The organism is Micromonospora sp. DSM 43699 (assembly GCF_055517075.1).
This window is the reverse complement of record NZ_JBTMMT010000044.1, coordinates 1-57296: the sequence shown is the minus strand read 5'-3', so window position 1 is coordinate 57296 and position 57296 is coordinate 1. Positions and strand designations below refer to the sequence as shown.

50 protein-coding genes, 1 rRNA gene and 1 pseudogene (1 of these 52 running past the window's edge) are annotated in these 57296 nt (G+C 71.7%); 32 read left to right on the top strand and 20 right to left on the bottom strand.

Annotated elements, in window-relative coordinates:
* The 3 genes and pseudogenes from AC0AIB_RS20785 to AC0AIB_RS20775 all read right to left on the bottom strand — a co-directional run.
* A protein-coding gene (locus AC0AIB_RS20785) for an MFS transporter (RefSeq protein ID WP_465097301.1) crosses the window boundary here: on the bottom strand, window positions 1–1033 show its 5' portion. It extends 242 nt beyond the left edge of the window; only the first 1033 of its 1275 coding nucleotides appear in the window; it begins with the start codon at window positions 1031–1033; the stop codon falls past the left edge of the window.
* Between the two features lie 537 nt (window positions 1034–1570).
* Window positions 1571–2281: pseudogene (locus AC0AIB_RS20780) on the bottom strand (membrane protein); the annotation flags it as partial.
* A gap of 73 nt (window positions 2282–2354) precedes the next feature.
* Entirely contained in the window at window positions 2355–3992 is a 1638-nt protein-coding gene (locus AC0AIB_RS20775) for a serine/threonine-protein kinase (protein WP_465097300.1), read from the bottom strand.
* A 200-nt stretch (window positions 3993–4192) separates the two neighbouring features.
* Here AC0AIB_RS20775 and pip point away from each other — a divergent pair, with 200 nt between their 5' ends.
* The 3 genes from pip to AC0AIB_RS20760 all read left to right on the top strand — a co-directional run bounded on the left by pip (window position 4193) and on the right by AC0AIB_RS20760 (window position 8071).
* Complete coding sequence (gene pip, locus AC0AIB_RS20770; protein WP_465097299.1) at window positions 4193–5146, top strand: prolyl aminopeptidase; 954 nt, start codon at window positions 4193–4195, stop codon at window positions 5144–5146.
* A gap of 157 nt (window positions 5147–5303) precedes the next feature.
* Complete coding sequence (locus AC0AIB_RS20765) at window positions 5304–6437, top strand: peptidoglycan recognition protein family protein (RefSeq protein WP_328347184.1); 1134 nt, start codon at window positions 5304–5306, stop codon at window positions 6435–6437.
* Between the two features lie 59 nt (window positions 6438–6496).
* Window positions 6497–8071 (top strand): FMN-binding glutamate synthase family protein, encoded by a 1575-nt coding sequence (locus tag AC0AIB_RS20760; RefSeq protein ID WP_328347186.1) that lies wholly within the window; start codon window positions 6497–6499, stop codon window positions 8069–8071.
* 53 nt (window positions 8072–8124) lie between these two features.
* Here AC0AIB_RS20760 and AC0AIB_RS20755 read toward each other — a convergent pair whose 3' ends face one another.
* On the bottom strand, window positions 8125–9591 hold the full coding sequence (locus AC0AIB_RS20755) for an SDR family NAD(P)-dependent oxidoreductase (RefSeq protein ID WP_465097298.1): 1467 nt from the start codon (window positions 9589–9591) through the stop codon (window positions 8125–8127).
* Window positions 9592–9815: 224 nt separating this feature from the next.
* On the opposite strand from AC0AIB_RS20755, the gene AC0AIB_RS20750 reads away from it, so the two are divergent.
* The 7 genes from AC0AIB_RS20750 (at window position 9816) to AC0AIB_RS20720 (ending at window position 13770) form a co-directional block, all read left to right on the top strand.
* Complete coding sequence (locus AC0AIB_RS20750) at window positions 9816–10217, top strand: YbaB/EbfC family DNA-binding protein (protein WP_328347190.1); 402 nt, start codon at window positions 9816–9818, stop codon at window positions 10215–10217.
* Window positions 10204–10524: a type VII secretion target gene (locus tag AC0AIB_RS20745; protein ID WP_465097297.1), complete on the top strand. Its 321-nt coding sequence runs from the start codon at window positions 10204–10206 to the stop codon at window positions 10522–10524. The genes AC0AIB_RS20750 and AC0AIB_RS20745 overlap by 14 nt, the downstream gene beginning before the upstream one ends.
* A complete protein-coding gene (locus AC0AIB_RS20740; RefSeq protein WP_465097296.1) occupies window positions 10521–11822 on the top strand; it encodes a WXG100-like domain-containing protein in 1302 nt (433 codons plus the stop codon). Before AC0AIB_RS20745 ends, AC0AIB_RS20740 begins: the two co-directional genes overlap by 4 nt.
* Before the next feature lie 14 nt (window positions 11823–11836).
* Window positions 11837–12310, top strand: a complete 474-nt coding sequence (locus tag AC0AIB_RS20735) for a hypothetical protein (RefSeq protein ID WP_465097295.1) — start codon at window positions 11837–11839, stop codon at window positions 12308–12310.
* Window positions 12311–12480: 170 nt separating this feature from the next.
* Window positions 12481–12897 (top strand): hypothetical protein, encoded by a 417-nt coding sequence (locus tag AC0AIB_RS20730; RefSeq protein WP_465097294.1) that lies wholly within the window; start codon window positions 12481–12483, stop codon window positions 12895–12897.
* Between the two features lie 19 nt (window positions 12898–12916).
* Window positions 12917–13240, top strand: a complete 324-nt coding sequence (locus AC0AIB_RS20725; RefSeq protein ID WP_465097293.1) for a hypothetical protein — start codon at window positions 12917–12919, stop codon at window positions 13238–13240.
* A 14-nt stretch (window positions 13241–13254) separates the two neighbouring features.
* On the top strand, window positions 13255–13770 hold the full coding sequence (locus AC0AIB_RS20720) for a Uma2 family endonuclease (protein WP_465097292.1): 516 nt from the start codon (window positions 13255–13257) through the stop codon (window positions 13768–13770).
* Between the two features lie 192 nt (window positions 13771–13962).
* Here the strand turns inward: AC0AIB_RS20720 and AC0AIB_RS20715 are convergent, their stop codons facing one another.
* The 4 genes from AC0AIB_RS20715 to AC0AIB_RS20700 are packed head-to-tail and all read right to left on the bottom strand — an operon-like array spanning window position 13963 to window position 19648.
* Window positions 13963–14244 (bottom strand): hypothetical protein, encoded by a 282-nt coding sequence (locus AC0AIB_RS20715; RefSeq protein WP_465097291.1) that lies wholly within the window; start codon window positions 14242–14244, stop codon window positions 13963–13965.
* Complete coding sequence (locus AC0AIB_RS20710) at window positions 14241–14912, bottom strand: DUF6308 family protein (RefSeq protein WP_465097290.1); 672 nt, start codon at window positions 14910–14912, stop codon at window positions 14241–14243. The genes AC0AIB_RS20715 and AC0AIB_RS20710 overlap by 4 nt, the downstream gene beginning before the upstream one ends.
* A 16-nt stretch (window positions 14913–14928) precedes the next feature.
* Window positions 14929–17079, bottom strand: coding sequence for a UvrD-helicase domain-containing protein (locus AC0AIB_RS20705; protein ID WP_465097289.1), 2151 nt, complete (start codon window positions 17077–17079; stop codon window positions 14929–14931).
* 34 nt (window positions 17080–17113) lie between these two features.
* Complete coding sequence (locus AC0AIB_RS20700) at window positions 17114–19648, bottom strand: GmrSD restriction endonuclease domain-containing protein (protein ID WP_465097288.1); 2535 nt, start codon at window positions 19646–19648, stop codon at window positions 17114–17116.
* Between the two features lie 208 nt (window positions 19649–19856).
* Here AC0AIB_RS20700 and AC0AIB_RS20695 point away from each other — a divergent pair, with 208 nt between their 5' ends.
* Together AC0AIB_RS20695 and AC0AIB_RS20690 are read left to right on the top strand one after the other, a co-directional pair.
* Entirely contained in the window at window positions 19857–20477 is a 621-nt protein-coding gene (locus AC0AIB_RS20695; RefSeq protein WP_465097287.1) for a DUF6879 family protein, read from the top strand.
* 107 nt (window positions 20478–20584) lie between these two features.
* The gene (locus tag AC0AIB_RS20690) at window positions 20585–20857 is read left to right on the top strand and encodes a hypothetical protein (protein WP_465097286.1); all 273 of its coding nucleotides are present in this window, start codon (window positions 20585–20587) and stop codon (window positions 20855–20857) included.
* A gap of 9 nt (window positions 20858–20866) precedes the next feature.
* Here AC0AIB_RS20690 and AC0AIB_RS20685 read toward each other — a convergent pair whose 3' ends face one another.
* Both AC0AIB_RS20685 and AC0AIB_RS20680 read right to left on the bottom strand, forming a co-directional pair.
* Window positions 20867–21748, bottom strand: coding sequence for a helix-turn-helix domain-containing protein (locus AC0AIB_RS20685; RefSeq protein ID WP_465097285.1), 882 nt, complete (start codon window positions 21746–21748; stop codon window positions 20867–20869).
* Window positions 21741–22013 carry a hypothetical protein gene (locus tag AC0AIB_RS20680; RefSeq protein ID WP_465097284.1) on the bottom strand — a complete coding sequence of 91 codons (273 nt, stop codon included), beginning with the start codon at window positions 22011–22013 and terminating at the stop codon, window positions 21741–21743. Before AC0AIB_RS20680 ends, AC0AIB_RS20685 begins: the two co-directional genes overlap by 8 nt.
* Window positions 22014–22148: 135 nt before the next feature.
* On the opposite strand from AC0AIB_RS20680, the gene AC0AIB_RS20675 reads away from it, so the two are divergent.
* Window positions 22149–22349, top strand: coding sequence for a helix-turn-helix transcriptional regulator (locus tag AC0AIB_RS20675; protein WP_219462169.1), 201 nt, complete (start codon window positions 22149–22151; stop codon window positions 22347–22349).
* 52 nt (window positions 22350–22401) lie between these two features.
* On the opposite strand, the gene AC0AIB_RS20670 is transcribed toward AC0AIB_RS20675, so the two are convergent.
* From AC0AIB_RS20670 to AC0AIB_RS20650, 5 genes are all read right to left on the bottom strand, one after another.
* On the bottom strand, window positions 22402–23982 hold the full coding sequence (locus AC0AIB_RS20670) for a protein kinase domain-containing protein (RefSeq protein WP_465097283.1): 1581 nt from the start codon (window positions 23980–23982) through the stop codon (window positions 22402–22404).
* A gap of 16 nt (window positions 23983–23998) precedes the next feature.
* Entirely contained in the window at window positions 23999–24805 is an 807-nt protein-coding gene (locus AC0AIB_RS20665; protein ID WP_465097282.1) for a hypothetical protein, read from the bottom strand.
* Between the two features lie 23 nt (window positions 24806–24828).
* Window positions 24829–27819 carry a type I restriction endonuclease subunit R gene (locus tag AC0AIB_RS20660; RefSeq protein ID WP_465097281.1) on the bottom strand — a complete coding sequence of 997 codons (2991 nt, stop codon included), beginning with the start codon at window positions 27817–27819 and terminating at the stop codon, window positions 24829–24831.
* A 62-nt stretch (window positions 27820–27881) separates the two neighbouring features.
* Window positions 27882–29069 (bottom strand): restriction endonuclease subunit S, encoded by a 1188-nt coding sequence (locus AC0AIB_RS20655; protein WP_465097280.1) that lies wholly within the window; start codon window positions 29067–29069, stop codon window positions 27882–27884.
* 122 nt (window positions 29070–29191) lie between these two features.
* Window positions 29192–31153, bottom strand: a complete 1962-nt coding sequence (locus AC0AIB_RS20650; RefSeq protein WP_465097279.1) for a type I restriction-modification system subunit M — start codon at window positions 31151–31153, stop codon at window positions 29192–29194.
* A 646-nt stretch (window positions 31154–31799) separates the two neighbouring features.
* Here AC0AIB_RS20650 and AC0AIB_RS20645 point away from each other — a divergent pair.
* Window positions 31800–32201 carry a hypothetical protein gene (locus AC0AIB_RS20645; RefSeq protein WP_465097278.1) on the top strand — a complete coding sequence of 134 codons (402 nt, stop codon included), beginning with the start codon at window positions 31800–31802 and terminating at the stop codon, window positions 32199–32201.
* A gap of 46 nt (window positions 32202–32247) precedes the next feature.
* On the opposite strand, the gene AC0AIB_RS20640 is transcribed toward AC0AIB_RS20645, so the two are convergent.
* The gene (locus tag AC0AIB_RS20640) at window positions 32248–34218 is read right to left on the bottom strand and encodes an N-6 DNA methylase (RefSeq protein WP_465097277.1); all 1971 of its coding nucleotides are present in this window, start codon (window positions 34216–34218) and stop codon (window positions 32248–32250) included.
* A 101-nt stretch (window positions 34219–34319) separates the two neighbouring features.
* Between AC0AIB_RS20640 and AC0AIB_RS20635 the strand changes: the two genes are divergently transcribed.
* Window positions 34320–36080 (top strand): DUF6119 family protein, encoded by a 1761-nt coding sequence (locus AC0AIB_RS20635; RefSeq protein WP_465097276.1) that lies wholly within the window; start codon window positions 34320–34322, stop codon window positions 36078–36080.
* Between the two features lie 114 nt (window positions 36081–36194).
* Here AC0AIB_RS20635 and AC0AIB_RS20630 read toward each other — a convergent pair whose 3' ends face one another.
* Window positions 36195–37076, bottom strand: coding sequence for a LysR family transcriptional regulator ArgP (locus AC0AIB_RS20630; protein ID WP_328347228.1), 882 nt, complete (start codon window positions 37074–37076; stop codon window positions 36195–36197).
* A gap of 69 nt (window positions 37077–37145) precedes the next feature.
* On the opposite strand from AC0AIB_RS20630, the gene AC0AIB_RS20625 reads away from it, so the two are divergent.
* The 17 genes from AC0AIB_RS20625 (at window position 37146) to AC0AIB_RS20545 (ending at window position 55420) form a co-directional block, all read left to right on the top strand.
* Window positions 37146–37739 (top strand): LysE/ArgO family amino acid transporter, encoded by a 594-nt coding sequence (locus AC0AIB_RS20625; RefSeq protein ID WP_328347230.1) that lies wholly within the window; start codon window positions 37146–37148, stop codon window positions 37737–37739.
* Window positions 37740–37770: 31 nt separating this feature from the next.
* Window positions 37771–38154, top strand: coding sequence for a hypothetical protein (locus AC0AIB_RS20620; protein ID WP_328347232.1), 384 nt, complete (start codon window positions 37771–37773; stop codon window positions 38152–38154).
* 155 nt (window positions 38155–38309) lie between these two features.
* A complete protein-coding gene (locus AC0AIB_RS20615) occupies window positions 38310–39683 on the top strand; it encodes a M23 family metallopeptidase (RefSeq protein ID WP_465097275.1) in 1374 nt (457 codons plus the stop codon).
* A gap of 380 nt (window positions 39684–40063) precedes the next feature.
* The gene (locus AC0AIB_RS20610) at window positions 40064–41482 is read left to right on the top strand and encodes a DegT/DnrJ/EryC1/StrS family aminotransferase (RefSeq protein WP_328347236.1); all 1419 of its coding nucleotides are present in this window, start codon (window positions 40064–40066) and stop codon (window positions 41480–41482) included.
* Window positions 41479–42654, top strand: a complete 1176-nt coding sequence (locus AC0AIB_RS20605) for an MFS transporter (RefSeq protein WP_465097274.1) — start codon at window positions 41479–41481, stop codon at window positions 42652–42654. The genes AC0AIB_RS20610 and AC0AIB_RS20605 overlap by 4 nt, the downstream gene beginning before the upstream one ends.
* A complete protein-coding gene (locus AC0AIB_RS20600; RefSeq protein WP_465097273.1) occupies window positions 42651–43610 on the top strand; it encodes a sulfotransferase in 960 nt (319 codons plus the stop codon). Before AC0AIB_RS20605 ends, AC0AIB_RS20600 begins: the two co-directional genes overlap by 4 nt.
* 4 nt (window positions 43611–43614) lie before the next feature.
* Entirely contained in the window at window positions 43615–44442 is an 828-nt protein-coding gene (locus AC0AIB_RS20595) for an SDR family NAD(P)-dependent oxidoreductase (RefSeq protein WP_328347241.1), read from the top strand.
* A 60-nt stretch (window positions 44443–44502) separates the two neighbouring features.
* Entirely contained in the window at window positions 44503–45342 is an 840-nt protein-coding gene (locus tag AC0AIB_RS20590; RefSeq protein ID WP_465097272.1) for a class I SAM-dependent methyltransferase, read from the top strand.
* A 32-nt stretch (window positions 45343–45374) separates the two neighbouring features.
* Entirely contained in the window at window positions 45375–46250 is an 876-nt protein-coding gene (locus AC0AIB_RS20585; RefSeq protein WP_328347244.1) for a family 3 encapsulin nanocompartment shell protein, read from the top strand.
* A gap of 12 nt (window positions 46251–46262) precedes the next feature.
* The gene (locus tag AC0AIB_RS20580; protein ID WP_465097271.1) at window positions 46263–47561 is read left to right on the top strand and encodes an NAD(P)/FAD-dependent oxidoreductase; all 1299 of its coding nucleotides are present in this window, start codon (window positions 46263–46265) and stop codon (window positions 47559–47561) included.
* A complete protein-coding gene (locus AC0AIB_RS20575; RefSeq protein ID WP_465097270.1) occupies window positions 47558–48259 on the top strand; it encodes an aspartate/glutamate racemase family protein in 702 nt (233 codons plus the stop codon). The genes AC0AIB_RS20580 and AC0AIB_RS20575 overlap by 4 nt, the downstream gene beginning before the upstream one ends.
* Before the next feature lie 302 nt (window positions 48260–48561).
* Window positions 48562–51177 carry a class III lanthionine synthetase LanKC gene (gene lanKC, locus AC0AIB_RS20570; protein WP_465097269.1) on the top strand — a complete coding sequence of 872 codons (2616 nt, stop codon included), beginning with the start codon at window positions 48562–48564 and terminating at the stop codon, window positions 51175–51177.
* Between the two features lie 70 nt (window positions 51178–51247).
* Window positions 51248–51367: a SapB/AmfS family lanthipeptide gene (locus AC0AIB_RS20565; protein WP_328347252.1), complete on the top strand. Its 120-nt coding sequence runs from the start codon at window positions 51248–51250 to the stop codon at window positions 51365–51367.
* 91 nt (window positions 51368–51458) lie between these two features.
* Window positions 51459–51578 carry a SapB/AmfS family lanthipeptide gene (locus AC0AIB_RS20560; RefSeq protein ID WP_107155630.1) on the top strand — a complete coding sequence of 40 codons (120 nt, stop codon included), beginning with the start codon at window positions 51459–51461 and terminating at the stop codon, window positions 51576–51578.
* A gap of 84 nt (window positions 51579–51662) precedes the next feature.
* Window positions 51663–51782, top strand: a complete 120-nt coding sequence (locus tag AC0AIB_RS20555) for a SapB/AmfS family lanthipeptide (RefSeq protein WP_067312693.1) — start codon at window positions 51663–51665, stop codon at window positions 51780–51782.
* Window positions 51783–51854: 72 nt separating this feature from the next.
* A complete protein-coding gene (locus AC0AIB_RS20550) occupies window positions 51855–53522 on the top strand; it encodes an ABC transporter ATP-binding protein (RefSeq protein ID WP_465097268.1) in 1668 nt (555 codons plus the stop codon).
* On the top strand, window positions 53519–55420 hold the full coding sequence (locus tag AC0AIB_RS20545; RefSeq protein WP_465097267.1) for an ATP-binding cassette domain-containing protein: 1902 nt from the start codon (window positions 53519–53521) through the stop codon (window positions 55418–55420). Before AC0AIB_RS20550 ends, AC0AIB_RS20545 begins: the two co-directional genes overlap by 4 nt.
* Here AC0AIB_RS20545 and AC0AIB_RS20540 read toward each other — a convergent pair.
* The 3 genes from AC0AIB_RS20540 to rrf form a co-directional block, all read right to left on the bottom strand.
* Window positions 55350–56102: a LuxR C-terminal-related transcriptional regulator gene (locus AC0AIB_RS20540; protein ID WP_465097266.1), complete on the bottom strand. Its 753-nt coding sequence runs from the start codon at window positions 56100–56102 to the stop codon at window positions 55350–55352. The two genes, AC0AIB_RS20545 and AC0AIB_RS20540, sit on opposite strands and share 71 nt — an antisense overlap.
* A 109-nt stretch (window positions 56103–56211) precedes the next feature.
* Window positions 56212–56802 (bottom strand): response regulator transcription factor, encoded by a 591-nt coding sequence (locus AC0AIB_RS20535; RefSeq protein WP_328347266.1) that lies wholly within the window; start codon window positions 56800–56802, stop codon window positions 56212–56214.
* Between the two features lie 233 nt (window positions 56803–57035).
* Window positions 57036–57152: ribosomal RNA gene (rrf, locus tag AC0AIB_RS20530) — 5S ribosomal RNA — on the bottom strand.
* Between the last annotated feature and the right edge of the window lie 144 nt (window positions 57153–57296).

The following is a 57296-nucleotide window of genomic DNA, read 5'->3' as shown; positions in this document are numbered from 1 at the left end:
GCAGGGCGCAGAACGCGACGCCGAGCAGCACGAAACCACCTGGATGTCGGACGACGGCCCCGGCGACCAGGGCGACCGCGGCCACGACGAGCAGCGCGGCATAGCCGGGGGTGGTCAGTCGCTCCGCCGCCGGGGCGAGCAGACCGCCGACGGTCATCCCGACCCAGACCGGCAGGAGCAGCAGCGGCACCGTGGCCGCCGGGACGCCGATGTCGTGGGCCAGCAACGGGGTGTACTCGTCGAGGGCGCCCCAGACCGCCGTCACCGCCGGGACGAGCAGCACGGCCGACCGGACCCGCCGGTCGGCGCGCGCCTCGGCCAGGCCGGCGCGCAGGCTCCCCCACCAGCCCGGTTCGGCCTCCGCGCCGTCGACCGGCGGTAGGGCCAGCGGCTCGCCGAACGGTACGGCCGATGCGCCGGTTGGTGGCGGTGGTGCGGTGTCGTCGCGGCGGTGTTCCGGAAACCGGGTGGCCACGGCCGCGGCGAGCACCCCGGACAGCACGCTGGCCGCCCCGACCGCCAGGTAGCCACCGACGGCGAGGACCGGCCCGGCCAGGCCGATCGAGGCGAGCATGCCGAGCACCCCGGCCGTCCGGCCCCGACCCATGGTGCGGGCGTACCGGCCGGCCGCACCGAGCCGGTCGAGTTCGGTGTGGACCAATGCCTCCAGGGCACCGGAGCCGAGCGCGCCACCGGCCCCCCAGAGGACGAAGCCGAGCGCGAACGCCCACCACGAGGCGACCAGCACCCAGAGCGCGAAGCAGGCCCCGGCGAGCAGCGGCGCGAGGCAGAGCAGCAGCCGTCGGGAGACGCTGTCGGCCCAGGCCCCGGACGGCACCTCCAGCACGATGCCGGTCACCGACCAGACCACGAAGAGCGCGGAGATCTGCCCGACGGTGAGGCCGGTGGCGCCGAAGAGCAGGACGTACACCGGATAGATCAGCACGAAGTCGCTGAGGAACAGGTAGCAGTAGAGCGTGGTCGACAGCCGGCGGACGCGGGGGTCGGACACCCGCGTGGAGGTGAGGATCATCAGGGCCTTTCCACGGGACGGCACGGACGCGGGAGGTACGGCGTCCGTGGCGGCCCACGGTTTCGGCCTTCAGTGCCGGATCAACATCGCCAGGTCATCTGCCGATGCTAGCCCGGCCGGGGGCGGGGCGCGGCCCCGGCGGAACGCGTACGGCGGCGGGGCGGGACCTGGTCCGGTTCCGCCCCGCCGCCGTACGCCCGGTCAGCGCCGGGGCGGTTCGGGGTCCATCGGTGGAATGACCATGGTGGCCTCGCTGTCGGCGGTGGATCCGTCCACCGGCCCGGCCTGACGCGGCACCACAGCGGTCGGCGGGCTGTCGGACGCCCCGGTGGCGTCCCGGTCGGCGGGACGGGACACCACCTGGGTCTGCTCGGCCTCGTCGGCACGCGGCAGGACCTGGGTGCGCTCCGCCTCGTCGGGGCGGGACACCACCTGGGTGCGCTCGGCGTCGTCGTCCAGTGGGGCCGCCGGGGTGGGCGCGGCGGCGGCCGGCACCGGCGGGGTGGGGTCGGCCGCCGGTGCCGGGCTCAGCCGGGCCTCGACGTCGCGCCGGCCCGCCTGGTAGGCGCGGGCGTGGGTGGCGATGGTGCGGGACTCCTGCTCGGCCCGGGTCAGCCAGGACTCCCAGCGGGCCTGCATCGGGCGGATCAGACCGCCGCCGACCCCGACGACGAGGATGCCGCCGACGGTGGCGAGGACGGCGACGAGCACCGGCGTGGTGACCGCGGTGGCGACGCCGATCTGGTTGAGCGCGGCGATCACCCCGAGCCCGAGGATGAACACCGAGGCGATGTTGGCGAGCACCCGGCCGTAGGACAGGCCGCCGAGCGCGCTGCTGATGATGTCCTTGACCGCGTTGGCGATCGCGGCGGTGACGACCACGATGACGATCGCGACGAACGCCCGGGGCAGCCAGGCGATCACCCCGGCGATGAGGTCGGAGATCGGGTTGGGGCCCCAGATGCCGAAGGCGAGCTGGAGGGTCACCAGCAGCACGCCGTAGTAGGAGAGCTTGGCGACGATGTCGCTGGCGTCGTAGCGGGACCGGGCCAGGGCGGTCTTGATGCCGCCGCGCTCGACGGCCCGGTCGAAGTGCACCCGTTCCAGCACCTTGTCGACGATCTTGCGAACGGCCTTGGCGATCAGCCAGCCCGCCACCAGGATCGCCACGAAGGCGACCGCCTTGGGCAGGAAGAGCAGTACCGCCCGGAGGGCGTCGCCCGCCGCATCGCCGAAGTTGTCTGTCATCCGTGGTCCTCCACCGTCAGCTCGGTCGACCCCCGAAGCTACCCTCGGCCGGGACGCCGGAAACCAGGGCCGGTCAGCCCGACGTACAGGTCGGCAGCAGCGACACCACGACCGGGCCGGCGGGCGCCGAGGCGTTTCCGGCGTCGTCGACGGCGATCACCTCGACCGGGATCCTAGTCACCGCCTGAGGCACCGGCAGGTCACCGAGGGTGCCCCGGAAGGCCTCCGGGCCGATCTGGTCCATGGTGACGGTACGGGTGGCCCCGTCGAGGGTGTAACGGAAAACCACCCGGAGCAGGTCGCCGCCGGCCCGGTCGTCGACCACCGTGGCGGTGACAGTGGTCGACGTGACGCCGGCCGGGCAGCCCTTCGGCTCCACGGTGGCCGCGCTGGTGTCCAGGGCCGACACCGTCGGCGCGAACACGTCGGAGGGCAGCAGCGGGCTGATCGCCGTCGTCGGTGGCGTCGGGCCCGGGGTGCGTACCCGGGTGGTGGTCGCGGCGGCGGACCGGGGCGCGGCGGCGGTGGGCCGCGGGCCGGTGGTGGTCGCCGCCGGCGTGGGACTGCGGCTCGGCTCCGGTGGCACGACGGTGATCGCCGGCGCGGCGGCGAGCGGGGCCGGGCTGCGGGTGGCAGCGGCGGTCGCCCCCGGCACGGCGGCACCGTCGGCGAGGGTGAGCGGCCCGGGTCGGCGGGCGGCGTAGGTCACCCCGACGACGCCGGTCAGCAGGACCGCGGTCAGGCCCACCCCGACCAGGGCGCTGCGGGTGCCGCCGCGCCGGAAGGCGGCGCGGGGTTCGGCCGCGACGGCGACGGTGGCGGGAACGGGGACGCCGTCGGGGAAGGGGAGGTACGCGGTGAGCAGCGCGACCCGCTGGGCCAGTTGGTGCCGGCCCCGCTGCTCCCAGTCGCCGCCGTACGAGCGGGCGGCGGTGTGTTCCAGTTCGGCGAGAAAGATCTCGGCGGGCTGTGGCCGGTCGGCCGGGCACCAGGCCAACCCGTGGCGGAGCAGGTCGTGCACCGGTGCGGGGGTCGGGTCGGTCGGGACCGGTGCGGTGGCGTGCTGCGCGCGCAGGGTGGCCGCGTCCTGCCCGTCGTAGGGGGGTCGACCGGTCAGGCACTCGAAGAAGGTCGCGGTGGCGGCGTAGATGTCGCCGGCCGGTTCGGCGGGGGCGCCCGTCCACTGCTCCGGGGCCAGGTGGCGACGGGTGCCGGCGGCCGGCGGGGTGATGCCGAAGTCGGTGAGCTTGGTCCACCCGTCAACGCCGACGAGGACGTTCTCCGGCCGGTGGTCGCGGTGCACGACGCCCCGGGCGTGCGCGGCGGCGAGCCCGGCGAGCGAGCCCTTGAGGACGCAGAGCGCGGCCTCCGGTCCGACGGGCCCGTGCGCGCGCAGCAGGTGACGCAGGGTCGGCCCGTTGACCAGTTCCAGCACGACCGCCGCGCCGGAGCGCGACTCGGCGTACTCGTAGAGCCGGCAGACGTGCGGATCGTCCACCTCGACGAGCAGCCGCGCCTGCTCCCGGAAGGCCATCCGGAAGGCGGCGTCGTCGGCGAGGGTGCCGGGCAGGTAGCGGATGGCGACCGGGGTGCCGGTGGCGTCGTGGGTGGCGAGCAGCACCTCGCCGGACGCGCCCACGCCGAGTTGACGCACCGGGGTGTAGCCGGACAGCCGCCAGTCGCCGGTCACCCGCCGGCCCTTCCGGTCCACCGGGACTGGTCACAGGTCACACTGCTCATTCTTACCCGGTGCGAGCTGCGGTCCATCGGCGCAATGGTTGTTTCCTCGCGTCCGGACGTCCGCCCCCGGAGATTAGTTCCGGTCACCGGGTGTCGTCGGGAGGGGCGGGCAGGGGCGGGCAGAGGCCGTAACGTGGTGACCCCGCCACAGCCGGCCCCGGGAGGACACCGATGGACGAGCGGTACCCGCCGATCGAGCCGTACGACCACGGCATGCTCGACGTCGGCGACGGCAACCGGGTCTACTGGGAGGTGTCCGGCAACCCGGCCGGGCGGCCCGCGCTGTTCGTCCACGGTGGACCGGGTTCGGGCAGCGGCCCGTGGGCCAGGCGGTCCTTCGACCCGGCCCGTTACCGGGTGGTCCTCTTCGACCAGCGCAACTGTGGGCGCAGCACCCCGCATGCCAGCGACCCGGCGACCGACCTGCGCCACAACACCACCGCCCACCTGATCGCCGACATGGAGCGGCTCCGCGAACACCTCGGCGTCGACAGCTGGTTGCTCTACGGCGTCTCGTGGGGCTCGACGCTGCTGCTGGCGTACGCGCAGCGGCACCCGGCGCGGGTGTCCGGGATCGTCATCGCCGCCGTCACCACCACCCGCCGGTCGGAGATCGACTGGCTCTACCGGGGCGTCGGCAGGTACTTCCCCCGCGAGTGGGAACGGTTCCTCGCCGGTGGCGGCGTCGGCCCGGACGACGACGTGGTGGGCGCGTACGCCCGGCTGGTGGAGGACCCGGACCCGGCGGTACGGGAGCGCGCCGTGCTGGACTGGTGCGCCTGGGAGGACGCCGCGGTCTCCGCCGAGGGGGTGGGCACCCCGTACGGTGACCGGCCGTCGGCGGACCGGACCGCCATGGTCCGGATCTGCGCCCGCTACTTCTCGCACGGGGCGTGGCTGGCCGAGGGCGAGCTGATCCGGCACGCGGGTCGGCTGGCCGGGACACCGGGCGTGCTGATCCACGGCCGGGTCGACCTGGGCAGCCCGCCGGTCACCGCCTGGGAGCTGCACCGGGCCTGGCCGGGTTCACAGTTGCACCTGGTCGAGGAGGCGGGCCACTTCGGCACGGCGGCGACCCGGCGGCACGTACTGGCCGCCCTCGACCACTTCGCCGCCGCCGGCTGAACAGCCGGCCGCTGTGCGACAGGCAGTGCGGCAACGATCGATGCCGCCCCCTAGCGCCGACCACCGTGGTGGCAATATCCTCCATCTCAAGCGCAACCGTTGGAGCTAGTTTTCACATCTGTCGGCAGTGCCGCTGCCGGTCGCCGAGGAGCCCGACATGCCCGACGCACGCCCCGCCCTCGACCGTCGTACCCTGCTGCGGGCCGGCCTCGGCGCGGCCACCGTCGCGGTCGTCGGGTCCGACCTGGCCCTGCCGGCCGCCGCCCGGGCAGCCCCCGGCCCGGATCTGGACTGGATCATCGGCTGCGACGAGTGGGACGCCCGACCGCCGGCCGACCCGCTGTCGGTCAGCACGATCCCGACCAACAAGATCATCGTGCACCACATGGCCTTCCCGAACGTCACCGACCACTCCCGGGAACAGGCGGTCAAACTGGCCCACGACTGCCAGGACCTACACATGGACGGCAACGGGTGGTCCGACACCGGTCAGCACTTCACCGTCAGCCGGGGCGGGTACGTGCTGGAAGGACGGCACGGCAGCCTGGACCGCCTGCGGGCCGGCGACCGGCAGATGGTCTCGGCGCACTGCCCCGGCGAGAACGGCCGGGCCATCGGCATCGAGAACGAGGGCACCTACGTCACCGACACCCCGCCGCAGGACCTGCTCGACTCGCTGGTCAGGCTCTGCACCACCATCTGCCGGCAGTACGGGCTGCACGCCCACGACATCTTCGGCCACTGGGACTTCCGCACCACCCTCTGCCCCGGCGCGCAGTTCTACCGGCTCTTCCCCGGCGTACGTCGGGAGGTCTTCCGCAAGCTCGGCACCCGACCGGCCGACGTGCCGGCCCGCCGCTGGCCGGACCTGTGGCGCTTCGTCAGCTCCCCCGCCGTCCAGGTCGCCCAGTACCTGCTGGCCTACCGGGGCTACCCGGTCACCCCGAACAGCACCTTCGACGCCGCCACCATCGCCGCGATCGCCGACTGGCAGGCCCGCAACGGCATCCCGGTCGACGTCGACGCCACCCTGACCGCCCCCACCTGGGAGACCCTGGCCCCGGAACTGGACCGGCACGCCACCGGCCTGCCGGTGCAGGCGGTGCAGTTCATCCTGAACTGGAAGGGCTACGCCGAGGTCACCGTCACCGGCGGATACGACCACGCCACCCGCCGGGCCGTCCAGGACATCCAGGCGTTGCACGGCCTGCCCCGCACCGGCACGGTCACCACCGGCACCTGGTGCGCCCTGGTCGGCGGGGTCGTCCGGCAGTCGTTCCGCCACCACTGATCCGCGCGCCACACGGGCGGCCCGTTTGGGCGGCGGCGGCAACGGGGAGAGTGGCCGGCATGACGTGGGCCCGCCGCACCGTACCCGTGATCGCCGCCGCCGTCGCCGGCCTCGCCGCCCGCGACGTCCTCCAGCGCGACCACGCGCTGCTGCGCAACTTCCCGCTGGTGGGACGGGCCCGCTACCTGCTGGAGTCGATCGGGCCGGAGCTGCGGCAGTACATCGTCGCCGGCAACGACGAGGAGCGGCCGTTCACCCGGGACCAGCGGCGCTGGATCTACGCCTCGGCCAAGCAGGAGAACAACTACTTCGGCTTCGGCACCGACAACGACATCGAACGCAGCCCCGGCTACCCGATCATCAAGCACCGCACGTTCGCCCGGACCGTCCCGTCGTCGGTGCCGACCGCCGGGCACGACGTACGGCTGCCGGCGGCGAAGGTGCTCGGCGGGGCACGCGGGCGGGCCAGGGCGTTCCGCCCGGGATCGGTGGTCAACATCTCCGGGATGAGCTTCGGATCGTTGTCCGGCAACGCGGTGAGCGCCCTGAACCAGGGGGCCGCGCTGGCCGGCTGCCTGCAGAACACCGGCGAGGGCGGATTGTCGCCGTACCACCGCCGGGGCGGTGAGCTGGTCTTCCAGCTCGGTACGGCGTACTTCGGCTGCCGGGACGCCCGGGGCCGGTTCGACCTCGCCCGGCTGCGTGACCTGGTCGCCGGTGCCCCGGTGCGGGCTCTGGAGATCAAGCTCAGCCAGGGTGCGAAGCCCAGCCTGGGCGGGCTGCTGCCCGGGGCGAAGGTCTCGGCCGAGATCGCCGCCACCCGGGGCATCGTGCAGGGGGAGGACTGCGTGAGCCCGTCGCGGCACGCCGAGTTCTCCGACTGCGACAGCCTGCTCGACTGGGTGGAGCTGCTGGCCGCCGAGACCGGGTTGCCGGTCGGCATCAAGTCCGCCGTCGGTGACCTCGGGTTCTGGGAAGAGCTGACCACGCTGATGCGGGACACCGGCCGGGGCGTCGACTTCGTCACCGTCGACGGCGGCGAGGGCGGCACCGGCGCCGCGCCGCTGATCTTCACCGACTCGGTGTCGCTGCCGTTCCAGCAGGGCTTCGCCCGGGTCTACCGCACCTTCGCCGAGCGGGGGCTGCACGAGCAGACGGTGTTCGTCGGCGCGGGCAAGCTGGGCCTGCCGGACAACGCGGTGGTGGCGTTCGCGCTCGGCTGCGACCTGGTCAACGTGGGCCGGGAGGCGATGCTGGCGATCGGCTGCATCCAGGCGCAGAAGTGCCACACCGACACCTGCCCGACCGGCGTCGCCACCCAGAACGCCTGGCTGGCCCGGGGCCTGGACCCGGCCCGCAAGTCGGTACGGGCGGCGAACTACCTCGGCACCCTGCGCCGGGACCTGGTGAAGGTCGCCGAGGCGTGCGGGGTCGAGCATCCGGGGCTGATCGACACCGACGCGGTCGAGATCCTCGACGGCCGCACCTCGGCCCGGCCGCTGCGGGAGGTCTACGGCTACCAACCGCAGTGGGGGCTGCCGTCGGCGGCCGACCGGGCGGAGATCGCCCGGCTGATGGCCGGTGAGGCGCCGCAGGGCGGCAGCGCTCCCCCGTCGGCCACCGCCCAGGGCTGATCCGCCGTCGGCCGACTGCGTCGCGGCCCCGCCCACGGGCTACCCGACGCCGGTCACCAGGCGCAGGGCGCGTAGTCCTTGAGGAAGCAGCCGTACAGTTCCTCGCCCTGCTCGCCCCGGACGATCGGGTCGTACACCCGGGCCGCCCCGTCGACCAGGTCCAGCGGGGCATGGAAACCCTCGTCGGCGAGGCGCATCTTCGTCGGGTGCGGGCGCTCGTCGGTGATCCAGCCGGTGTCGACGCTCGTCATCAGGATGCCGTCGGCACGCATGTCCTCGGCGCTGGTGCGGGTGAGCATGTTCAGCGCCGCCTTGGCCATGTTGGTGTGCGGGTGCCCCGCCCCCTTGTAGCCCCGGGCGAACTGCCCCTCCATCGCCGAGACGTTCACCACGTACGACCGCCCGGCCGGGGCGGCGGCCAGTGCCGGCCGGAGCCGACTGACCAGCACGAACGGGGCGGTCACGTTGCACAGCTGCACCTCGAGCAGCTCGACCGGGTCGACCTCGTGCACCCGCTGCACCCAGCTGTTGGTGTCACCCAGGTCGGGGGCGAGCCCACCGGCGTCGACGGCGGTGGCGGCGGCGATCCGCTCCGGCGTGGCGGACCGGCCGGTCAGCGCCAGCGCGGTGAGGGCGTGCGGGGCGATGGTGGCGGCCGGCAGCGAGCCGTCCGGCAGCGCCAGGGTGACGCCCCGGCCACCGGTGAAGGTGAGCAGCTCAGGCAGCGGCCCCTCGGGCAGCGCCGCCGTCTCGGCGGCGACCAGGTGGGCGTACGCGCCGGGGGTGCGGCGTACCGTCTGCGCGGCGTTGTTGATCAGGATGTCCAGCGGGCCCTGCGCGGCGACCGAGTCGGCAAGCGCCACCACCTGGGCGGGGTCGCGCAGGTCGATGCCGACGACCCGCAGCCGGTGCAGCCAGTCGGCGCTGTCGGGCATGGCGGTGAACCGGCGGACCGCGTCGTGCGGGAACCGGGTGGTGATCGTGGTGTGCGCGCCGTCGCGCAACAGGCGCAGCGCGATGTACATGCCGATCTTGGCCCGGCCCCCGGTGAGCAGCGCCCGCCGCCCGGTCAGGTCGCACCGCGCGTCGCGGCGCTCCCGGTTGAGGGTGGCGCAGGCGGGGCAGAGCTGGTGGTAGAACGCGTCGACCTCGCGGTAGCGGGTCTTGCAGATGTAACAGCCGCGCGGGTTGATCAGGGTGCCGGCGATGTCGCCTGCGGTCGGCGAGGCGAGCGGGATGCCCTTGGTCTCGTCGTCGATGCGACCCGGGGCACCCGTGGCGGTGGCCGCGGTCACCGCCCGGTCGTGGGCCAGGACGGTTTCCCGCCGCTCCTCGCGTCGCCGCTGCTTCACCATCTTGAACAGCCGGGCGGTGGCCCGCTGCACCCGCACCACGTCCGGGTGGTCGCTGGGCAGCGCCTCCAACGCCGCGAAGACGCGCAGCGCGACCGCCAACTCGTCCTGGTCGACACCGGGGGCGTCGGCGTCGCGCCCTGGTTGTCCGCCGTTGTCCACCGTCATGCCCGCTATCGTCCCGCCCTCACGCCCGGGGCCGACCGCCGGCCCGACCCGGGAACTCTACGCACCCGGGCCGGGCCGGCGCGACGCCTGGGCGCGGCGGCGACGGTGAGCTGGGCCACCGTCACCCATGGGCGGCGGCGGGGACGTGGCGGTGCGTCACCGCTTGCTACCGTGTCGGTGATCCCGGCGGCCGATGGTCGTCGACGTCCCCTGGGGAGGGTCGGATGTGGGCGGACGAGGCGGCGCTGGACGCGGCGGGACGCCGGCTCGACGGGTGGGAGTCGTCGTTCGCCCACCGCGCGGAGCAGGCGAAGACCCTCGCCGCCCAGGCGCAGGCCCTGACCGGCACCGCCCGCAGTCCCGACCGGACGATCGAGGTCACCGTCGACCCCACCGGCCTGCTGGTCGGCCTGCGGCTGGACGAACAGACCCGGCGGCACTCCGCCGCCCACACCGCCCAGCAGATCATGGCGACCACCCGCGCGGCCCGCGCCGACCTGCTGCGGCAGCTCACCGAGGCCACCACCCGGGTCCTCGGCGCCGACGACCCGACCGCCCGGGCGATCATCGAGTCGCACCGGCAGCGGCTCGACCCCGGCCAGGGCACGCCGGATGCCCACCGGTGACGGGATCCGGGTCGACCCGGACGACCTGACCGCGCACGCCGCCCACCTCGACCGCTGCGCCGACAGCCTCGACACCGCCCGCCGGGCCGGCCAACATGTCCGGCTCGACGCCGGCGCGTACGGGCAGCTCTGCGCGATCATGCCGGCGCTGCTCGACGGCCTCCAGCGGACGCTTGTCGACAGCGTCGGCACCGCCGCCGGGTCGGTCCGGGACACCGCCGGGAAGCTGCGGTCGGGCGCCGACGGCTACCGGGCCGCCGACGCCCGCGCCGCCCGACAACTCGACCGGGTACGGGACCGCCGGTGACCGGCAATCCGCTGGTCGCCACGGCGGCACCCGCCGACCCCAGCGCCTGGGCCGGGATCTGGATCTGCGAGGACATCGGACTCATCGCGCAGGGCATCCGCACCGGCAGTTGGATCGACGGCAGCCTCGGCGTGGTCAGCGCCGGCCTGGACGCCCTCGCGCTCGTCTCCGACCCGGTCGGCGCGCTGCTCCAGTACGGCATCGCCTGGCTGGTCGAACACGTCAAGCCGCTCAGCGAGGCCCTGGACTGGCTCGCCGGTGACCCCGCGCAGATCACCGCGCACGCCCAGACCTGGCGCAACGTCGCCGCCTCGCTCCGCGCGGACGCCGCCGAGCTGACCCACGCCGTCCGCACCGAGGTCGCCGGCTGGGGCGGCAGCGCCGGCCCCGCCTACCGGGCCTGGGCCGCCGAGCAGCACCGGGCCATCACCGGCCTCGCCCAGGGTGCGGACACCCTCGCCGCCGCCACCGAAGGCGCCGCCGGCCTGGTCGCCGCCGTCCGGCTCCTGGTCCGCGACGCCATCGCCGCCTGCGTCTCCCGCCTCATCGTGTACGCGGGCGAACTGCTCGTCACCGGCGGGCTCGCCACACCGCTGGTGGTGGAGCAGGTCACCACGCTTGTGGGGTCCTGGGCTGCACGGATCGCGCGACTGCTGCGAGGGTTGCTGGCCAGCCTGCGAAGGTTGCTGCCCGAGCTCCGCCGCCTCGGCGACCTCATCGACAAACTCAAGCAGGCACTGGGACGGCTACGGGACGGCGGTTCCCGTGGGGAAGGGCCGTTGCCAGCAGAGAAGGGATCATCCTCTCCAGAACACGGGCAGAGCCCTGACTTCGACCCGGGAACCCACAAGGGGCCACTCGGAGCAGCCTTCCGCCCCGGTGTCGAGGATCCCCGTGGCCTGTTCGATCCGAAGGAACGAGATATCGCCGACCGGGTCGCCGAGCAGGGCGATATGGTGCACCCGAGGGAACGGATAGATGACATTCATGGAAGCAAGAACCCCGATGCGATGATCCGATCCAGCCCTGCAGACCCCGGCGTGGTGACCGAGTTCAAAACCCTCGACAGGCCCAGCAGCGAGGCAGTCCGCCGCAACATCTTGACTGCGGGTAAACAGGTCGCACAGACGGACGGAGGCGATTTGATCATCGACGGACGCGCAGTCGGGCTGACCGAGGAGGACGCGCGACGAGGTTTCGCACGAGCGCTCGGGCAGCATCGACAGCATGGAAGCGTCCTGCCTGATCAGGTTCGGATCGTTCTCGGTGACAATCGAATCCTCACCCTCCCCGAATAGCCATTGGTGCGAAAATGTCGACGCTGGAACATGTTTTCATCCACACCCAGGACCCGCCGGAGGTCGCCGCTGCCCACATCTCGTCCGCAGTCGGCATGAAGATCTCGACCGGCCCCGACAACGGCATCTACCTCAGCCGCCCCGCTCACGCAGATCCGACCAAGGAGGTGGGAGGTGAGATCGCCCGCAACTTCCTCGCGTACCCGTCGGACATCCCGGAGGAGCAGTCTCTCCTGGACGGATATGAGATCCTCTGGGACTTCGCGTACACCGGGCGGAACCGCGATGTCCAACTGAAGGAGGCCCGCCGTGCCTTCGAGCAGCTCACGACCGCCCGGTTGTGGCCGGCGGCTCTGGTGGCGGGGCTCGACACCCTCGTCGCAGCCTGGAACCCTGTCCTCGGGCTCACGTGGTTTCCGCCCGACACCTCGCCGGACGCGGATGACTACGCTGCCTGGAGCGGCTACCTCGCCCAGCTACGCGCCTGACTCCCGGGAGTTCAATGGCGACACCCGACGACCGGCTGAGGACGTCCGCCTCGCTTCCGCCGCCCTGGGTACCACGGCGCTGGGACGGGGGAGGCGCGATCCCTCGACGCACTGACGGGAAACACCGCCGAGGCATCCCGGTTTATCGCGCGGCATTCAGGAGGCCGCCGATGAAGACAGCGGGCTTCTTCCGAGAGCTCGGCCCGGATCCGGTCGAGGTCCACGCCGAGAGCATCCGCACCCACCTGACTTCACCACCGCTGCCCGATGCCGATCGTGTGATCCAGTACCTGCGCGACGGGCACGGCCTGATCGACGTGATGGGTGCGGAACTGGACGTCCTCGGCAGTGGCCGACATCTGGTCGGCGGCGCCTGCGTGTTGACGGACGGCGAATGGCCCTGGCTTGACGACCTGCGGTTCTACGTGACCACCTACCATGTACGCCTTCCAGGGGACTTCCTCGCCTCCGTCCGGGCAGGCGACTACCAGCTCCCCGAATTGCGGGGCGAGGAGCTGCGCGCGGGAGGTAGGGAAGCGATGCGCATCCTTGGCTACCACCGACCTATCCCCTCATCGTCCCGATGAGATTGTCCGCGTAACGGCCATGGCTGGTCTCATCGTGCTGAGGCCCAGCGTCGATTGGACGGCGACCGGCGGTCTGTTCGACTGGGCGCTGGAGTTCCTCATCTCAAGGCTCTCCGACAGGCAGGTCGCGGACCAGCTTCAGGAGATCGTCGACAACAACCTCGGCTCGGTCTGGGTCCATGAACTGCCGCCCAGCGCGCAGGCGGAGATCATCGGGCACTGGCGACGCGACCTGGTGGAAGCCGGCAAGCAGGATCTCCCGGACAGCGACCACAAGACCGACGTGCTCCGCCACCTCCAGGAACTGGTGGACGCCACCTACCCGGCCGGCCGTCCAGGCTGAGGTAAGACGAGATCATGACACTTGACGATCTCACTGCGATGATGGCTGCTGACGAACACCGCAGGTACGAGAGCAGTCCCGACAGTGCCCTCTCCATCGTTGCGCCGCCGGGATACACCCATGCCATCATCGCGACCCGCCTCATGGTGTGGCTCGCCCAGGGCGGCATCCCGGCGGACCGGCTCGCACAGGCGGTCGGGCTGCGCATCCCCGGACGGCAGGGTGGGGTCGGCGGACGCATCCCAGATCTGGTGGTGTGGAGCAAGGAGCAGGCCGATGGGGTCTGGCTGCCGGTGGCCGACGTGCTGCTCGTCATCGAGATCGTCTCACCCGGTTCCGAGGGCGTGGACACGGTAACGAAGCGCAGTGAGTACGCCGCCGCAGGAATCCCCCAGTACTGGATGGTCGACCAGGACCAGGCGCAGACGGTGACGATGCACCATCTGGACGGCGACCGCTACGCCGTGCGGGCCAGCATGCCGCTCGCGTGGGTGCTCAACACCGACCCGGCAGAGCACGACCTCGGCTGACCGCACCGCCACACCTCAGGCCGTCAGGATGGCCGGTTCCTCCCCTCCCCTACCCCAGCAAGTTTCGTGAACCGGCTGGTCACGCTGCTTCCGTCGCGAAGGTAGTCGGCGAGTTTGAATCCGTACGCCGGCCCGGACCACTACGGCGTGTCGCGCACTGCGTAGGCCGGCTGGGCCTCGGCTTCCGCGTCGTCATTCGTCGGTGTCGGCGGAGCGCCGGTTGCGGGTCCGGTGGGCGCGCGCCGCCTTCGCCTGCGGCGTTCCGCCCCGGCCACCCTCCGTCCAGGAGACCTTGCTGTAGTCGTCCCAGCGGGCGTCGAGCTTGGCCGCATCGCTTTGCTCGTCCGGCGTGACGGTGAAGTAGTCGCAGCCGCTCGCCTGCATCTGCATCCATACCGCGTTGACGATGTCGGCGTACTGATCTGGTCCCACGCCCCGGAGGCGTACGGTGAACTCCCGCTCGTCCTGGCTCACGGCAGGCGGATTCCGGTGCAGGGGTTGCTGTGCGCGGGGCGGTGCCGCATCCAGAAGACCACGTCGAGGACCCGGAGCAGGCTCACCGCCTCGGGCAGGCCCGCCTCGTCGTGCAGTGCGCGGAGCCGCTGCCCCAACACGCCGTCCTCCTCGCGGAGCCTGCCGTGCAGCCACTCCCAGAAACCCGAGCCGGTGCGGTAGGCGCAGGACACCACCGCGTCGTACACCGGCACCAGCTTCGGACGTTTGCGGGCGAGCAGCTTGCCGGCGATGACCCACCCGATGCCGTCCGCGTCACGCAGCGCCCGCCACGCGATGTCCGCAGCACCGCCCACCACCACCAGGGGGTACGCCTCGTCGGTGCCCAGCGCGACGTCGACCGGAATCCTCGCCAGCTCGGCGGCGACCCGTTCACCGAGCGGCCCCTGCAACAGGTCGAGCGCGCGCCGGGGCGGCACTCGCACATCGAGCAGTTCCACCGCGACGAGGTCCTCGGCGGTGATGGCACCGGTCGTCCCGGGGCGGCTGCCGCCACCACCGAGGTGTTCGAACTGGCCTCCGGTGAACGCCTCGTCGCCGGTGGCCAGATAGTAACGTCGCAGGTCGGAGACCGACCGGGGGTCGTCGAGCACGGCCAGCATCTCGGCGAGAGTCAGGGGCTGGGGCACACTTCTCCTTCGGGGTCTAACGGTCAGTGGCGGCGAACGTCAGGTACGGGCTGGGTGTTCCGCTCCACGAGGCGTAGAGGACCTCGCGGGCGCGGGTGCTGGCGACGAAGAGCAGGCAGCGTTCCCGGAGCAGGTCGTTATCGTGTTGCACCTGGTCCACCTCGGCCGGCGTCACCTCCTTGGCGAAGGGGATCGTCTTGGCGTTGAGGCCCACCATCGCCACGCAGCGGAACTCCAGGCCCTTCATGGCGTGCATGGTGGCGAGCCGTACCCCGTCGACGTCCGCGCCGGGCTGGTCGCGTACCCAGGCGGTGGGGATGCCGGCGGCGGTCAGCTCGTCGTGCATGCTGCGCAGTGTGGTGGTGAACCGGGCGCAGACGGCGATCTCGCCGGGCCGGACGCCCTGCCCCAGCCACTCCCCCACCCGCTGTGCCAACGCCGCCCCCTCGGCCTGCGGCGTCGGATGTCCCTGCGCCTGCGGTCGCCTGCCGTGCAGCAGCGACCGGTAGCCGGTGAGGTTGTCCTCGCCGTCGCCGCCGAGTGCGTCGACCCGCGCTCCGACGAGCACCTGGGTCGCCCAGCCGAGGATCTCTTCGGTGCTGCGGTAGTTGATGCGCAGCCGGCTGCTGCGCCCGGTGACGCTGATGCCGAGGGAGCCGAGCGACACCCGGGAGTCGTAGATCCGCTGGTGCGGGTCGCCGGTGATGAACAGGTCGTCCGGTCCAGGCGGCACGGCGGCACGCAGCACCCGCCACTGCGCGGGGTGCAGGTCCTGCGCCTCGTCGACCACCACGTGGTCGTAACCGTGGGTGGCCCGGTCCGCGTCGGCGAGCAGGTCCGCGGCCCGTGCGCAGATCTGCAGGTAGGTGGCGGAGCCGGCGGCAGTCAGCTCCGCGTGGAACATCTCGACGGCCTCCCACAGCCGGTCACGTTGCCGGGTGCCCAACGCCGAGCCCCGTCCACGCCGGCTGGCCGCGCGGTACCCGTCCCGGCTGCGCACGTCGTGGGCGAGGATCACGTGCCGGTACTCCTGGGCGAGGAACTGTTCGGTCCAGGGCAGGGCCAGCCGGCGGCAGACCCGCCGCCACACCTGCCGCTCGTCGGAGTCACCGACGGGGGTCGGCGCCCGGCCGGCGAGGGCGCGCACGGTGCGGTTGGCGAAGGCGTTCACCGTGGTCACCTCCACCCGCGACAGTTGCTTCTCGTCGTCGAGCAGCAGCGCCAGGTGTTCGCGCAACGTCGCGGCCAGGGCGTTGGTGTACGTGGTGAGCAGCACCCGGTTGTCGGGCGTACGCGACAGCAGGTGCTTGACCCGGTGCAGCGCCGCTACCGTCTTGCCGGTGCCCGGCCCCCCGGTCACCTGGGCCGGCCCGCCGTAGGACACCCGGTAGGCGACGCGGCGCTGCGAGGGGTGCAGGAAGACCCGCCACGCGGCGAACGGCTTGTCCAGGATCTCGGCCAGTTCGTCGGGCCGGGTGACCAGGGTGATCCGGTTGGTGGTGTTGGCGATCGCCATCGCCAGGCTTTCGCTCGGCTCGTCCGGCGCGTCGGCCGGGCGGCGTTGGGCGACCAGGTCGCGGTAGACCTCGTCCGGGGTGAACCCCTCGGCGAGGTACTGCAACACCTCGAACTGGTCCTCGGGCAGCAGCGTCCCGAACGCCTCCAGCTGTGGCTTGTCGATGATCGTGCGGACGGCCCGCAACACCTGGTCGTCGATGCCGAGGTGCCGCAACGCCGTGTCCGGGTGCTTGGCGAACAGCAACGTCGGTGCCTGCGCCGCCGCCTTCTCCAACGCCGGGGTGAGCTGCTCGATGGCGACCGCGTTACGGACCTCCAGCGCCCGCGTCGCGGTGTTGACGGTGTAGAGCCGCTTCGCCGCCCAGGTGTACGCGCCGTCGTGCGGCACGACGTTGAGCAGCAGGAACGTGTCGCTGCCGTCGTCGGGGGCGAGCACCACCCCACGCCAGAAGTCGTTGATCCGGATGGTCCGCATGCGCGGGTCCCGGGCGTTGTTGACCGACTCCAGGTGCAGTCCCTTGTCGGCGTGCAGCTCGGCAATGGTGAGTTGCTGGAACTTCTCCATCGCCTTGCGTACGCCGGCCCTGACGGGCTTCTCCAGGACGTCGAAGCTGTGCCAGAAGCTGTTGGCGAAGGCGAGCTGCGGCACGGACGGGACCTCCGGGTCGAGGGATGCGGATCGTCTAGACCAGGTCGGTTTCGTCAGGGGTGCTGATCTGTGCCTGGTCGTAGAACCAGCGCAGATGGTCGAGCAGTGCGTCCCGGGCCTCGGCATCGGCGAGTACCGTCAGCGGGAAGTTCGGCCGCAGGGCGAGCTTGGCGGCGGCGATCTCCACACCCGGCAGCTGGTTCAACCGCTGCCGCAACTCCTCCCGCAGGGTCACGCCGTCGAACGGCGTACGGATGCTGAGGTGCTGGAAGACCACCTCGCACTTCCCGCTGGGGTAGACCGTCACCGGCCAGATGTTGCCGTACTCGTGTCCCTTTTCCCGGGCCAGCAGGAAGCAGGAGGTCTCGTCGCCGTCGCCGTAGCCGAGGGCGCCGCCCATGGTGGTCCACGCGTCGAGCACGACGGCGGTGGCCGTGGCGACCGCCGGCTCCTGGGACGCGGTGAGCTGCTCCATGAACCGCGCCGCGCGGTCGACGTCGCCGCGGGAGCGGGATCGCGGCTCGGGCAGGTCGGGCGGCGTCACCCCGGCGAGCTGGGCCAACTCCTCGACGGTGATGCGCTGGGCCTGATCGGCGCGACCGTACTGGTCGAAGGTCACGCCCTCGGCGCGCAGCACGTCACGCGGGTCGTCGCTGCGGCCGGGTTCGAGCCACCGGAAGTTACCCGCGACGATCCCACCGGCCTGGAGCACCCGGTGGGCGTTCAGGGTCGGATGGTTGGCCAGCCGGTTCCCCACCGGTTGCGGTGCCGTGCCGATCAGGGCGGCCAGGTCGCCGTAGGTGGTCCACGCGCCGGCCGGCAGCTCGGCGAGCGCCTTCGCCAGCACGTCCCAGGGCACCTCGGACTCGTTGTCGGTCTCCCCGGTGGGGCCGGGCCAGATGGTGACGATCCGGTCGGCGAGGGCGTCGGCCCGCGCCAGGATCTCCGAGCGACCCCACCGCTGCCGGTCGGCGATGTCCCGGCTCAACTGGACACCGCTCTTCGCCAGGGCGACCCGCTTGGCGGCGAACGGCTTGTTGCTCAGCTCCGAGTTGTAGCCGGTGAGCGTCAGGTTCCCCAGGGTGTGCACGAGCGCGTCGTGCGCCTCGCCGGGGGTTTCGTCCGCGTCGAGGTCGGCGGCGAGCATCTGCGCCCACTCGTCGCTGAGGGTCTGCGGCAGCACGTGTTCGATGGTCAGCTTCTCCAGCGCCACCGGCTCCTTGCTGTCATGGGACTCCTCCAGCCAGCGCAGCACCAGGTTGCGCTGGTTGGCCCGGCCGTTGAGGTAGAACGGGATGGTCCGCACCAGCGTCCGCAGGCTCGCGTCGGTGGCCCAGTGCTTGCGGCCCGTCGACAGGTATTTCCGCACCGCCTCGTGGACCGGCAGGTCCTGGTCCATCTCGGTGACCACGGCGAGCAGGATGCGGTTGATGTTCATGGTGCTGCGGCCGATCAGCAGCCGCCGGACGAAGAAGCTCTCCAGGTAGAGCATCGCGGCGGCGATCTGGTCGGAGGTCGCCGTGCCCTGGTCCCGCCGGTCGAGCAGGTGCAGCAGCACCGGGTAGACGGTGGTGGTGCCCCACGCGCTGAGCCGCTCCAGCCGTTGCCGTACGCCCGGGTCCTGTTCCTCGGTGGGGTGCAGAATCACCCGCAGCAGCGCGCCGAGCCGGCTGAACCGCTGCACCTCGGCTTCGACGTCCGCTTCGGTGCGCAGCTTTTCGAGACGTTCCTGCTGGGTCGAGTACGTGTCGGTCTGCTTGACCTTCGGGTCGCGGTGGACCAGGTCGAGCCAGAAGAGCAGGACCAACTCCGTCGGGGTGAACCGCTGCTGGAGCGGCAACCAGAGCGACTCGTAGACGGCCGGTCCCCGGTGGGGCAGCCGCATGAAGATGTAGTTGCGCAGCAGGTCGGCCTGGGTCAGCGTCAGCCCGGTGTTGTTCAGCGACTCGAAGATCCGGTAGACGTTGTCACCGGGCTTGGCGGTGATCGCCACCAACGCCAGCCCGGTGATCACGGCGCTCTCGATCTGCGCGATGGCGATCGGCTCCTCGGCGGTGCCGAGGGCGTCCAGCGCCTTGGCGAAGAACCGGTACGCCCGGCCCACCGCGTCGTCCCCGCCCGCGTGCGGTGTCGACTTCACGCAAGCCGTGTACGCGTCCCGGTCGGCCTGGGTGGGGACCAGCTTCAACCAGCGCTGTTCCTCGAACGGGTTGGTCAGGTACTGCTGGTCCAGCCGGAGCCGGTGTTTCGGGCTTTCGTGCTCGGCCCGGTGGTCACGGATGGCGCAGAGCAGGATGGTCAGCGTGGTGAGCCGCTGCTGGCCGTCCACCACCAGGTATTCGGCGACGCCGACCGGACCCATGGCGGGGCTGGGCGCGAGCACCAGCGAGCCGATGAAGTGGGTGGCCCCCGGATGGTCGGCCCGGTCCCTGGCGAGCTGGCAGACGTCGTCCCAGATCCGGGCGAATTGAAGCTCGGTCCACGAATAGGTCCGCTGGTAGAGCGGCACGAGGTATTGCCTCGTGCCCTCCAGCAGACCCTGCAACGTGGTTTCGTGCGCCGCGACCATTCCGACCCCGTCCCTTTTGGACCCACCCTGAGCCGGCAAGACAATCAGATCAAGGACCGACGGGGCAAACACGCAGGGAAGGTTGCCCCGTCGGATAGACGACAGCGCGCCGGCCGGCACCAAAGCCGCTCGTTGTGCCACACGACGGTCGTTGCGCAATTCCCATCTGGAGGCCGAGTTGAGGGGACGACGTGAGAAGGCAGACGACGTGTCTCCGCTGCCTGACCTTCTCCGCAGGAATCCCGGGGAACGGCTCGATCTGACGGACTACTGGGCCGACTTCGAGGACCGGTTCTGGAAGGCGGCGGCACCGGGGTTCTGGAAACTGGAACGGCAGCAGACATTCAAGGAGCCCACTGACGAGAGCTGGCGGGCCTTCGCCGACGGCCGTTGGGCCGACTCGCTGCGCATCCTTCAAGGTCATCGTCCCGAGTTCGCCGACTACTACCGCCGGGTCGCCGGGAGCGGCTTCGCCACCCGACGGGTACGGGTCGTCGCCGAACCCCTCACGCCGTACCTTCAGTGGGAGCTGCATGTGTTGCGGCTGCGCCACGAGTACGGCGGCCTGACCCGGGTGGTCGACCCGACCCGGATCGCCAGTGCTGAGGCGACAGACGTGCTGCCGGAGATCTACACCCTGGGCACCGAGGTCATGTACGAGGCGGTCTACGACGCCTGCGGGGTTCTGGCGGCGGCCCGCCGCTGGCGTGACCCGGAGCTGGTGGCGCGCTGTCAGGCATTCGTCGAGTCGCTCTACCGCGACGGCGAACCACTGGACGTGTTCTTCGCCCGCGCGGTGGCACCCCTGCGGCCACCGCGGTCCGGATGACGCGGTGGGCGAGACCGACAGTCGGTCGTATCGACGATGGTCGACCGAAGGGTATCCTCAGCCCGCACTGGTTCAACTCGCCTGGGCAATCCTGACTGGAGGCCGTCATGAGTGGACAGCGTTGGACGGCAGACACCTCCGCCGAGCTCACCCGCCGCTGGGGCAAGTCCTCCCACGAACTGGGCACCACCTCCGGAGACGGAAGCTGCCCGGACATCTGGGAGCTGAGCAACGGCGATATCGCACTGATCGGCCAGGACGCCACCGAGGAATACCGCAACCGCCTTCCGCACGGGGTGTCGATCGACCCGGGCGAGCGGCTGGTCATCGTTCCCCGCGTGACCATGCTCGCGGCGAAGACGGACATCCCCGACGCATGACCTTCCCGGTCAGCCGGGGTGCAGCTCCTCGCCGATCTTGATGATCAGCCGGCGTGACTCCTCCTCCCCCAGGGCCGTCCCGTCCAGGTCCGCCCAGACCCGCTCGTACGCGGCCCACTCCGCCGGCCGGTCGAGGTAGAGCGCCCCGGTCAGCGACTCCTGGTAGACCACCGGCGGGTCGGGGTCGGCGCGCAGGCCGAGCGGGAAGTCCAGCAGCACGAACGCGCCCGCTAGCGCCCCGTCGTGCGCCCCGGCGGTGAGCGGCAGCACCCGGATCGACACCTGCGGCAACCGGCTCACCTCCGCCAGGTGCCGGAGCTGTCCGGCCATGGCCGCCGCGTCGCCCACCTCCCGCAACAGCACCGCCTCGCAGAGCAGCACCTCGTAGCGCGGCGGTCGGGGCAGTCGCCGTCGGAGCAGGTCCTGCCGCCGCAGCCGCGCCTCGACCGGCCGTTCCCGCTCGTCGTCGGTCGCGTCGGGCCGGTGCGGGCAGGTCGCGGAGGCGTACGCCCGGGTCTGCAACAGGGCGGGGACCAGTGCCCCGGCGTGCTCGCGGAGCCGGCACGCGGCGGACTCCAGGCCGCCGTAGAGGTCGAACCAGTCGGGTACGGGGTCGCCGTACGCGTGCCACCAGCCCCTCCCCCGCGTCTCGCCGGCCAGGGCGATCAGCGCGGCGGTCAGCTCGCGCCGCGCCCCGTACAGCTCGCACATGGCCCGCACGTCGACCCCGCGCACCACGCCGAGCCCGCTCTCGATCCGCCAGATCTTCTGCCTGCTGCACTCCAGCGCCTCGGCCACCGCGTCCAGCGTCATGCACGCCTCGGTGCGCAGCTCCCGCAGCACCCGCCCGAGGTGCCGGCGCGGCACCGACGAGCCGGTGACCTCAACCATCGGAGCCCTCCCGCCGCCGCTGGCGGGGCACCCGCGCCCGGTAACGGTCCGCGCGCTGGTTGGGCACGTCCTCCGCCCGCCGCCGCGCCGGCCACTCGTAGACGGTCGCGCCATCGCACCGCGACGTCGCCACCCCATCGGGTACGACGCCCTCGACCGTCCTGCGCCGCCAGCGCCCCGGATCGTCCCCGTCGGGCACCACCTGCCCGGTCAGGTCCACCGCGACCGTCCCCGACCGCAGGAACCACTTCCACCGCCTACCCATGCCGCCTCCCCTTCCCGTTGCGTCGCGCGCCGATCAAGAGTGAACAGATGAACAGCCTACACGCTTAGGGGGCAGATGAGCAGAGCATGCGCACAGAGTGCAAGCGTTCAGTTCGCATGCTCCTAACGTGACGGTGTGGGAAAGCTTCGGCTGGTGGCGAGTCAAGAGGTGCAGGAGATGCTCGGCGTCTCCCGCACACGCGCCTACCAGATCACCAACTCGAAGACGTTCCCCGACCCGGCGGCAGTCTTGTCGGTCGGGCGGATCTGGCTCACCGAGGACGTGGAGCGGTGGATCAGGGACCACCGCCCGGACCTCCAGGACCGGGAGCCGTAGCCAGCGCGCTCGCAGCCCGACCTCGTAGCCCGATGCGGAACGAATCCGCAGGTCAGTGGTTCGTGTCGCCATCTCCGAGGCGGTCGAGGTTGGCGAGGAGCGCTTCGATCTCGGCAGCGGCCGGTGCCTGCGCGCCGTACCGCCCGCGCACGTCACCGAGCAGGTCTTCGAGCTGCCGCTTGGCGTCGGCCACGGCACCGATGCCGGCGGCGAGCGCAGCGATCTGCTGACGGAGCTCGAACAGGTCGGCCGGGTCCGCCACCGCCTGCCGTTGCTCTGCGAGCAGGGAGCGCAGCTCGGTCAGGGCCGCCGTCGCCTCGCCCAGCTCGACCTGGCACACCGCCGCCTGCTGCCGGCATCCCCAGATCAGCTCCTGGTCCGGTACGGGACGCTGACGGAGGTCGCCGACGAGCCGCTGGAACTCGGGCAACGCCTGGCGGTAGGCACCGGCGAGGACGTGGAGGTTGGCCAGGTTCAACCGCAGTTCGAGGATTCTCGGCTGTTTGACCTGCCCCTTCGCCACCTTCCGCAGTGCCGTTTCGAGCAGTTCGGCGGCCTGGGTGAAGCGCTCCTCCTCGGCCAGCGCCCAGGCACGGTCCTGCGCCTCGGCAAGCTCCTCGGACGAGGGTGGCTGGGCTCGGTCCGCCGGTACGCGCCGGGGCACGACGTCCCGCCTGGTCGGCGGCAGCGGTTCCCGTTGCGGCACCGGGCCGAAGGGGTAGCGGTAGGGCATGGTCGGGTCCACCACCTGCCCGTCGGCGACGGTGACCGCCAGGTCGGCCGCGATCTCCGGCGTGACGCTGCCGAAGGGCATCAGGATCTCGTACACCTCGGCGGCCGACGCCGGCCGGTGCTGCGGGTCCTTGGCCAGCAGGTGGGTCACGAGTCGCACCAGAGCGTCGGGCACGCCGGCCCGGCGGTCGGCCACCGACGGGACCGGGTCGTTCATGTGCCGGTGCAGCATCCCGAGGGGACTGTCCGCCCGGTAGGGCGGGCTGCCGGTCAGCAGCTCGAAGAGCACGCAGCCGAGCGCGTACAGGTCGGCACGCGGGCCGACCACGCTGCTCAGGGCCTGCTCGGGCGCCATGTAGGTGGGTGTGCCCAGGGTGTGCCCGGTGGCGGTGAGCCGGGGGCCGTCGGTGGGGCCGAGCAGCGCGGCCACCCCGAAGTCGAGCACCTTCACCGCGCCGGTCGGGGTGACCATCAGGTTCTGCGGCTTGAGATCCCGGTGGACGAGGGACGCCACGTGGGCGGCGGCCAGCACCGAGCAGATCTGGGCACCGATCGCGGCGGACCACGGCACCGACAGCGGGCCACGTTCGGCGATCAGGTCGGCCAGCACCATGCCCGGCACGAGCTGCATGACGAGGTAGATGTCATCGCCGTGATAGCCGACATCGTGGACGCTCGGCACCCCCGGATGGTCGAGCCGGGCGGTGACCCGGGCCTCCCGCATGAAGCGTTCGACCGCGTTCTCCCGCTCGCTCTCCGGGACGGTGAGCTGCCGGAGGAACTTGATCGCCACCGGCCGGTCAAGCTTCTCGTCGAACCCGGCCCACACCTCCCCCATCCCGCCGTGGCCGACCGGATAGGTCAGCTCGTACCGGTCGGCCACCCGCTCCTGCGCCCGCATCAGCACCCCACCGTCGTCACGGTCGTCGGTGCTCGTCGTCGGTGGACTCGGCTCCGCCGTACAGCTCGGCCAGTTCCCGGTACGCCTCCTGGCCTGCCGCCATGGCGTCCTGGTCGTGTTCGGCGTTCTCGCCGGCGACGGCCGCGAGTTCGAGGGCGGTCTGTAGCCGGCCCAGTTCGCTGCTGACCTGCGCCCACCGCCCCCTGGCCACCTCGCGCTGCGCGGAGAGGGCGTCGGCGGCGCGGCCCGTCGTGGGTATCGGCTGCGGCTGGCTGCGAGGATCCGGTGGCCGCAGTTGCTCCCGGCGGCTGAGGACGTCGGCCCCCACCCAGAGCGCTTCGGCGAGCGACTGGCCGGCTTCCACCGGGTCGACCACCTCGGACAGTGCGGGCAGTGCACGGCCGGCGCGCTCGGCCAGCTCGACGAGACCGAAGAACGCGTGACGCGACTCGATCGAGGCGATGGTCCGGTGGATCTGCGGGAACTTCGCGATCTCCGGTGCGACCACCCGGGCCGGCGAGGGTTTCGACAGCACCACGGTCAGGCCGACGCCCACCGTCAACGCGATCAGGAAGAAGATCACCAGGAGCGGCGCACGCCACAGGCACAGCCCGAGGGTGCCGAGGAAGACCAGCGCGGCGAGCACCACCAGTCCGGCGACGTTGGTGCCGGCGGGAGCCACCGGGACGGCCCTCAGGTCGGTGACGTTCCCCCACTCGCGCCGCAGCGACGCTCCGGAGAGTTTGAGCGGGGCGAGGGCCACCACGGTCTGCGTGTCGTCAGTGGCGATCCAGACCTGGAGGGGGTGGTCGGACGGGGGCAACCGTCCTCCTTTCACAGACGCGGTCAGGCGATGCCCTTGCGGCGGCGGATCATCTGGTACGCCTGCCGGCGGGCGAACTGGTTGAGCTGGGAGCGCAGGCTCTCGTCGTCGAGGTAGCGCTGCATGAGCTTGCCGTTGTCGTCGTGCCGGGACAGGATCACGTCCTCGATCCGCCTGTCGCAGACCACGCCGAAGTTGCTCTCGTCGTTGACCATGGCGGCGGCTTCGAGGGTGCCGTCCTCGGCCAGGGCGACGATCTGCTGTTCGACCCAGACCTTGTCGGCCTCCCCCAGCCCGATGCCGAACCGGTCGTTGAAGGCGTCGATCAGCTCGGAGAGCGCCACCCGGTCGGGGTCGTTCTGCTTGCCGACCGCCCCGCCGAGGAAGCCGGGCAGCATCTGCTCGCCTTCCGGCGACAGGGACGCGTCGTGCTCGCCGGTCTTGCTGACCCGCAGGTGGGTCAGCTGCACCTCGCCGATGTCGACGGACGGGTCCTGCTGGCGGGGCAGCCGGTTGAGCAACGCCCGGCCGTACAGGTAGAGCCGTTCCAGGTCCTCGTCGTGGTAGGGCACGACCTGGCTGAGGAAGGCGTACATCCGGGTGTAGTCACGCAGCGCGGACCGGAAGCCGGTCGCGGCCTCCTGGTCCTGCTCGGCCAGGGCCTTGAAGCGGTCGACGGCCGGTTCGGTGAAGCGGTAGAGCGCGGCGTGCGCCCGCTGGAGACCGGTGTCGGTGGTGGCTTTCGCCTCGGCGGCGAGCAGCGCCTCGGCGTACGCCTGCATCTCCGAGTCGACGAGCACCGGGTAGCCGGTCACCGCGTGCTGCGCGGTGTAGAGCAGGTTGGGGTCGGTGGGGGTGGTCGCGGCGGTCTCGAAGTACGGCCGGAAGTGCGCGGCGACGTCGCCGGCCTCGTTGACGAAGTCGAGCACGAACACGTCGCCCTGGGCCTTGAGCGGGTGGATGCGGTTGAGCCGGGACAGGGTCTGCACGGCGGCCACGTTCTTGAGCAGCTTGTCGACGTACATCGTGGTCAGCAGCGGCTGGTCGAAGCCGGTCTGGTATTTCTCGGCCACCACCAGGATCCGGCATTCCACCGGCTGCTTCGCCCTGGGTGTGCCGGCGTGCCTGTCATCGGCGGCGGTGTAGGCGAAGCGGTCGGTCAGCTCGCCCTCACCGAAACCGTTGACCCGGGCCTCGGTGTACTCGACGCCGTCGACCTCCAACTCACCGGAGAACGCGACCAGGGAGTCACAGCCTGCGTAGCCGTGCAGGTCGACGTACTTCCTGATGGCGGTGTGCAGGCGGACGGCGCCCTCGCGGGAGGCGGTGACCACCATGGCCTTCGCGCGCCCGCCGAGGCGCGGCGCGGTGTGTTTGCGGAAGTGCTCGACGATGATCTCGGCCTTCTGCGCCTGCATGGTGGGGTGCAGGCTGGCGAAGCGGGCAAGTTGCGCGCCGGCCTTCTTGGGATCGACCTCCGGGTCGTCGGGGTTGGCGTTGGCCAGCTTCCAGTACGACTTGTAGGTCAGGTAGTTGCGCAGCACGTCGAGGATGAAGCCCTCCTCGATGGCCTGCCGCATCGAGTAGGTGTGGAACGGCTGCGCGTCCCCGGTGACCGGGTGCGGGGTGCCGAACAGCTCCAGGGTCTTCGCCTTGGGGGTGGCGGTGAACGCGAAGTACGACAGCGTCTGGTGCCGCCCCCGGGCCAGCGCCGACGCGGTGAGCAGGTCGCCCGACTCGTCCACGTCGTCGCTGCCGAGCCGGAGCAGCACCTTCTTCAACGCGGCGGCCGAGTCGCCGGACTGCGACGAGTGCGCCTCGTCGACGATGACGGCGAACCGCTTCCCGCGCAGCCCCTGCACCTGGTTGAGGATGTAGGGGAACTTCTGCATGGTGGTGATGACGACCTTGGCGGTCTCGCCCTGGAGGGCGGCGGCGAGCTGGGCGGAGTCCTTGTCGATCCGCTGCACCACGCCCGGCACGTGCTCGAACTGGAACACCGTGTCCTGGAGCTGCCGGTCGAGCACCACCCGGTCGGTGATGATGATGACCTTGTCGAAGACCGGTTCGTCGGGGCGCAGCCCCGTGGCGCGGGTGTCCTCGTCGAGGGTGTGCGCGGTGTGCAGGCTGGACAGCCGGTGCGCCAGCCAGGCGATGGTGTTCGACTTTCCCGACCCGGCCGAGTGCATCACGAGGTAGTTGTGGCCGGAGCCGTGCCGGGCGGCGTGCCCGGTCAGCCGGGTCACCGCGTCCCACTGGTGGTAACGCGGGAAGATCAGGGTCTGGGACTCCCGGTCGGTGTGCAGGAACCGGCGGATCAGGTCCAGCCAGGTGTCCGGGTGCCAGATCTGCTCCCACAGGTAGGAGCTGCGGTAGCCGCTCGCCCCCACGGGCGGGTTTCCGGCACCCCCGGAAACCCCCGGCCCGTTGGACCCGGTGTTGAACGGCAGGAACCGCGTCTTCTCCCCCGCCAGCTTCGTCGTGACGAAGACCAGGTCGGGATCGACGGCAAAGTGCACGAGGGTACGCCGGGCGAAGAGCAGTTCCTTCGCGTCACGCGTCCTGCGGTACTGCTCCTTGGCGTCCTCGACGGTCTGCCCGGTCAGTGGGTTCTTCAGCTCGGCCGTGGCCAGCGGGATGCCGTTGACGAAGAGCACCAGGTCGAGGGTGTTGTTGTTGCTTGTCGAGTAGGCGAGCTGCCGGGTGACGGTGAGCCGGTTGGCGCGGTAGAGGGTGAGCGCGTCGTCGGTGATGGCGTGCGCCGGCTTGAAGTAGGCGAGCCGGATCAGCACCCCCTTGTCCTTCACGCCCCGGCGGAGCACGTCGAGCGGGCCGCGCTCGTCGATCTGCCTGGCGAGGTACCGCGCGAACTCCCGCTGCGCCACGTCCGGATCGTTCCCGTGGTACGCCAGCAGCCGCGCCCACTCGTCCGGCTGCGTGGCACCGATAAAGGCGAAGAGTTCGGCGGTGTCCAGTCCGAACGAGCGATGGTAGTTGCCAGGGGTTCCTCGCAACCATCCCGAGTTCAGCAAATTCCCCTCGATAGCGGCTTCAAATGACGACTCCTGAATCGGTCTCATATATCCGCCCCCCGCGCCGCTGCCACATCAAACTCGCCAGTCACCGCCGCCGCGATCAATGCGAGACGTCGCTCCTCGAGAAGGTTTTCCCGCCGCCGCAAAAGCGCAACCCTACCCCGGGATGCCTCCTCTTCCCGCCGGAGATTTTGAACAATTATTTCCTGGGCCCGGACACCCGGCGCAGGCATTCTCAATGCACGAATAAGCTCTTGACTGAGATTCGGTTGACCAGCACCAGCAGCCAGCTGGACGATACCGTCACGATGAGCGCGGAACCAGTAATAGGCAAAGTCCGTTGATATCCTTCCCGTGCTCGTCAACACGCAGCACGCCTGGTTGACGCAGGCTCGAAGTTCCAGCACTCCCACCCGCCCTTTAGTCAGCCCAGCCCCGTACATAGCAACGACCAACGCACCAACGGGGAATATCTTCAGCGATGGGTAATCGCGCAAGGCGGCAGCCGTGACGTTTTTTGCCACAGAAGAAAGCGGACCATCTACAACGTCACCACTGTTAACCCAAGGGATACCACCATCGAAGTAGCGCCCCTCGCTCGAACTCGGCGTCGTGCCGCTGCCTGCGCGAAAGGAATGGCTGATCTTCAGTAGTGGCCAATCGGAGGCCACGGTAGGCATCCAAGCGAACTGGGTTCGCCGCGTCGGAGCGCCCGGATATGTAGTCGTTGCCGCCCGAAAATACTCGGCAAGACGCTCAGCCTCTAGCGATATTTGACTCTCAGTAAGAAGCCGCAATCTCTCAATGCGCACTGTCTCGCAGTCCAAAAATTCGGCGATCCTACGCTGCTCTTCGATCGGCGGCACCGGAAACGGCGCGGATGCAAGCCGTTCGCCTACCAACTCGATCTGATTGGTCGCTCCAACGATGAGAGCTGAATAAATGTAGCGCTGGAAAGACTCAGAGGAGAGATAGTAGTAGGCAAACCTTGGATCGAGGACATCGCGGCGCACTCTCACTCGCGTCACATGGCCGTCGGCCATAGCTGCCCGACCATCCGGAGTGCCACTGAAGTAGCCAACACGACCAAGTGTGCCTCGCCCTGTCGAATTGACCAAAATATCGTCCGGCTGCAAAAATCCCTTCAGGCGCGCAGGATCGCCAGAGAAAGAGTGGAAGCGCGCACGCCCCCAATCAAGCCCGCCGGGTTGATTAGCGGCCTGACTCACCGCCCAGACCGGCCCCTCATCAACGTAATCCGGGGCAGCCCCTCGGTTTATCGAGAGAGTGGCGTATTTCAGCGGCCACCATTCCCATGAGCTTGGTATAGCCGCCCCGGCAAGTCCGGCGCTCACCTCGTCGCCTCAAGAAGTAGTGACTGAATCTCGGCTTCGAGGCTCTTGATGTCGTGGTCGATCTCGTCCAGCGGCCTTGGCGGCTGGTAGACGTAAAAATAGCGGGTGAACGGGATCTCGTAGCCGGTCTTGGTTTTGGATTCGTCGATCCAGGCGTCGGGGACGTGGGGTAGGACTTCACGTTTGAGGTAGTCGTGGATGTCCTCGCCGAGTGGCACGTTCTCGTTGTCGCGCAGGTCGGTGTCCGGCAGCGGGTTACCCTTGCGGTCGGTCTGCACCTCCCCCTCCGGGTCGCTGACCGAGAACGCCTCCCACACCGCCTTCTCCACCGCCGCCGGCAGCTTGCCCAGCCCGTTGAGCTGCATCGCGAACTCGGCCCGCGTCGCGGACGACGTACCGATGAGGGATTTGGCCCCGGCGAGCAGTGACTCGCGGTCGGCGTACTTGAGGACGGCCCGCGCCTCGGCGAGCAGGGCGACCGTCTCGTCGGTGACCTCGAAGCGCAGTCGCAGCGGGCGTTCGACGGTGATCCGCTGGTAGCCGAAGTCGGTGGTGGCGAAGACCTTCACCTTGGCGTGCTGCGGGTGCTCCGGGTCGTCGGCGATGGTCAGCGCGTCCACGTAGGCCCGGGTCAGCTCGGCGATGTGGTCGTCGGTGAGCATCTTGCGTTTGTCGCCGAGGCTCTTGCGCATCTTGGTCCAGTAGTCGCGGCCGTCGAGCAGCACCACCTTGCGGCGGCGGGACGCGTCCTTGCGGTTGGTGAGGATCCAGAAGTACGTGGAGATGCCGGTGTTGTAGAAGAGCTGGTCGGGCAGGGCCACGATGCCTTCGAGCAGATCGTTCTCCAGGATCCAGCGGCGGATCTCCGACTCCCCCGACCCGGCCGCCCCGGTGAACAACGGCGAACCGTTGAACACGATCGCCAGGCGGCTGCCGCCGTCCTCGGGGCGCTTCATCTTCGAGATCATGTGCTGGAGGAACAGCAACGAGCCGTCGTTGATCCGGGGCAGCCCGGCACCGAACCGACCCGCGTGACCCCGGGCATGCTCGGCCTTGACGTAGTTTTCGACCTTCTTCCACTCCACCCCGAACGGCGGGTTGGCCAGCATGTAGTCGAAGCGCTCGCCATCGTGGCCGTCCTGGCTGAACGAGTTGCCGAACGCGATCTTCGTCGGGTCGCCGCCCTTGAGCATCATGTCCGAACGGCAGATCGCGTACGTCTCCCCGTTCAGCTCCTGCCCGTACACCTCGACGGTGGCGTGCGCGTTGTGCGCCTCGATGTGCTCCTGCGCCTCGCTGAGCATCCCACCGGTGCCACACGCCGGGTCGTAGACCTTGCGGACGATGCCCGGGGTGACCAGGTCGTCCTCGTCGGGGGCCAGCAGCAGGTTCACCATCAACCGGATGACCTCGCGCGGGGTGAAGTGCTCACCGGCGGTCTCGTTGCTGATCTCGGAGAACCGGCGCACCAACTCCTCGAAGACGTAACCCATCTGGTGGTTGGACACCACGTCCGGGTGCAGGTCGATGTCGGCGAACTTCGCCACCACCTGGTAGAGCAGCCCCGCCTCGGCCAGCCGGCCGATCTGGGTGTCGAAGCCGTACTTATCCAACACGTCGACCGCACCGGGCGAGAACCCGCCGATATAGGCGCGCAGGTTCAACGCCACATGGTCCTGGTCACCGAGCAACCGACGGAACGACATCTCACTGGTGTTGTAGAACGACAACCCGGCCGCCCGCCGCAACACCGGATCCACGTTCTGTACGCCCGACGCCCTGAGCTGCCGATGCCGGTCGAGCACCGCGTCCTTCGTCGGCGCCAACACGCAGTCGAGCCGACGCAGCACGGTCAACGGCAGGATCACCCGACCGTACTCGGACTGCTTGTAGTCGCCCCGCAGCAGATCCGCCACCGACCAGATGAAGTTCGCCAACTCTTGGTGCTTGGTGCTCACCAGGTTCCTTTCGATTGCTCTGAGTCAAGAATTATGGCTGTCGGGCGCACCCGACGTGCTCCCCCACCCGGCGACGATGATCAACCAGGTGTCATCGGGCGATGACCGACGGGTGACCCACCTTCGTCCGGATCGTCGGGATGGGGTGGCGTGTGCCGATCTCCACCCTGCTGAGGGGGCTGCCCGGCGCGATCCGCCCGATCTGCCAGGCTTGCGCCAACGAGCCCGACCCGCCGCACCGGGGTCGGATATCCGACGGCGCGTCGCCCGTAGCGGCGGCCCGACCCACCCCGGGAGTCTGGCCATCCTCGCTCCCCGTCACGATCTACACCCTCCGCAAACCCGCGCAGCGCACAACAGCCTTCGCGAATCGTAGCCGTTGACAGGGTTCACAGAGGATGCCGGCCACGGACGTCGCGCTCCCTCCGGTCGTGATGACGTATGCGCAGGTGAAAGCCTTGATCGAATAGTCGTCTGTCCATGATTGGACAGCTCTACCCCTGGCCTGACCTGGGCTGGCGTGCCTACCGTTTACCTCATAAAGGGGCATTGATCAGATTCAACCGGCAAGTTGCTTCTGATCACCAAATTTACCCCTTTACTGCCACACCGCCGCACCGCTGCGGCGCCACCCGAAGGAGACACCATGTCCACCGAGTCCGCCAAGAAAGCCGACCAGCCCGCCCCGAGCGCCAGTGACATCGCCGAGGCCACCGCGCTTCTGGTCCCCGCCACCTCGGCCGGCATGCCGCCGACCGCGCAGCTCTTCTGGGCTGTGGTCGAGGCCAACGGGGTCCTGAACCGTGGCTTCGGGGTGGTCTCGTCCACCCGCCTCGCCGTGGGGCAGTACCAGGTGGTGTTCAGCCACGACCTGACCCGCTCCGCGTACGTGGGGAGCATCGGCCTGACCGGTGCCGTCGGGGCCTCGCCCAGTGGCGAGATCGCGGTGGTCGGCCGGTTCGGCGTGCCGAACGGCGTGTTCGTCCAGACATTCACCTCGGCGGGTGCCCCCGCCGACCGGGCGTTCCACCTGACGATCTCGTCGTGACGCCGGCGCAGCCAGGTCCCCGTCACCCCCGGGTGGCGGGGACCGCTCACGTCGGCCGGATCGCGCCCCGGGCCAGCCCGTCCGCGGTGAGCTGCACCAGTTCCGCCCCCAGCGTCGCCGCCTGCCGCAGTGCCCGCTCGAAGTCGTCCAGCCGCCGGGCCGCCTCGCCGTAGGCCCGCTGCTCCGGCAGGCCCAGCCGCCGCACCGACGCCCGCCGGATGTCGAAGCGCAGCGTCCCGGACAGGCTCGACGCCTGTTTCTCGTTGGCCGAGGTGCGCAACTGCCCGGCCAGGAACCACGGGTCCAGCGCCCCCGGATCCGGCCGCAACAGATAGAGGTTGCGCCCCAGCAGCGCCCCCGCCGTGGTGACCACCCGCGCGGTGAGCTGCTGGGCGACCACCGGCACCACCACGTCCCCCACCTCCAGGGGGATCTGCTGGCCGTACCGGTCGTCGATCCGGCCGGAGGCCTGCGCACCGGCGAGCACGTCCCCGACGGTGAGCACGGGCGGCCCGTCCGGGGCCGGCTCCGATACGCCGGCCCGCACCGGCCCGACCAGGTGCAGCGCGCCGGCCCGGAGCAGCTCGCCGACGGTGAGGAACTGCCCGGCCGCCCCGTCGGGCGCGGGGGTGGCCGGCGGCATCAGCGCCGGCAGCTCGGCGACGACGGCGGCCAGCCGCTCTCTGGTGCGTACCAACTGTTCTCCCGACACCTCGCCGCCGACGGCCGGTTGCCGGCGGGCGGGCGTCAGGTCGACCTCCTCGTCGAGCAGTTCGATCACCGGCACGGTGCGGGCGAAGCCGGCCTGGTCGACCTCGGCGTCCGGCGCGGTGTCGAAGTCCCGCCATACGGCCAGCACCCGGGGGGCGGTCTCGGCCAGCTCGCCGCCGGCCGCGTCGACAAGCAGCGCCCGTGGCGGCGGCGGCGCGTCCGTCGCGGCCCGCCGCACCACCCACAGGTGCAGCGGCACACCGTGCGACGCGGCCACCCCCGGCGCAAGCGCGATCACCGCGCGCAGGTGGCCCCGGCGCAGCAGTTCGCTGCGGATGCGCTTGCCGGCGCGGCGGCTGGCCACCGTGGGCGGCATGAGCAGCACCGCGTGCCCGCCGACCCGCAGGTGGGCGAGGGCGTGCTGCACCCAGGCCAGCTCCGGTTCGGTACGCGGGGTGGTGCCGACGATCCAGCGGGGATCGTGGCCCAGCTCGTCGTCGCCCCAGTTGGCGACGCCGAACGGCGGGTGGCAGACGACGGCGTCGACCGGCTGGCCGGCGAACGCGTCGGCGCGCAGCGAGTCACCGGTGCGCACCTCGCCGGGCACGTCCCGCAGGGCCAACCACAGTCCGGCGAGCGCGGCGAGGTCCGCGTCGATCTCCTGCCCGTAGGCGGCGGTGCAGCCCGCGCGGGCGGCGGCCCGCAGGGTGGCCCCGGAGCCGACGGCCGGGTCGAGCACGGTGCCGCCGCCCGCTGCGGCGAGCCCGACCATCAGGTCGGCCAGGTCGTCGGGGGTGGCGAGGGGCCGACCGGGACCGGGGCCGGAGAACCGCCGCCACAACTCGTCGAAGGCGTCCGGCGCACCCCGCTCGTCGGCGAGCGCGTCCACGTCGGCCAGCAGCGCGGCGGGCAACGAACCGGCGGCCGGCAGTGCGGTGGGCAACGAACCGGCGGGCAGCGCCGTACCGGGCTGCGAGCCGGCGGGAGGTGCGGTGGTGTCCTGGGGAGGGTGGTCGCGGTGGCGGGCGAGCAGTCTCGCGCCGACGGCGACGAGGGCGGCGGCCGGCGACTCGCCGGCCGCCGCGAGGTGCCGCCAGAGCCGGTCGGCGGTGTCGAGCTCGGGCAGCTTGCCCTGGTCGCGGAGCCACTGCTCGACCTGGCCCAGGTCGAACTCGGGGCTGGCCGCCGAGCCACCCACCGGGGCGGGGAAGTCGGCGTGCCGTTTGCGCCAGTTGCTGACGGCGGCCCGGCCGACCCCGGCGAGCCGGGCGATCTCCGCTGCCGTCATGGTCGGTGTCTCCTGCATTTTCGTAGTGTGCCACAGCCGTCAAGCATCACGTCTGTTGACAGCGTTCACGTGTGATGTTCTCATGTACACCGCAACGGAGCCACTGCGAGGAGATCGAGATGCGGCACACGCAGCACCACCTGACGACCGGATCGTCGACCCGCCCGGGTGCGCGGGAGGACTCCCGGCGACCCGGGAACACCCAGCCTCCGCTGTTCGAGCACCCGGTGCCCGCCCCACCACCGGGGACCTACCCGACGACCGTCCACCGGCTCCGGGTCGACCCGACGGCCGCCGGGCTGACCCGGGCGCTGAACCGCCAGTACCTGATGGACAGCGGCTTCCCGGTCAACACCCGGCAGGTCGCCGGCGCACCGGCGCTGCTCGTGCACGGCACCGTGCCCCGCCCCCGCGCCGACTGGTGCGACGTGCTCACCCGCCTCACCGGCCGCGAGGTCGAGCTCGGCTACAGCAGCGGCGGCGGCGCGCTCCTGCTGGCCGTCGACGACCGGGCGTACGCCCTCACCTACGGCACGCTGGGCCGACACCTGATCGAGCAGACGGTCGTCGACCCGACGTTCGGGGTCTCCTTCGCCGTACGCGCACTGCTGTCCAGCGAGATCCGCCAGGTCAGGCGACGGATGGTTGGCATCGCCGGTCGGGTGGACCGCAGCCTCGTCCCGGCCGGTCAACCCATCCGCAAGTTCGGCATCGACAAGTGGGGCGAGATCGTCGGCCAGCTCTGCGGCCCGACCGACAACCCGAACCTGACCGTGTGCCGCCGCACCGGCCGGCCCACCCGCATCGAGGGCGGCGACGCGCTGCGCATCCACCTCGCCGTGGAGCCCGCCGGGCTGCTCGCCGACCTGCGGGAGATCGACCGGGTCTGCCGGCAGGAGTCGCCCCTGGCCGACCTGGAGTTCGTCACCCAGATCCGACCGGTCTCCCCCCGGGATCCCCGACTGCCCGCGCTGACCGCCGCGCTGGACGCCCGGCTCGGCGAGTCGGAGCCGGCGCAGCTCGGGGTGGCCGTTCCCGGCGACCTCGTCGCCGACATCGAGGCCGTGCGGTCGTACCGGATCCAGGTCCCGAAGTCCGGCCGACGGTCCGCCCTGGTCACCGAGCTGGACCTGCCCGCCGTCCTGGCCCACACCCGGCGGGCGGCGGAGGCTGACCGGTGGGCCGGGCTCCAGAAGGGACGGATCACCCTCTGCGCCGACACGGGTGGCACCGAGGAACTGCTCTCGACGCCGGTCGCCCGCTGGATCACCGCCGAGGTGTCGGTCGGCGCGGGCCACCTGCTGCTGCACGAAGGCGGCTGGTACGAGATCGGCGACCGGCACCGCGAGTTCCTGCGCCAGGAGATCGCGGAGATCCTGAGCCGCCCCAGTGGCATCAGCCTGCCGCCGTGGACGCCCGACCTGCCCGACGAGGACGCCTACAACCGGGCCGTCGCCGACCGCGATCCCCGCCTGGTGCTGCTCGACAAGAAGCTGCTGCGCACGGCCCAGCACCGGCGCGGCATCGAGGCCTGCGACCTGCTGGGCCCGCACGGCGAGCTGATCCACGTCAAGCGCGCCTCGGGCAGCTCCCCGCTGAGCCATCTCTTCGCCCAGGGCGCCGCCTCGGTGGATGCCCTGCGCTACGAGGCGGACGCCCGGGAGCAGTTCGCCGAGCTGGTCCGGCGGCAGCCCAACGGCCGGGAGATCGGCGCGGACTTCAGGCCCCGCAAGGTGATCTATGCGATCGCCCTGGGCAGCGGTCGACCGGTCACCGTCGGCACCCTGTTCACCTTCGCCCAGGTGGCGCTCTACCGGGCGGTGAAGGCGCTGCGCGCCGAGGACGTCGACGTCGAGGTCGTCGGCATCCCCGCCGCCTGAACCACCCCGATCCCCCAGCCCGACGTCAGGAGACGTGTCATGTGTTCCTTTACCCCACTTCCCCACACCACGCTGCGCAGCCCCGCACGGTTCATCGGTCCCGGCCCGGGGCGGTCAGCGCAGCGCGGTGCCGGCGGCGGCCCGGACGGCTGCCGTCAGCGCCGCCAATGCCGTCGACTCCAGCCGCCAGCACTGCCAGTACAACGGCACGTCGAGGTGGTGGCCGGCGACCAGGTCGACGAGGCGACCGGCGGCCAGGTCGGGGCGCGCGACGGCCTCGGGGAGCAGGCCCCAGCCGAGGCCGAGCCGGATCGCCTGGGTGAAGCTGGCAGTCCCCGGCACGAAGTGCGTCGGCGGGTCGACGTCGCGCCGGGTGAGCCTCCGGGCGAAGCGGTGTTGCAGGTCGTCCTTGCGGTCGAAGCGGATCATCGTCGCGGTCGGGAGCACCGCCGCGGGGTCGCGGCCGGCGAAGCGTGCGGCGTGCAGGGCGGGCGCGGCGACGGCAAGGTACCGCATCGCGCCGAGGCGCAGGACCCGGCAGCCCTGCACGGCGGTGCGTTCGGTGGTGACCGCTGCCATCACGGTGCCGTCGCGCAGCAGGTGCGCGGTGTGCGCCTCGTCGTCGGTACGCAGGTCGACCAGCACGTCAGGCACGGCGGTCAGCGCCGGCAGGAACCAGCCGGCGAGGGAGTCGGCGTTGACCACGACGGCGACCCGGGTACGGGTGCCGTCGCCCAGCGTGCCGCGTGCCGCGTCGAGGGCCTCCTGTTCCAGCAGCGCCACCTGTCCGCCGAGGCGTACCAGCGGGGTGCCGGCGGCGGTCGGCACACACGGCCGGGTGCGGCGCACGAGCACCTGCCCGACGGCCTGCTCCAACGCCTTGATGCGCTGGCTGACCGCCGACGGGGTGACGCGCAGCGCCCGCGCGGCGGCGTCGAAGCTGCCGTGCGTGACGACGGCCTGGAACGTCTCCAGCTGGACCGGGTCGAGCGGCATAAGCGATTCTAACGCTAGTGAAGAAACTTTAGCTGGAGCGCAGGAGCCCGTCACCCTAGCCTGGCCGCCATGGGTTCCGTGCTCGCCGGCTTCGGCTTCTCCCTCGCGCTGATCGTCGCCATCGGGGCGCAGAACGCCTTCGTGCTGCGCCAGGGGCTGCGCAGGGAGCACGTGCTGCCGGTGGTGGCGATCTGCGTGGCCGCCGACGCGACCCTGATGACCGCCGGCATCGCCGGCCTGGGGGCCGCGCTGACCGCGACGCCGGCCGTCCTGGTCGCCGTCCGCTGGGGCGGCGTCGCCTTCCTGCTCGGGTACGCGGTGCTGGCCGCCCGCCGGGCCGTGCGTCCCGCCGCCCTCACCCCGCTGGACCGTCCCCCTGCCACGCTGCGCGCGACGTTGCTGGCCTGCCTGGCGTTCACGTTCCTCAACCCGCACGTCTACCTCGACACCGTGGTGCTGCTCGGCACGGTCGCCCACCAGGACCCGAACCGGTGGGCGTTCGGGGTCGGCGCGGCGACGGCCAGCCTGACCTGGTTCACCGGGTTGGGTCTCGGCGCCCGCCGGCTGGGGCCGCTGCTCGCCCGCCCGGCGGCATGGCAGGTCGTCGACGGGACGATCGCCGTGATCATGGTGGCCGTCGCCGCCTCGGTGGCCGTGGGCTGAGCCGCGAGAACGGCGGCGAAGTAGGTGAGCCGTGCTGTTGAAGTCCGTCGCCCTCGCCGCGTCCGTCGCCGGCGTGCTGGCCACCGCCCCCGCCGCCCCGGCGGCAGCAGCCCAGACCTCGTCCTGGCCGGCCGGGAACTGCCCGCAGGGCTTGTTCTGCATCTGGCCCAACTGGAACCACCCGCCGGAAGGACCCACAGCGACCCCGTTGCTGGTGACCAGCAGCGAATGGACCGGCAACGTGCCGGCGTTCAACTTCTTCAACTACACCTCCCGCAAGGCCGAGATCACCTGGGCCTACAACTACCTCGGGACGCCTCTCACCGGCACGCTGTGCGCTCTTCCCGGCGAGGGAGGGGACCTGTACGTGCCGATGTTCGCGACGAAGGTGAGTTGGCAGACGCACAACTGCTGAGCCCCCACCGATCAGGACTTCCGACCGCAGGACGTCCCGGTCGACGACGCCGGACAGCTGCGGGCCGGGACGGCAGACCCCGCCCCTGGGATGGACGCGTGGACCGTAGGATCGACACCCTTCGACCGACGCTCCACTCAGGAGGGAAGTCCGCCATGACGGGTCCACTCGCCCGGGTCCTCACCTCGGCCTGCCTGGCACTGGCCACCGCCGGCGTCGCAGTGCTCGCGGTCGCGGGCACCACCGCCGTCGTGGCCGCCCCGGCCCGGGCCGCCGGCCCCCGACCGCACTTCCAGATGCCTGTGGGATGCGGCGAGACCTGGCGGATGGCCACCTACTACGGCCATGACGACTACGACATCGACCTGACCTTCACCGGCGGGGCCAGCAACGGCCGACCGGTGCTCGCCTCCTACGGCGGCACCGTCACGTTCGCCGGCTGGGGCAGCAGCGGCGGCTGGTACGTGGTCATCGAGCACGGCGGCGGCTGGCGGACGCTCTACCTGCACATGATCGAGACGCCCATGGTCGCCGCCGGGCAGTGGGTGTCGACCGGCCAGCAGCTCGGCCGGGTCGGCAGCACCGGCAACTCCACCGGCCCGCACCTGCACTACGAGCAGGTTCGCGACGGCGTCAAGACCGAGTCGTACTTCGACGGGGTGCCCTCCGGCATCACCTCCGACGGCAGCCCGTCCACCGGCCCGCTCTACATCGCCGGCCCCACCTCACCGGCCCGGAACATGACCAGCCGCAACTGCGGCCAGCCCGCCAACCGCCAGGTGTACGAGTCCGGCAGCCACAGCGGTTGGCAGATGCTGCCGGTCAACAGCATCACCGGCTCGGCCACCGCGTCGATGGTCGTCGACGGCAACAAGCTGCTCTACACGGTCAACGACGGCCGGGTGTACGAGGCGTCCAGCGACACCGGGTGGCGCAACCTCTGGACCGGCATCTCCGGCGTCAGCAACAGCGCCCTCGCCGTGATCAGCGTCGACGGGGTGAAGTACGTCTACACCGTGATCGGCGGCTGGGTGCACGAGGCGTCCAGCGCCAACGGCTGGCGCAACCTGAACACCGGCATCTCCGGGGTCAGCAGCAACGCCCTCGCCGCGATCAACCTCAACGGCGTGAAGATCATCTACACCGTGGTCGGTGGGACGGTGCACGAGGCGGCCAGCAACAACGGCTGGCGCAACCTCAACTCCGGCATCTCCGGGGTCGGCGCCGACGCCCTGGCCGCGATCACCGTCGACGGGGTGAAGTACGTCTACACCGTGATCGGCGGCTGGGTGCACGAGGCGTCCAGCGCCAACGGCTGGCGCAACCTGAACACCGGCATCTCCGGGGTCAGCACCGACGCCCTCGCCGCGATCGCCTTCAACGGGGTGAAGATCGTCTACACGGTGGTCGGCGGGATGGTGCACGAGGCGGCCAGCAACGCCGGCTGGCGCAACCTCAACTCCGGTGTCCGTGGCACCGCCGTCTCGGCGACGAGCATCAGCGGCGTGAAGGTCCTCTACACCGCCTGACGATCACGCCGACCCGCCAGGCCTTCCCGCACACACGGTAGGAGGCCCGCTGCCCGCCGCCCACCCACCCGAGCAGGGCCGGGGCGATCCGACGCACCGGAATGTCCCACCATTGACCATTCGTAATGCTCACTGTCAGCAATGACGGTGGCCGCCGATCCGCCTCAACGGGTGCTAAGTCGACGACCGACGCCGAGCGGATGGTTGACGGCCCGCATCCCGGCGGCAATCATGTTGTTCACTGGATTCCCGGCCCGCGTAAATGTCGGATCTGGTGGTTCTTTCGGCGTTTCGACGCGGTTGCCCGCGAGGTGGAAGCCTCGCGCGCAATTCCTATCGACTCAGTCGGAAAACCGCCGCAGGCAGTCAGGAGCACACCGGTGAACGGGAACGACGAATGTCCCGCACCGACCCGAACCGAAATCGGGTCGCACGGCGTTGAGCTGCACGAACAACTCGCCCTCCGGGGCGGTGCACCGATCCGGCGCACCCCGTGGCCCACCTACGACAAGGGCGCGGTGCACGTCTGCCGGGAGGACGAGGAAGCGGCGATGCGGGCCATCCGCAGTCACCTCTACTTCCGCTACGACCACCGTAACGAGTCGGAAACGGAGTGCGGGCAGTTCGAGGCCGAATTGTGCCGCTATTTCGGCACCCGGCACGCACTCGCGGTTTCCAGTGGCACCGCCGCGCTCGCGCTGGCCATCATGGGTGCGGCCGTTCCCCCCGGCGCATTGGTGGCCTGCCCGGGATTCACCTTCGTCGCCACGCCCAGCGCCATTGTGTTGGCCGGTTGCCGCCCATTCCTGGTCGAGGTCGACGACGACCTACGGATGGACCTCGACGACCTGCGCCGCCGCTGGCGACCGGAGATCAAGGCCATCCTGGTCGTGCACATGCGCGGCTTCGCCGCCGACGTCGCGGCGCTGGCCGCCTTCGCCGCCGAGATGGGCGTACCGCTGATCGAGGACGCGGTGCCCGCCCTCGGGGCCGAGCTGCACGGCCGCAAGCTGGGCACGTTCGGGGTGGCGGGGGCGTTCAGCACCCAATCCGACAAGGCGCTCAACTGCGGCGAGGGCGGATTCCTGGTCACCGACGACAGCACCCTGTTCGGCCGGGCGGTGGCGCTGTCCGGGGCGTACGAGGGGCGGCTGCGGCGGCACTTCCCGGACGGCGATCCACCTGTCGACGGGTTGGAGCTGCCCCTGCTCAGCCTGCGGATGGACGAGATCCGGGCCGCCCTGCTACGCGCCGAGCTGACCCGGCTGCCGGATCGGCTGGCCCTGTTCCACCGCAACTACGCCCAGGTCAGCGGGGCACTGGCCGACGTGGCGGGGATCGCGATCCGCAAGCCGGTCGCGCCCGGGGCGTACCTCGGTGAGGCGTTCGTGTTCCGGGTGCCCGGCGGCGACGCCGGCTGGTTCGCCCGCGCGCTGCGCGCCGAGGGCATCGACGCCCGCAACATCGGTTCGGACGACGACCTCAACGTTCGCGCCTTCTGGAACTGGCGGTTCATGTACGACGACACCGACCCGGCGCGGATCCGCGCCACCCTGCCGCGCACCGCCCGGCTGCTCGCCGAGACGGTCGACGTGCCGCTGTCGTCCAGCCTGACCCCCGACGACTGCGGCGAGCTGATCCGCGCCGTCCGCAAGGTGGCCGCCGCCCTGCCCTCGACCGGGTCGGCCCCCACCGGATCGGCCCCGACAGTGGCCGGAGCGGACCCGGCCGCCCCGGCAGTGACCCGGGCTGAGTCGTCCGACCCGGCCCCGGTCGGGGCGGAGTCGGTGCGCGCATGACCACCGTTCCCACCCGGGACGCGGCCGTCCCCCGGCTTGCCATGGTGGGCATCTTCGGTGGCCTCTTCGCCGGCTACCTGGGGCTCACCGCCGTCATCCCGGTGCTGCCGGCGTTCCTGCGTGACCGGCACGACGCCGGGGACTTCACCGTCGGCCTGGTGGTCACCGTGACGGCGGTGACCGCGCTGCTGGTCCGCCCGGTCGCCGGCGCACTGGCCGACCGGCACGGCCACCGCACGGTGATGCTGGCCGGGGCGCTTGTCGTCGCCGCCGGGGGCCTGCTCTACCTGCTGCCGTTGAGCGTGCCCGCGCTGGTCGCGGTGCGGCTGCTGCTGGGTGCCGGGGAGGCCGCCCTGTTCACCGCAGGTGCGGTGTGGACGGTGGCGCTGGCCCCGCACCACCGGCGCGGTCAACTCATCGGCCTGTACGGGGTGAGCATGTGGGGCGGCATCTCCGCCGGCACGTTCCTCGGCGCCACCCTGCAACAGGTCTCCTTCACCGCGGTCTGGGTGCTCAGCGCCGCCGCGCCGCTGGTCGCCGCCGGGCTGGTCGCCATGGTGCCGACCCCGGCCCGGACCGCCCCGACCGGCGGCGGCGGTGGGCTGCTGCTGCGCCCGGCGCTGCTGCCCGGGATCGCGCTGACCTTCGGTGCGGCCGGTTACGCCGGGCTGGCCGCGTTCGTGGTGCTGCACCTCGACACCCGCGACATCGGTCACGGGGTGGTGGTGCTGAGCTGCTTCAGCGCCGTCTACGCCGGCACCCGGCTGGTCATCGGTCACCTGCCCGACCGGCTCGGCCCGCGCCGGGTGGCCGCCTGGTGCGGGGTCGGCGAGGCGGTCGGGCTGGCCGTCATCGCGGTCGCCCCCAACCTGCCGGTCGCGGTCGCCGGCAGCGTGATCATGGGGGTCGGCTTCTCGCTGCTGCACCCGTCGCTGGCGCTGATGGTGATGAACCGGACAGACCCGGCCCGCCAGGGCGCGGCGATCGGCGCGTACACCTCGTTCTGGGATCTGGGGCTCGCGGTGTGGGGGCCGGTCACCGGTCTGGTCGCCGCCGGCTTCGGCTACCCGGCGGTCTTCACCGTCGGCGCGGCCTGCGCCCTGGTCGCGGCCGTGCTGGCGGTACGGATCGGCCGCCCGGTCACCGCACCCACGGAGGTACCCGCCCGATGAGCGACCCGTTGACCGTCCTGTGCGTCACCGGCTGGTGCCGCAACGGCAGCACCATCATCGGCAACGTCCTCAACGAGGTGCCCGGTTTCTTCCACGTCGGTGAGCTGCACTTCCTGTGGAAGAACGCGACCGGTCGGGGGGTCAACGACAGGTGCGGCTGCGGCGAGCCGCTGACCGGCTGCCCGATCTGGTCGACGGTGCTGCCGATCGGCCGCCCCGACGGCACCTCCCCCGACGCGCACGCCGAGGCGGTCATCCGTCGGCAGTGGACCCGGGTGCGGACCAGGCACACCTGGCGGGTGCTGCGGCGCGGCCTGCACGACGACGAGATCCGCGCACACGCCGACCTGATGGGCCGGGTCTACCGGGGCATCGCCGAGCGCACCGGCGCGCGGGTGATCGTGGACACCACGAAGATCCCCGGTGAGGCGGCGCTGCTGTCGCACCTGCCCGGCATCCGGCCGTACTACGTGCACCTGGTCCGGGATCCCCGGGCGGTGGCGCACTCGTGGCGGGAGCCGAAGCAGTACGTCTACGCGATGTCCGCCGCCCGCAGCACCGCCTACTGGCACGGCTTCAACCTGGCCTCCGCCGCGATCACCCGCCGGCACCCGGACCGGTCGATGTTCCTGCGCTACGAGCAGTTCACCGCCGACCCGGCCGGCACCGTCGACGCGCTGCTGCGGCTCTGCGCCGCCGACCCGGCCGGCAACCCGGTGCGGGGCCGCACGGTGCAGCTGCACCCCAACCACACGGTCACCGGCAACCCGGACCGGTTCCGCACCGGCCCGACCCTGGTCCGGGACTCCGACGACGGCTGGCGGCGCACCCTGTCGCCCCGCCGCCGGCTGGCCGCCACCGCGTTGGCCTGGCCGCTGTTCGGCCGCTACGGCTACCGGTCCACCGGCGGATCCAGCACGACCAAGGTCGGCAGCACACCGGACAACGGGAGGTAACGGCGTGGATCTCGGGCTCAAGGGGCGGGTGGCCCTGGTCGCGGGGGGTTCCAGCGGCATCGGGTTGGCCTGTGCGAAGGAGTTCGCCGCCGAGGGCGCCCAGGTGGCGATCTGTGGCCGCGACCCGGAGCGGCTGGCCGCCGCCGAACGCGAGCTGGCGCAGGTGGCGACCGGTCGGGTCAGCGCCACCAGCGTGGACCTCACCGACCCCGACGCGGCCCGCCGCTGGGTCGACGCGGTCGCCGCCGACCTGGGCGGGGTGCACGTGCTGGTGGCCGGCGGCGGCAGCCCACCGGTCGGCACCGCCACCGGTTTCGACGTCGAGGACTACCGGTCCGCCGTGGACCGGGTGCTGCTGCCGGCGGTGGCGCTGGCCACGGCCGCGTTGCCGCACCTGCGGGCCGCCGGCTGGGGGCGGTTGCTCTTCGTCGCCTCCGAGACCGCCTGCGTGCCGATCGGGCCGCTGGTGCTGTCCGGGGTGACCCGGGCGGCGCTGGTCCGCTTCGCCCAGGGCCTCGCCGTCGATGTCGGCCGGGACGGGATCACCGTCAACGTGCTGGCCCCGGGCGGGGTGCGGACCCCGCCGATGGAACGTGCCGCGGCCCGGCTCGCCACCGACGGCGACGTGGAGGCCCGGCTGCGGGCGATGGGGCACCACAGCGCGCTGGGCCGGCTGGCCCGGCCGGACGAGGTGGCCGCGGTGGCCGCCTTCCTGGCCAGCGAGCGGGCCTCGTTCGTCACCGCCGGAGTGCACCTGATCGACGGCGGGGCGGCGGCGACCGGCCCGGAGCTGCCCCACCTGACCGGGGTCCGCAAGGACACCTACGCCTGACCCCCGCCCGGCCCACGCCGGCCCGACGTCTGCCCCTCGCGCACGAAGGAGTGCCCGCATATGTCCACGACCAGCCAGTTCACCGAACGGGACGTCTCCGAGTTCTTCGACCAGACCACCCAGACCTACCTCAGCTTCTGGGACAGCGAGGGGGTGCTGCACACCGGTTACTTCGCCGGAGACGACGACACCGACTACCCGGCGGCGGCGGACCGGACCTCCGACCTGCTCGCCACCGACGCCGGCATCGACGCCTCCTCGACGGTGCTGGACGTCGGCTGCGGCTGCGGCAACTTCCTGCTGCGGCTGGCCGGGCGCACCGGTTGCCGGGGCGAGGGGCTGGACCTGAGCATCGAGCGGGTCCGGTTCGCCCAGGGCAAGCTCGCCGAGCGCGGCGACGGGCTGCCGATCGCCTTCCGGCACGGCTCGGCCACCGCCATGCCGTACGACGACGGCAGCTTCAGCCACGTGGTCAGCCAGGACGCGCTGTTCCTGGTGCCGGACAAGGCGCGCAGCCACGCGGAGATGTTCCGGGTGCTCGCCCCCGGCGGGACGCTGGCCGTCACCGACTTCCTGCAACCCGTCGCCGAGATCGGCGAGGCGGCCCGCCGGCACGTCTACGACCGGGTGCGGTGGAGCAGCGGCTACTCCCTCGACGGCTACCGGGAGGCGTTGACGGCGGCCGGGTTCGAGGTGACCGTCGCCCGCAGTCTGGACGGCCACATCCGGCAGACGTACCGGGTGCTCGGGGAGACCGCCCGGCAGCGGGCCGCCGCCACCGACGACGAGGCGGCCCGGCAGTGGATCCTCGGCTTCGCCGCCTCCTGCGACGAGATCCAGGCCGCGATCGACAGGGGCGAGTTCGGTTGGGGCCTGTTCGTCGCCCGCAAGCCGGCCTGACCCGCACACCGCACCCACCACAGGGGGAAGTCATGCAGCGCACCGACACCGTCAAGCGGACGATCGCCGAGGTCGTCGCCGAACGCCGGACCCAGATGTCGCCCGGCGGCCTGTTCGTCGAGGCGTTCGGCAAGGACGGCTTCGACACCGCCGTCGACTACGACGTCACCATCACCGACTCGCTGACCAGTTCCCGGCGCAAGCCCCGCTACCCGTCGCGCAACGTGCTCAAGGTGGTGGACCTGTCCCGTGAGCCGCAGGAGTTCTACTGGCACGAGAGCCCGCCGCGCCCCGGTGACCCGGCCGTGGACGGCGCGGACCTGCGCCGGGAGGCCGCCAACCACTTCCACCGCTCCCCCATTCCGGAGCTGCTGACGACCCGGGCCTGGGTGCAGGTGCCCGACGAGTTGTGGCACGACCCGGTCGGTTTCGCCCAGTTCATCGACTACCGGCTGGTGGTGCGGCTGGCCACCGCCGAGAACCACACCATCCTGCGCGGCGAGGGCGGGCTGCTGAACATGCCGCAGCTCGGCCGGCTCACCGACCCCGCGCCGTTCGCCTCGACCATCCTGGCCGCCTGCAACGAGGTGGAGCAGATGGGCAGCACCGCCGACGGGCTGATCATCAACCCGGCGGACTACTACCGGCTGCTCGGCGAGGGCCACCTGCTGCGCGACGTGGAGGACAACGGCGTCTTCATCGTCCGGACCCGGCTGGTCGACCCGGGCACCGCTATCGTCGGCGACTTCGGTCACGGCGCGGTGCTCTTCGACGCCGGCCGGTCGAACATCCGGTTCGCCGAGCCGCCGCCGGGGACCTTCGCCGAGCCGGGTCGGGCGTTGTGCGCCGAGATCTGGGAGCGGGTCGTGGTCAACCTGCCCACCTGCTTCTTCGTCGTCACCCTGTAGGCGGGGGTCGACATGTCGACGACGCCCGCGCCGGGCGTACCCGGGCGGTCCGATCCCGACGTCCTGGTCGTCGGCGCGGGCGTGGCCGGGCTGTTCTGCGCCTGGTTCCTGCGCCGGGCCGGGCTGACCGTGACAGTGGTGGACCGGGGCGAGGTCGGTGACCCGGCCGCCTGCTCGTCGGGGAACACCGGCTTCGTCGGCACCCAGGGTGCCGCGCCGCTGGCCGAGCCGGGCGTGCCGGCCAAGGGGCTGCGCTGGTTGCTCGACCCGCAGAGCCCGTTCCACGTCCGGCCCCGGCTCGACCGGGAGCTGCTGACCTGGCTGTGGCACTTCCGCCGGCACTGCACCGAGCGGCAGGCCCGCGCCGGCTTCGAGGTGCTGCTCGACCTCAAACAGCGCAGCCTGGCCATCCTGCGAGAGGTCTGCGCGCACGACGAGCTGGCCGGCACCCTCACCGCCCGTGGCATGCTGCTGGCCTGCCGGACCCCCGAGGGGTACGCGCAGGCGCGGGCGACGGTGCCGGCGGCGGTGGCCCGGGGGGTGCCGCTGCGCACCCTGGACCCGGCGGAGCTGGCCCGGCTGCAACCGGGCGTGGAGTTCACCGTCGCCGGGGCGCTGCTCAACGAGGAGGGCGCCGCGCTGCACATCCCGGCGTTCCTGGTCGCCTTCGCCCGCCTGTTGCGCGCCGCCGGGGTGGAGATCCTCACCGACACCGAGGTACGCGGCTTCGACACCGTCGACAGGCGGGTCCGCGCGGTGCGTACCAGCCGGGGTGACCTGCGGCCCGGCGAGGTGGTGCTCGCCGCCGGGGTGTGGTCGGCGGCCTGCGCCCGACAGCTCGGCGTCGGCCTGCTGCTGCAACCCGCCAAGGGGTACGCGGTGACAGTCGACTCCGGACCGGCCACACCGACGCTGCCGGTCCTGCTCAGCGAGGGAAAGGTGGCGGTCATGCCGTTGGGGGAACGGGTCCGGCTCGCCGGAACGCTGGAGCTGACCGGCCTGGACACCACCGTGTCCCCGCGCCGGGTGGAGGGGATCCTGCGCACCGTGCGGTCGTACCTGCCGGCACTGGACACCGGCGGTCGGGTGCAGGTGTGGACCGGGCTGCGGCCGTGCACCCCGGACAGCCTGCCGTTGATCGGCCGGCTGGGGTCGTACCGCAACGTCAGCGTCGCCACCGGGCACGGGCACATCGGGATGGGGTTGGCCCCGGCCGGTGGCCGGCTGCTCGCCCAGCTCGTCACCGGTGCGCCCCCGGACGTGCCGGTGGCGACGTTCGCGGTGGACCGGCACCGTCGGGGGCACCGGTGAGCGCCCCGGCGATCGGGGTGCTCTGCCTGCAGACCACCTTCGACAAGATTCCCGGGCACATCCGCAACCCGGCGACCTTCGACTTCCCGGTGGTGTACCGGGTCGTCGAGGGGGCCACCCCGCAACGGCTGGTCCGCGAGGCCGACCCGACCCTGCTGGAGCCGTTCGTCACCGCCGCCCGCGACCTCCAGGCCGCCGGGGTCGCCGCGATCACCGGGGCGTGCGGGTTCCTGGTGCTGTTCCAGGCCGAGCTGGCTGCCGCTGTGGACGTGCCGCTGCACTCGTCGAGCCTGCTGCAGCTGCCGATGGTGCACCGGATGCTCGGCCCGCACCGGACGGTCGGCGTGCTGACCGCCGACGCCACGGCGCTGACCCCCCGGCACCTGGCCGCGATCGGGGCGCAGGAGGTGCCGATCCGGGTGGCCGGGATGGCCGACGCCCCGGAGTTCCGCGAGGTGATGCTGGAGGGCCGGCGCGACGCCCTCGACGTCGACCGGTTGGCGACCGAGGTGGTGGCGCGGGCGGACGCCCTGGCCGGGCCGGATCTCGGGGCGGTGGTCATCGAGTGCACCGACCTGGTGCCGTTCGCGCACCTGATCCAGGCCCGGCTCGGGGTGCCGGTCTACGACATCGTCACCCTCACCACCATGGTGCACGCCGGCCTGGCCCGCCGCCCGTACGCCGACCGCCGCCGGTAACCGCACCGCCCGTCCCGCCGGTCGGCAGGGTCCACTCCGGACCCTGCTGACCGGCGGATTTTTGTGCCCGCCACCACGTCCCGCCCCGCACGCCCGGTCGCCCCTGCCCGCCGGGCGGTGTTCGCCTGCGCCGGGCGTCAGCCGATCCGCAGGTGATGCCGTATTCACGATTTCAAACTCCGCCATTGTCACGAGTTTCCGGCCGGAATCTCACCGTGGGTCGATGACGCATCACACTGTGCCCGGATGGCCGCCGATTGCAGGATTGACATCAACCGATCAGGTGATGGGAGGCAGCCGAGATGGACGACAGATACGACTCGTACTGCGCGGTCGACCCGCTCTTCTACGACTCGTTGTCCAGCGCGAGCGCCACCGCCACCGGCACCGGTTACGCCGCCGACCGCCCGCAGCCCGCCGGCTGGGAGTCCGAGGTCAAGGACGACTGGCTGATCCACGCCCCGATCGGCGGCAGCCTGCCCGCCCAGGGTTGGAAGATCCACGTCTCGGCCCGGCTGGACAACGCCGAGCGGGTGCTGGCCCAGGTGATGGAGTACTGCCAGCCACGCGGCATCCCGTTCAAGCACCTGCGCGGCCCCCGGATGCTGCTGATGCGTAACAGCAAGTACGCCCGTCGGGGCGGCAGCGGCAAGTTCGTCACCATCTACCCGCGCGACGACGCCGAGCTGGAGCTGACCGCCAAGGAGCTGGCGGTGCTGCTCGACGGCGAGCAGGGGCCCTACATCCTGAGCGACCTGCGCTACGGCGACGGCCCGGTCTACCTGCGCTACGGCGGTTTCGCCGCCCGCTACTGCCTCTCCGCCGAGGGCCAGGTGGTGCCGGCCATCGAGGACGCCACCGGCACGCTGGTGCCCGACCGCCGCGACCCGGTGTTCCACCTGCCCGACTGGGTCACCCTGCCCGACTTCCTCGCCCCGCACCTGGCCGCCCGCAACGCCGCCAGCACCACCGAACTGCCGTACCGGATCGAGAAGGTCATCCACTTCTCCAACGGCGGCGGCCTGTACGAGGCCCGGGACACCCGTACCGACGAGCGGGTGGTGTTGAAGGAGGCCCGCCCGTACGCCGGCCTGGACGCCACCGGGGCGGACGCGGTGACCCGGCTGCGCCGGGAGGCCACCGTGCTGCGCCAGCTCGCCGACGTGCCGCACCTGGTCCGGGTGCACGACGAGTTCAGCTTCGGCGGGCACGAGTTCCTGGCCCTGGCCTACGTCGAGGGCAGCCCGCTCAACCAGCTCGTCGTGCAGCGCTACCCGCTGGTGCATCCGGACGCAGACCGGGCCGACTACACCCGTTGGGCGCTGGACGTGCACCGGCAGGTCGCCGAGGCGGTCGAGGCCATCCACGCGCACGGCATCGTCTACGGCGACCTGCACATGTTCAACATCATGGTCGGCGACGACGGCGCGGTCACCCTGATCGACTTCGAGGTCGCCGCGCCGGCCGCCGACGCGAGCCGACCGGCGCTGCGCAACCAGGCGTTCGCCGCGCCCCGCGACCGGGTCGGCTTCGACGTCGACAGGTACGCGCTGGCCTGCCTGCGACTGGCCCTGTTCCTGCCACTGACCGCGATGCTGCGGCTGGCCCCGGCGAAGGCGGCGCACCTGGCCGACGTGGTGGCCGAGAACTTCCCGGTCGACCGGACGGTGCTCGATGAGACCGTCGCGGTGATCGTCGGCGAACCACCGGCCGAGCCGACCGCCACCACGACCGCGCCGACCCCCACGAGCGGGACCGCGCCGCTGGACCCCGACGTGGTGCGGGTCGACCCGGACGACTGGCCCGGTCTGCGCGACCGGCTGGTCCGGGCGATCACCGCCAGCGCCACCCCGCAGCGCGACGACCGGCTCTTCCCCGGCGACATCCGGCAGTTCAGCGGCAGCGACGGCGGGTTGAACCTCGCCCACGGCGCGGCCGGGGTGCTCTGGGCGTTGCACGCCACCGGCGCCACCGTCGACCCCCGGCACGTCCGGTGGCTCGTCGACCGGGTCCGGGAACCGGCCTCCGGCAGCCGACTCGGCTTCTTCGACGGGCTGCACGGGGTGGCGTACGTGCTGGACCTGCTCGGGCACCGCGACGAGGCCCGCCGGCTGGTCGACCGCTGTCTCGACGAACCCTGGACGGACCTCGGCAACGACCTGGTGGGCGGCCTGCCCGGGGTCGGGCTGAACCTGGCCCACTTCGCCGAGGTGACCGGCGAGTCCCGCTACGCCACCGCCGCCCGGCGGGCCGTCGACCTGGTCGTCGAGCGGCTCGGCGACGTCGACTCGGTGGCCGAGATCAGCGGCGGCCGGCACCCGTACGCGGGACTGATGCGCGGCGGCGCCGGGGCGGCCCTGCTGCTGCTGCGCCAGCACGAGCGGGAACCCGACGAGCGGCTGCTCGACCACGCCGCCACCGCGCTGCGGCAGGACCTGCGCCGGTGTGTCCGCCGCGACGACGGGCACCTGGAGGTCAACGAGGGCTGGCGGACCATGCCGTACCTCGCCGAGGGCAGCGTCGGGGTGGGCCTGGTGCTCGACCAGTACCTGCGCCACCGGCCCGACGAGACCCTGCGGGAGCAGGCCGAGGCGATCCGCCGCTGCGCCGACTTCCCGTTCTACGCCCAGTCCGGCCTGTTCGCCGGCCGCGCCGGCATCGTCGCCTACCTGGCCGGCCGGGGCGAGTACGAGGTGGCCCACGCCCAGGCCCGACTGCTCGGCTGGCACGCCCTGCCGTACGCCGACGGCACCGCCTTCCCCGGCGACCAACTGTTGCGGATCTCCATGGACCTGGCCACCGGCACGGCCGGCGTGCTGGCCGCCGTGGCCGCCACCCGACCCACCGACCCGGTCCGGCTGCCGTTGCTGACCCGACGGTCCGACGGCCCGACCGGCGACACCACCCCGGCCGACTGACGGCCCACCCGCTCCCCGGGGGTCACCCCGGGGCCACCCGACCCGACTGACCACGGAAAGGAGGAATGACATGGCCCTGCTCGACCTTCAGGGGATGGAGCTGCCGGCCACCGGACGTACCGGTGGCGGGAGCCAGGCGAGTCTGCTGCTCTGCGGCGACAGCTCGCTGAGCGTCACGACCTGCAACTGAGGTGACGGTCGTCGACCCGACGGCCGACCGACCTCACCATCAGGCACCACCGTAACGACAGCGATCCACATCGACAGAAAGAGGTAAGACCATGGCTCTGCTCGACCTCCAGGGGATGGAACTGCCGGCCACCGAGCGCACCGGCGGCGGCAGCCGCGCCAGCCTGCTGCTCTGCGGCGACAGCTCGCTGAGCGTCACCACCTGCAACTGACGTGACGGTCGTCGACCCGACGACCCGACGACCCGACCGAGTTGACCACCAGGCACGTCCACATCGACAGAAAGAGGTAAGACAATGGCTCTGCTCGACCTCCAGGCGATGGAACTGCCGGCCACCGAGCGCACCGGCGGCGGCAGCCAGGCCAGCCTGCTGCTCTGCGGCGACAGCTCGCTGAGCGTCACCACCTGCAACTGATCGACCGGTATCGCATGGCCCCGGACCGGCACCTGCCGGTCCGGGGCCGCGCGGCGTGGGAGGGGAGGTGCGATGACGCCGGCTGACCGGCTCCTGCTGCGCGCCGTCCGTGCCGCCGGCTGGTGGACTCCGACACTGACCGTGGCCACCGTGGCCGCGACGGCGGCCGAACTGGCCCTGCCGGCGGTGCTGGGTCGGGCCGTCGACGCCGCCGTCGGCACCACGCCGCAGGCGTCCTCCGGCCGCTGGCTGGCCGCCGTCGCCGGACTGATCGCCCTGCTGGTCGTCGCCGGCGTGCTCCGCGACTACGGCACCGGCGCGGCCACCGCACGCTCGGTGGCCCACCTGCGCCACACCCTGGTGCGTCACCTGTTCGCCCTCGACCCACGCACCGCCGGCCGCCGCCCGGTGGGCGACCTGGCCGGCCGGGTCGTGGGTCAGGTCGCCGACGCCGGCCAGGCCGCCCCGACCGTGGTCACGGCCGCCACCGTGGCGTTGCCGCCGATCGGCAGCCTGGTGGCGCTCACCCTGATCGACCCGTGGCTCGGCGTCACCTTCGTGCTGGGGCTGTTGCTACTCGCCCTGCTGCTGCGCGGCTTCGTCGCCGACGCCTCCGCCGCCGTCGCCGGCTACCAGCAGGCCCAGGGCGAGCTCGCCGGCCGGCTGGTGGAGACGCTGGCCGGAGCCCGCACCATCGCCGCCGCCGGCACCGGTGACCGGGAGGTCGAGCGGGTGCTGACCCCGCTCGCCGCGCTGCACCGGCACGGCGCACGGACCTGGACGGTGCTGGCCGGAGCCGCGACCCGGGGTGCCGTGCTCAACCCGCTGCTCCAGGTGGCGATAGTCGCCGTCGGCGGGTTGTCGCTGGCCGCCGGCCGGTTGACCCCCGGGGAACTCCTGGCCGCCATCCAGTACGCCGCGCTCGGTGCCGGCCTCGGCACCGTGGTCGCCGCCCTCAACACCGCGGTCCGGGTCCGCGCCGGCTGCCGCCGGGCCGCCGACGTGCTCGCCGAACCCGCCCGGCCGTACGGCACCCGTCTCCTGCCACCCGGGCCGGGCACCCTGGAACTACGCGGGGTCACCGTGCGCGACGCCGACGGCCGGCCCCTGCTCGACCGGGTGGACCTGCGGGTGCCCGGAGGCAGCCTGCTGGTCGTCGTGGGCGCCTCGGGGGCGGGCAAGTCGCTGCTCGCCGCCGTGGCCGGCCGGTTGCGCGACCCGGACGACGGCGTGGTGCTCCTGGACGGGGTGCCGCTGCCGGAGCTGACCCCGGCCACTCTGCACGCCGCGGTCGGCTACGGCTTCGAACGACCGGTGCTGGTCGGCGAGACGGTAGGCGCCGCCGTCGGGGCCGGCGCGGATCCGGTGCCGCTGGCCAGGGCCGCGGCCATCCACGACTTCGTCGAACGGCTACCCGACCGGTACGGCACCCCGCTGGCCGAGGTCGCCATGTCCGGCGGCGAACGGCAGCGGCTCGGGTTGGCCCGCGCACTGCGTGCCGAACGGCTGCTGATCCTCGACGACGCCACGTCCAGCCTGGACACCGCCACCGAGTACCAGGTGACCCGGGCGTTGACCGGGCCCGGTGACCGGCGTACCCGGGTGGTGGTCAGCCACCGGATCGGCATGGCCGCCCGCGCCGACCTGGTCGCCTGGGTGGCCGATGGGCGGGTCCGTGCCGTCGGCCCGCACCCGGCGCTCTGGGCAGACCCCGACTACCGGGAGGTGTTCCGGTCGTGAACACGGTCACCGGCGTGACCCGGGCCGCGTTACGGGCCCGGCGGGCACAGCTGTGGCGGTTGGCCGGCTGGTCGGCCGCCGAGGTGCTACCGGCGGCCCTGTCGGGGCTGCTGACCGCACACGCCGTCGACAGCGGCTTCCTGGCCGGCCGACCGGGCGTCGGGCTGGCGTGGTTGGCGCTGCTCGGGCTCGCGGTACTGGTCGGCGCGGCCGGCACCCACCGGTCGTACGCGCTGCTCGGCGACGTGGTGGAACCGTTCCGCGACGACCTGCTCCGCCGGGTGGTACGCGGCGCGGTGACCGGTGCGGCCGGCGGCCGGGCCGACGACGCGGCGGTGGCCCGGCTGACCCACCAGGTGGAGCTGGTCCGGGACACCTACGCCGGGCTGCTGATGGTGGTACGCGGCTTCCTGTTCGCCCTCGGCGCCGCCGTGCTCGGCCTGTTCTCGTTGGCCGCCCCGGTGGCCCTGGTGGTGGCGGTGCCGGTGCTGGCCGGTCTCGGCCTCTTCGCCGTGGCGTTGCCGGTGATGGTCGCCCGGCAACGGGAGTACGTGCTCTCCGACGAGCGCCTCGGCCGGGCCGTGGTGACCGCGGTGACCGGCCACCGCGACGTCTCCGCCAGCGGCACGCGGGACGAGATCACCGACTGGGTCGGCGCGTCGGTCGACGCGCAGGCCCGGGTGGAGCGACGGCTGGCCACCATGGCCGCGACCCGTGGCCTGAGCCTGGCACTGGGTGGCTGGCTGCCGGTGCCGGCGCTGCTGCTGGCCACACCGTGGCTGATCCGCCAGGGGCTGGGCCCCGGCGCGGTGCTCGGCGCCCTGGTCTACGTGACGCGCGGCGTGCAGCCGGCCCTGCACAGCCTGGTGCAGGGGGTCGCCGCCGGCGGCCTCCGCTTCGCCGTCACCCTCGATCGGCTCCTGCGCACCGCCGCGCCGCCGGCCAGCACCGCACCGTCCGTCGCCACCGACCAGACCACACCGTTCCCCGCCACCACCGACCAGGTCGCATCGCCTGTCGCCACCACCGACCAGATCGCCGGTGCCGAGCCGGCCGGGTCGCTGCCCGGCCGCGCCACGGAACCGGCTGCCTCGGCGCTGTCGCTGCGCGGGGTGACCTTCCGGTACGGGCCACACGCCGATCCGGTGCTCGACGACCTCGACCTCGAGGTGCCGGTCGGCGACCACCTGGTGATCGTGGGGGCCAGCGGGATCGGCAAGTCCACCCTGGCGGGACTGGTCGCCGGGCTGCTGCACCCCCAGTCCGGCACGGTCCACGTCGGTGGGTCGCCGGTGGCCGGGGCCACGCCGCTGACGCTGGCCGAACGGCGGGTGCTCATCCCCCAGGAGGCGTACGTCTTCTCCGGCACGCTCCGGGAGAACCTCGACTACCTGGCTCCCGGCCTCCCGGACGACACGATCGACCGGGCGGCGGCCCGGCTGGGCCTTACCGGGCTGCTGGCCCGGCTGGGCGGCTACGACGCGCTGCTACGCCCTGCGGAACTGTCGGCGGGGGAACGCCAACAGCTGGCGCTGCTGCGGGCCTGGCTCTCCCCCGCCGCGCTGGTCATCCTCGACGAGGCAACCTGTCATCTCGACCCGGCGACCGAAGCCCGGTGGGAGAGCGCGTTCGCCGCCCGTCCGGGCACCCTGGTGGTGATCGCCCACCGGGTCAGTTCGGCGCTGCGGGCCCGGCGGGTCCTGCTGCTCGACGGCCGGACCGCGCTGCTGGACACCCACGAGGGGCTACTCGCCCGCTCGCCGGCCTATCGTGCCCTGGTCGGCTACGGCGAGACGGAACAGGAACCTGAACCTGGACCGGAGGCGGTCACAGCCAACCCGACTCGCGGGCTATCCGTACCGCTTCCCAGCGGGTCCGCGCACCGGTCTTGGCCATGATCCGCGACAGGTGGTTTCGCACCGTCCCGGCCGACAGCACCAGGCGGGCGGCGATCTCCTGCACCGGGTGCCCCTCGGCGACCACGTCGAGCACCTCCCGCTCCCGGTTGGTCAACGGGCTGTCGGCGACCTCCAACGCGGCCACCACCAGGTCCGGGTCGAGGACGACCCGCCCCTCGGCCAGCTGACGGACCCCGTCGACGATCCGGCCGGGAGGCACCTCGCGGCTGAGGAAACCGATTCGGTGGCCGTGCTCGGCGAGCACCGGCCCCAGTCGGCCGGCCCGTCGCTGCTCGACCAGGACCAGTAGGGATCCCACCGGTGGGGCGGCGGGCTGCTGCGGGGACGGCTCGGTGACGGCATCCGCGCCGGCCGGACCGGCTCCGGGCGGCGTCGTGGAATCCGCACCGGGCACGGCGGTGAGCGCGACGGCGGGATCGGTGGTGGAGACCGTGGTGAAACCGGTGGTGAAGTCGGCAGCTGCCAGGCGGACCAATTCCGCCACGGTCAGCATGTCGAACTCCACCACGGCGACATCGGGGCGTTGGGCCAGGAGGGCCGCCCTCAGGTGACGCGGACTGTCCACTTCGCCAACGATCTCGATGTCGTGTTCGGCGGAGAGCAGCTGTGCGAGCGCACCCCGGAGCAGCCCACCCTGGAGAGCGAGCAGTGTGCGGACCATAGCAACTCCCGACATATAGCCCGTGACAGCGAAATGTGTGCGGCCAGTGACGCACGGTTGAGAATTTTATTGAACTCGTAACCGGTCCGACACCCCTTCCCGCCGGTAGTCAGATCCAACCCGCGTCCTGGGCCCGCTGCACGGCCTCCCAACGGTTACGGGCACCGGTTTTGCGCAACACGACGGACAGGTGGTTGCGGACGGTCCCGGGCGCCAGATGCAGCTGGGCGGCGATCTCCTTGGTCGACAGGCCCCGGGCCGCCGCGCCGGTCACCTCACGTTCCCGCTCGTTCAACGGGTTCACCGCGGCGTCGAGGGCGGCCAGCGCGATCACCGGATCGATCATCCGTTGCCCCTCGGCGACCAACCGTAGTTGGTCCAGCAGCTCCTGCGGTGGGACATCCTTGGCGATGATCCCCCGCACCCGCGCCCCGAGTGCCCGACGCAGCACCCGGGCCGTCCGTCGGGACGTCAACACCACCACGGCGCACTCCGGTAGCCGGGCGTGCCACTGTCTGGTCAGGACGGCGGGATCCTCGATCGCGTCCAGGTCGACCAGGACCACGTGCGGCCGCCGGGTGACGACCCGGTCCGACAGGTGATGGTCCGGATCGCTCTCTCCGGCCAGCTCGAAGCCGGGTGTGGCGGACAGGACCGCCGCCAACGCGGTACGCAACAGGCCCGGCGGACCCACCACCACGACCCGAATCGTCGGCGAAGATGAATCGGATTCTGATGAACGACCCGGACCCGACGACAACTGATTATTCGTCAGTTCTTCCACTCACAACATTTTCCCGAGATAAAGCCGAATCAGTCCCGAGTGTCAGAATGACGACGAAATCGGAGCGGGTGGAAAATTGGGCTAAATGCGTCAGAGGGCAATATGCGAGTAGGCCCACCCCGTACGGGGTGGGCCTACTCGTAATGGTTGTCCGGCGGTGTCCTACTCTCCCACACCCTCCCGAGTGCAGTACCATCGGCGCTGGAGGGCTTAGCTTCCGGGTTCGGAATGTGACCGGGCGTTTCCCCTCCGCCATGACCGCCGTAACTCTATGAACATATCAACACACGCGCGGGCTGGTCGTGTGACCAGTCGGGGTGTTTGCTTGTTCAGAGTTGCACAGTGGACGCGTAGCAGCTTCGTAGTCAAGTCCTCGGCCTATTAGTACCGGTCAACTGAACCCGTTACCG

Bases quoted from the DNA above. Each gene is read 5' to 3' on its own strand.
- pip (WP_465097299.1), top strand. From the start codon at position 4,193: ATGGACGAGCGGTACCCGCCGATCGAGCCGTACGACCACGGCATGCTC.
- AC0AIB_RS20645 (WP_465097278.1), top strand. From the start codon at position 31,800: ATGTCCACCGAGTCCGCCAAGAAAGCCGACCAGCCCGCCCCGAGCGCC.
- AC0AIB_RS20680 (WP_465097284.1), bottom strand. From the start codon at position 22,013: ATGGGTAGGCGGTGGAAGTGGTTCCTGCGGTCGGGGACGGTCGCGGTG.
- AC0AIB_RS20670 (WP_465097283.1), bottom strand. From the start codon at position 23,982: ATGCGGGCGCAGGAGCGGGTGGCCGACCGGTACGAGCTGACCTATCCG.
- AC0AIB_RS20750 (WP_328347190.1), top strand. From the start codon at position 9,816: ATGTGGGCGGACGAGGCGGCGCTGGACGCGGCGGGACGCCGGCTCGAC.
- AC0AIB_RS20730 (WP_465097294.1), top strand. From the start codon at position 12,481: ATGAAGACAGCGGGCTTCTTCCGAGAGCTCGGCCCGGATCCGGTCGAG.
- AC0AIB_RS20580 (WP_465097271.1), top strand. From the start codon at position 46,263: ATGTCGACGACGCCCGCGCCGGGCGTACCCGGGCGGTCCGATCCCGAC.
- AC0AIB_RS20685 (WP_465097285.1), bottom strand. From the start codon at position 21,748: ATGGTTGAGGTCACCGGCTCGTCGGTGCCGCGCCGGCACCTCGGGCGG.
- AC0AIB_RS20615 (WP_465097275.1), top strand. From the start codon at position 38,310: ATGACGGGTCCACTCGCCCGGGTCCTCACCTCGGCCTGCCTGGCACTG.
- lanKC (WP_465097269.1), top strand. From the start codon at position 48,562: ATGGACGACAGATACGACTCGTACTGCGCGGTCGACCCGCTCTTCTAC.
- AC0AIB_RS20745 (WP_465097297.1), top strand. From the start codon at position 10,204: ATGCCCACCGGTGACGGGATCCGGGTCGACCCGGACGACCTGACCGCG.
- AC0AIB_RS20565 (WP_328347252.1), top strand. From the start codon at position 51,248: ATGGCCCTGCTCGACCTTCAGGGGATGGAGCTGCCGGCCACCGGACGT.
- AC0AIB_RS20735 (WP_465097295.1), top strand. From the start codon at position 11,837: ATGTCGACGCTGGAACATGTTTTCATCCACACCCAGGACCCGCCGGAG.
- AC0AIB_RS20700 (WP_465097288.1), bottom strand. From the start codon at position 19,648: ATGGTCGCGGCGCACGAAACCACGTTGCAGGGTCTGCTGGAGGGCACG.
- AC0AIB_RS20720 (WP_465097292.1), top strand. From the start codon at position 13,255: ATGACACTTGACGATCTCACTGCGATGATGGCTGCTGACGAACACCGC.
- AC0AIB_RS20765 (WP_328347184.1), top strand. From the start codon at position 5,304: ATGCCCGACGCACGCCCCGCCCTCGACCGTCGTACCCTGCTGCGGGCC.
- AC0AIB_RS20585 (WP_328347244.1), top strand. From the start codon at position 45,375: ATGCAGCGCACCGACACCGTCAAGCGGACGATCGCCGAGGTCGTCGCC.
- AC0AIB_RS20605 (WP_465097274.1), top strand. From the start codon at position 41,479: ATGACCACCGTTCCCACCCGGGACGCGGCCGTCCCCCGGCTTGCCATG.
- AC0AIB_RS20630 (WP_328347228.1), bottom strand. From the start codon at position 37,076: ATGCCGCTCGACCCGGTCCAGCTGGAGACGTTCCAGGCCGTCGTCACG.
- AC0AIB_RS20625 (WP_328347230.1), top strand. From the start codon at position 37,146: ATGGGTTCCGTGCTCGCCGGCTTCGGCTTCTCCCTCGCGCTGATCGTC.
- AC0AIB_RS20555 (WP_067312693.1), top strand. From the start codon at position 51,663: ATGGCTCTGCTCGACCTCCAGGCGATGGAACTGCCGGCCACCGAGCGC.
- AC0AIB_RS20755 (WP_465097298.1), bottom strand. From the start codon at position 9,591: ATGACGGTGGACAACGGCGGACAACCAGGGCGCGACGCCGACGCCCCC.
- AC0AIB_RS20600 (WP_465097273.1), top strand. From the start codon at position 42,651: ATGAGCGACCCGTTGACCGTCCTGTGCGTCACCGGCTGGTGCCGCAAC.
- AC0AIB_RS20640 (WP_465097277.1), bottom strand. From the start codon at position 34,218: ATGCAGGAGACACCGACCATGACGGCAGCGGAGATCGCCCGGCTCGCC.
- AC0AIB_RS20690 (WP_465097286.1), top strand. From the start codon at position 20,585: ATGAGTGGACAGCGTTGGACGGCAGACACCTCCGCCGAGCTCACCCGC.
- AC0AIB_RS20550 (WP_465097268.1), top strand. From the start codon at position 51,855: ATGACGCCGGCTGACCGGCTCCTGCTGCGCGCCGTCCGTGCCGCCGGC.
- AC0AIB_RS20540 (WP_465097266.1), bottom strand. From the start codon at position 56,102: ATGGTCCGCACACTGCTCGCTCTCCAGGGTGGGCTGCTCCGGGGTGCG.
- AC0AIB_RS20635 (WP_465097276.1), top strand. From the start codon at position 34,320: ATGCGGCACACGCAGCACCACCTGACGACCGGATCGTCGACCCGCCCG.
- AC0AIB_RS20560 (WP_107155630.1), top strand. From the start codon at position 51,459: ATGGCTCTGCTCGACCTCCAGGGGATGGAACTGCCGGCCACCGAGCGC.
- AC0AIB_RS20760 (WP_328347186.1), top strand. From the start codon at position 6,497: ATGACGTGGGCCCGCCGCACCGTACCCGTGATCGCCGCCGCCGTCGCC.
- AC0AIB_RS20590 (WP_465097272.1), top strand. From the start codon at position 44,503: ATGTCCACGACCAGCCAGTTCACCGAACGGGACGTCTCCGAGTTCTTC.
- AC0AIB_RS20725 (WP_465097293.1), top strand. From the start codon at position 12,917: ATGGCTGGTCTCATCGTGCTGAGGCCCAGCGTCGATTGGACGGCGACC.